Raw genomic sequence first — 56,351 nt, 5'->3', positions numbered from 1 at the left:
GAGAAACCGAGAGGTCCGGGGTTCAAAGCCCCGCCCCGGCACCATAAGAAACTTTTCTGGTGAAAAGTTTCATCAAAGTTTGTAGCTCCCTCTTGGATGGCGATTTTCAAGTGGTTTCTAATTATCTAAGTGTTTAACGCTGAGAATTTTCTCAAAAGCTTCAGCGCTGGCGGAAGGTTAAGTGTTTTTCTAAAATTGCTTGTTTTCCAAGTGGTTTACTTTTCAACTGCCAGTTTTGCATGGTTTCACTCACAACAAGGCGTCCTTTGGACGCCAGACTGATTAATGGCCTATTTTAAAGTCAACCCTCTTCACGGGCAAAGTTTAGATTGCACGCTTTGGTTCCTGCAGGTTTGAAAGAAAAAACTTTGGTTAAGACCTTGTCTGGAAGAAAAATAAGGGGCTCAGAGGCCCTCGGCGCCGTACTGTCTCAGGAGGTCGTAGATGTGCTGTGCCGCGTCGGTGTAGAGGGTGAACTTCTTGCCCCTCGCCTTGAATTCAATGTAGTAACCTCCGAGAATAGCCTTCTTCAGTTCGAGGAAACTTATTTCGCTCAGCGGGAATTCCTCGTAAACCTCTCCGACTCCAGCCGCTCTCAAAGCCGCTTTAACAGCAACGGTAGCAACGTGACCCCTCAGCCTGTACTTGCCGGTTAGCTTCAATCGCTTGTTTGTTATAACGAGCGTTCCCGTCCTTTCCTGGCTCATCGCACCCCTCTTGAACCTTACCTCGCCCCTGTAAAGTTCCCTCTCGGGTTCCTCGGCTGAAATTGCAACCTTCTCGACTGTCTCGGGCACTTCAACGGGCTTCGCCTCCGCGAGGCGCTCGGCCTGCTCGGTGGCGAGTTTTGAAACTGCTCCCACCTCAGCCTCGTAGGCCTCAACTACCGTTTTGAGCAGGAAGTAGTGGAACTCGAAGAGGTACTTGAAGAACTTCACGTCGCCGATGACGAATTTATCGCGCTCGTCGAGCATTTCTCTTGCTTCTCTGAGGAGTTCGCGCATCTTCTCGACATCTCCGAGATAGAGGGCGTCGCAGGCCCGGGCGGCAAAGTCGAGGACTTTTGGTATCTTCTCCTCAAGTATTTCGTTGTATCTCCATTCTGGTTCTTTTGAATTGAATATTCTGTATTCTCGGTATACTATTTCAGAATTAATAATGTGCTCAAGTGCAAATTTTGCAAACTTAAATTTCTCGGAAGCCTCAGAAAAATTACCTGTTGAAAGATGTTCTAGCCCCTGAATTAATGGTTTGTAGAGATATTCCAATGATGACATAGTTTTTTCAAGTTTTTTGTACTCTTCAGCACATTCGTCGTAGCTAAGAGAATGTTCGTGTAATTTATTGTCGAGGAGAGAATTAAATTCATTTTTAAGCTTGAGATATTCTGTTGCTTGCTCTTTTGTTCTCTCGGCTTCTTGTTTACAATGTTTGGCCCTTAGATAATATAAAATCAAAGCTAAAAACGGGACTGTGATAAATCCAATCTTTATTCCCCATAACATGCCTCCAAGAACGCCATTACCCTCTAATATAAGCCCAAGAAAAAATCCTACACCACCAATTATTATGAGTGCGGATAATAGAACATCTCCCTTTCGTTCTTTCCATTCTTCTTTTGCTGCCCCCTATGATGGTGCTACATTCTTTGTGCCGCTTATATTCCCAATAATAATGCTCTAGTCTCTCTCCTCAATCAGCGGTTTAATGGCTTCCGCGCACTTCAGAATTTTCTCCGCGTTTACGGGGTTCTTTACCCGCTCTAACTCCGCCTTCATCTTCTCAAGGAGAGCGTCTAAGTTGACGTTGCTCTGCAATGATACCACCTGCTCCAGTAGGGCGTGGACGTATTTAGGAGTTTCGTTCCTTATCTTTAATATTGTTTATGTCCATTTATGTTAAATATTACCCAGGTTTTCCGGACATGACAAAGCCCTGTATAGTTGGCATTTCCTTTGCCGTTACTCTCCGTTCAAAGCTTCCAAAACGCTTAAATATGAGATTTTTTAATCTTAAAAAATGTGGTGAGATGATGGAGCCCTTTCCGGAAACTCCCATAATAAGAGTTGAGGAGTTGTACGGCAGGGAAAAGGAAGTTTCCAGGTTGCGCCGGCTTGTTATCGAAAAGAAACGGTGGGTGGCAATCATAGGGCCAAGGGCCGTTGGGAAGACCAGTCTCGCAAGGGCGTTTGCCACCCATTACTCGTCTGCAACGGGTAAGCCCGTGATCTATTCAAACTTTGCAGGCATCCGGAACTTTACCGAGTTCGTGGAGAGATTCGGGCTGGACGTCATGAGCTTGGCCCATGCGGATAAACTCAGACTTAAGAGGGTCTCCTTAGGCATCAAGTTCTTTGAAGCGGTTCTCGAAAGGAATGAAAATATTCCCATAGTCCCCAAAAATCCCGCGGCTCTATTTGACGAAATTATGAAGGTTCTTCCAGAAGGAACTCTTCTCGTATGGGATGAAGTTCAGGACGTACGGACGGAAAGAAACAAGCTCCTTGCCGCACTATGGAGGCTTCATAATGTTCTCGCCGAGAAACGGCCTACAATAATCTTTACGGGCTCTGCTATGGGGCTATTCAAGAAGCTTCTGAATCCTGAATACGATGATTATCTATACGGACGTGCTCCATTACGGGTGGACATTGAGCCCTGGGAGGTTCAAACTGGAGTTGAGTTTTTGGAAAAGGGTTTCCTCGCTGCAGGGAACGTAGATTTTTCCGTTGAAGAGCTTCAGGAGGCCTCCGTTGAACTCGGCGGTTTTCCAGGTTACCTCTCATCTTATGGAAGGGGGAGGGTTGACGGGCTGACTCACAGGAAAGCCCTTAGAAACGCCCGTGAAGAAGCTGTTAAGAGGGCAATGAGTGAACTCAGGAGTTTTGTCAGTTTGCGCCCACAAAGGGAGTATCAAAGAAAAGTGATAGCGCTCTTAAACGCCATGGGTGAGGGTGTTTCCAGGCCATCATCACTTGCAAGGCTATCTGGATTAACGGAAGTCAGCGTCGTTAACACGCTTGAAACCCTTTTAGACATGGGGATAATCGAAAAAGAATCCAGGAGTAAGGTGGTGAGCATCTATCGGTTCAAATACGGGTTTTACCAGGAAGCAGCCTTGAAAGTTAAATAAGATAAAATGAGAATCCTTCCCAATGTACCTTAGACTCCGGTTCCTGCTGGAGATGTCAAGAGGGGCTTGGATTTCTCATTCCCGGCCCTTAAATGAATTCCTCAGCTCCAGAACCTTCTCAGGTATAACCTCATCCTCCCGAGGTCGACCGGCCTCATCGAATCCACCATCCAGTCCGGCAGGTCTTTTCTGACGGATCTCCACAGTATCCTGTAATCAAGACCTATAACCGCCCCCCTCTCCTCGCTACCCCTGTGAACCCTTCCAGCAGCCTGAGCGAGCTTTCTGTGGGCAGGGAGATAATAGCCGTAGTATCTGCCCTTACCTGGAAACTTCTTTTCGAAGTACCTTATCTGGGCCTGAACCCTCGGCGTTGGCCTCGCATATGGAATTCCGACGAGAATCACTCCGTTCATCTCATCGCCGCTGTAATCCTGCCCCTCACTGTTCCTGCCTCCCATGACACCGAGGAGGATTGCCCCATCGCCCTTGGATTCCTCCTTAAATGCCTTCACGAGGAGGTCATTTTCCTTTGAACTCGCCCCCCTCTTTTCGACATAGACCCTCTTCCCGACTTCCTCCTCGATCATGACGCTCAGGTTTGCCGAGAGCAGCCCCTGAAGAACCTCATAGGAGGCCGTAAAAACGCCCACATTCTTCGGAATCAGCCTCGCCGCCTCAACGATGTACTCGTTTATCTTCCTGTACATCTCCAGAGAGCGCTCCTCCCCTCTGGTCGAGACATCCCTGGCCACGAGCACGATGGCATTCTCCCTCCTCACCATCCTCGGGAACTTCTTCAGCCCCGCTTCAAGCCCCATGACGTCCCTGAAGGCGTCAAGGGGCGTTAAAGTTCCGGACATAAATATCGCCGACTGCACGTTTCTAACGAACTCAAGTGCCTTTGATGGATCAAGGGCAACGAGCTCAAGGGAAAAGCCCCGCTCCCGGCTCATCAGAAAGAGATAATCGTCCCTCCCAATGGTGCCGAGCCACTCAAGGAGAAACTCACCCACCCTCCCAACATAGCTCCGCGGAGGCTTGTTCTTCTCAATTTTATCCTCCCTGATGGCGTCCCCGACCTCAACCATCTCGTTAAGGAACTTCACGAGGTACCTTCCGTCCAGATTGAGAATCCTCGAAACATGCTGAAATATGCTCTCCGGTGCAACCGGCACCTCCTCCACAGCCCTGTCCCTGAGCTTCTCCTCATAGAGGTCTTCGAGCCCCTTCATGAAGATGCTTATGAAGTTCGCTATCTCATGCTCGTTGTAATCCTCGGCCTCCTTTATCGCCCTCGAAACGCTATGGATGCTCAGCCTGTCGCTCAGTGCGGAGATTGCCTGATCAGGCAGGTTGTGGGCCTCATCGAATATCACGATAAGGTCTGAGTAATCGAGGTCAAAGTACCTGAGGAAGTTATCCCTTATGGCAGGGCTTATCATGTAGAGGTAGCTCGCAACAATTACATCCGCCTTAAATGCCACCTTTCTTGTCAGCTCGTAGGGGCAGAATTCGAGCAGCTCGGCGTGATGTATCAGCTCCAGGGGCTCTCCCGGATTGTTGAGGAAGTACTCCGCCACCTCTTCAAACTCCTCCTTCCTCTTCCTGACGTTCTCGTAGTAGGGACATTTATTCAGCTTCTTCAGGTTTTTGCAGACTATCATCGCGTTGTATGCATCCGGTGAGAATGTTTGAATATACTGATGGAGGCAGAGGTCTTTCCTGCTCCTGAGACCGACACCCCTCACGGGCTCCTTTTGATTTATGGCCTTCAGCTCCTCTATGACCCTGTCCATCTGCTTGTGCGTTCTCGCCAGATAGAGAACCTTATAGCCGAGGCTCTTTGCATAGGGCAGAACCCCGGCCAGGACGCTCACCGTCTTTCCGAATCCCGTAGGTGCCTCAATCACAAGGTTCTCGCCCTTCCGGACGGCATCATCAACCAGTTTTATGAACTCCTCCTGATGGGGGCGGAGCCTTTCATAGGGGAAGTACTCGCTCATGCTCTCACTCCTGGATATAGTGCAGTGCCCCGCTTTTAACTTTTCCCCGCTGTTCCCCATCCGCATGCGCTCCCATGGGAAAGAGTTTTAATGCCTTGCTTTTAACTTCTCCTCAGGGTGGATAAAATGGAGGAAAGGGATAGGAAAATCATCGAGCATGCAATCTGGGCGCTGCTGCTGGCGTGGTTCAGCTATATGTTCTTCTACCAGAATCTTCTTCTCTACAGGTGGCACAGAGGCCTTCCATTGCCCTCAAAATGGCCGTTCATGGTTGCGGGGATTTTCGTAGGGCTGGCATACTTCCTCTACAGATGGGAGAAAGAACCCGCCCACCATGAAGTCCTGGAAAAAGAGGAGAAGGAAATCAAATCCTGAACCTAGGTATCTCCTCAAGAACCTTGACCATCAGCTTGACACCGGCGTCGACATCGCGCTCGTCGACCACCTCAGCGTTGGAGTGAATGTAGCGCGCTGGAACGCTTATCGCACCGGTAGGAACACCGGCCTTGTTCAGATGTATTGCTCCGGCATCTGTCCCTCCGCCGAGGAGGATGTCCCACTGGTACGGAATCTCGTGCTTCTTTGCTAGCTCCTCCATCCACCTCACAATCGTCGGGTGGCAGATGACGGAGCGGTCCATTATCTTTATGGCGGTTCCCTTGCCGAGCTGGGTGACCTGCTTGTGCTCGGGCGTTCCCGGAACGTCCGCTGCTATTGTAACGTCTATGGCGAAGCCGTAGTCTGGGTCTATACCGAAGGCGGAAACCCTAGCTCCGCGAAGGCCGACCTCCTCCTGAACCGTTGCCACGAAGTATATATCCGCGTCGGTCTCTCCAAGCTCCTGGGCGGCCTTGACGAGGGTGTAAACGGCTATCCTGTCGTCGAAGGCTATGCTCACCAAGCGGTGCTTCCCAAGGCGCTCCAAGCGACCGTCCCATGTTATTATCGTGCCGACCTTGACGCCCATCTCCTCGGCCTCTTCCCTGCTCTCGGCGCCTATGTCTATGAAGACCTGCTCCCAGGTCGGGGCCTTGTTTCTCTCCTCCGGCTTCTGGATGTGGGGCGGAACCGAGCCGCCGACGCCGTAGATGAACTTCTCCTTACCAATCCAGACCTTGAAGCGCTGGGCTATTAGGGTTCTTGGGTCAACGCCTCCGACCGGTGCAACTCTCAAGAACCCGTTCTTCTCGATGTGGGTCACCATGAGGCCGATCTGATCCATGTGTGCCGCCAGCATGACCTTCGGGCCCTTGCCCTTCTTGTGGGCTATGACGTTGCCGAGCTTGTCAACCTTAATCTCGTCAACGTAGGGCTTGAAGGCCTCCACAACAACGTCCCTGACGCCAAGGAACTCGTACCCGGAAACGCCGGGGGCTTCAACTATTTTTTTGAGAAGCTCGTAGTCCACCATCTTCATCACCTTCCGTTTAGATTTCCATCTAAATGGTCACGGCCGGGATATTTAAGGTTTTAGGTGTTCCAGCAGTTCCTCAACGGTGATACAGCCATCACACTCCCTGCGGAAGCTCTTTGCTATGAGGAAGTAACGCTTTTCTCCCCTCCACGGGAGGTTGTGTGACTTTGTGATGAGCCTGCCCATCTCCCTCGGTCCATCAACGTTGGACTTCCATTTCGTTTCTATGAACGTGGCGGTTTTGTCTTCGCTATTGACTGCAACAAGGTCTATTTCATAGTTTCGTCCCCAGTGCGGGCCAATCAAGTCAAATGTGATGAAGCTTCCGTTTAAGTCGTGAAGTACATCTTCCACAACTCTCTCGAAGACCCGTCCAAAAAACTCAGGAAATCTTCTTTCAATGTTTCTCCTGAACGCATTAAAATCGCCTGTCTCAATGTGTCGGCGGTTTGGTTCTATCATGCTGAACCAGAAGTTGAGAAAATAGTCGCTGATTACGTACCTCGACCGCCTGCCACCAAGGAGTGGCCTTTCGCGGGTTATTATCCCGTAGTAGTCTTCCAAGGCTTCAAGGTATTTGGTGATGCTGCCTGCTTTCATCCCAACGGCGTTGGCAATCTCAACAAGCCTGTTTTTTCCTGATGCTATCGCTTCAAGGATGGAGAAATAAGTTCTGTAGGCTTTTCCAAACTCATCCATCAGAAGTCCTTCTCCCTCTGCCGAGAGAATTGCGGAGTACCGAACTGCATTTACAATAATGTCTAGGGGTTTCTTGGTTTCGAAAACCTCAAGCAGTTCGTAGTATTTGGGGACTCCACCGAAAATGCCGTAGAACTCAATCTGTGAGGTTGGATCCTCGACTCCGAGGTCTCTGAGCATCCTGAAAACCCATTTTGGTCTCAGGGGTTGTAGCTGTATGAAGAGGGTGCTTCTGCCGTAGAGGGGAGCCTTTCGGGACATCATTAATCTCTTCATCATTCCCAGATACGAACCAGATAGTATCAGTAGAAGAGGCTTATCTCCGTTCTGGTCAATGAACCACTGAAGATCGAACGCTATAGAGGGATTTACCCGAAGCACGTTCTGAAACTCGTCAAAGAAGATGGCTTCAACCTCGACCAGCTTCAAATACTCAAACATCTCCGAGAAGGTCTCAAATCTGGGGGAATAGCCCAGCTTTGCCCTCATTTCCCGGGAAAAGTCTTCCAGGATTAGCTTTTCGCTTTTGACTGGAATGAAAAAATCCAGGTATTTAACATCATTTTTGTCAAAGAAATCTCGCACCAGCCGTGTTTTTCCAACACGCCGGCGCCCGGTTATAGTCACGACAACAAGCCTGGATCTTGACATTTTCAGGGCTCTCCTCAGGGACCCTATCTCGTTTTCCCTGTTGTAGAACCGCATTTATATCCACCAACTGGATTATCCTGTAACAGGATATAAAATTTTCGAAATGGATGGACATCCCAGCTAATGATTCCAAAAGCTTATATTTTCATGTTTTGAAGTTGGGTTATGTACATCTTACTGGAGCTTACTGTGATTCCCTGCACCTTCCTCAAAAGGCTCAACCGCTTCGTGGCGCTGGTCGAGGTTGATGGTGAAGAGAGAAAAGCTCTGGTGACCAACACAGGTCGCTTGGAGGAGTTCATGATTCCGGGCAGGAAAGCATTCTGTACACCCAAGAGCGGCGGGAAGACGGACTTTGTTCTCGTTGCCTTCGAGGATTTGGACGGGAGAGGGGCTGTGATAGACACGCGGACTCAAGCCAAAGCCTTCGAGAGGGCTTTGGAGCTCGGCCTGGTTCCATGGCTTAAAAACTGCAGGATAAAGAGGAAAGAAATAATCGTTGGAAAATCAAGGCTCGATTACCTTTTCGAGTGCCCTACCGGCGAGATATACGCTGAGATGAAGAGCGCCGTTCTCCGCGGAGGGGATAAGGGCGAGTACGCGATGTATCCAGACTGCCCTTCCATTAGGGGGCAGAAGCACATCAGGGAGCTGATAGAGCTGTCAAAAAATGGAAAGAGGGCTATGATTTTCTTCATAGGGGCCTTACCTGGCGTTGAGAAATTCCGGCCCTACAAAAGGGGCGACCCCGAGATAGTCCGGCTTCTTATCGAGGCTGAAAAGGCAGGCGTTGAAGTCCACGCCATGAGTATATCCCTTCTTCCAGGTGGAGAGGTGGTAATCGAAAATCCAAACCTCCGAATAGAGCTGAGGGAGAATTTTTAAACTCCGGCCTCAACTTAGATTTGGGTGAATGAAATGACCATAGTTGATGTAAGGATTCTGGTTGAAGGCGCGAGCGATGTTGAGGTTGTAAGCAAAGCCCTTCAGGGTCTCGCTCTGGGAAGCGAGTACAGCATTACCATCTCCTCGATAATTCCAACGACCAACATTGAGATAGCAAAAAGTGCGGCTGCCGGAGCGGATCTGCTCATCATAGCAACGGATGCCGACAGGGTTGGAAGGGACCTGGCTGAGAGGCTCTATGCTGAGCTCAGCGAAATGGTGGGCCACGTTGAGAGGATGAAGCTCCCCCTCGGCCACGACCTTGAGCACGTCGATGTGGAGCTCGTCAGGAAGGAGCTCAAGAACACCCTCGTGAGGGCAGGTCTAAAGAGCCTCCAGATACTTCCGGAATACATGGGGATGAGGAACCAGCTCCTCGACCTGAAAGGCAGGTATGAGGGACTTCTCAGGGATCATGAGGAGCTTGAAAAGGCATACAGAAGCCTTGAGAAGAGCTGTGAAGAGCTGAAAAGTCAGAATGAGCAGCTGTTAAATGAGAACAGCGAGCTCAGAAAACTTCTGGAAGGGCGGGTAAACACCTACAGGGTCGAAGAGGTCTGGAAGAGCCTGTTTCCGGCCGAAGAGCTGCCGGACGAAAGCTACATAGGAGAAGCGGTTGAAAAGCTCGGTCTTGGAGGAAAGGTCATAGTGGGGCAGGGATATATCTACGCCGAGAGCAGAAAGCTTGTCGAGGATCTCCTCAAGACCGTCTATCTGAGCTTGGCAATCAGAGAAAAGCCCAGACCACCTTCCCCCGAAACACCTGAAGAACCCGCGGAGGAAGAGGATATAGAAAAGCTCCTCAGAGGGCTGTGATGCATGAGCGACCTTGAGGAATTTCAGATGTATCTGGAGCTTGAGGGGAAGAGCCAGAACACGGTTAGAATGTACTCCTACTATGTGAGGCGCTATCTTGAAGATGGGCATGGACTGGATTCCCGCTCCGCCCTCCGCTTTCTGGCGAAGCTCAAGAGGAATGGCTATTCAAACAAAAGCCTGAACCTTGTCGTGCAGGCCCTGCGCTCGTACTTCCGCTTTGAGGGGCTTGATGATGAGGCAGAAAAGCTCAGACCCCCGAGGGTTCCCAGGAGCCTGCCAAAAGCCCTGACAAAGGAGGAGATGAGAAAGCTTTTGAGCGTTATCTCTCCCCTGAAAAAACGCGACAGGCTCATAGTCCTCCTTCTCTACGGCACGGGTCTGCGGGTTAGCGAGCTGTGCAACCTGAAACTGCGGGACATAGATTTTGAAAGGGGAATAATAACGGTTAGAGGCGGAAAAGGAGCCAAGGACAGAATGGTTCCGCTTCCCGGACCCATAATCGAGGAGATAAAGGCCTACCTCGCCATGAGGGAAGATGGAAGTGAGTACCTGCTCGTCGAGGAGAGGAGGGAAAAAAAGGACAGGATTTCCCCCAAGACAGTGTGGTACATCCTCAGAAAATACGGGGGTAAAGCGGGTATCAAGGTCACCCCTCACATGCTCCGCCACAGCTTTGCCACGCACATGCTCGAAAACGGCGTGGACATAAGGGTTATACAGGAAATCTTAGGGCATTCAAACCTCTCAACAACGCAGATTTACACAAAGGTCACGGTTGAGCACCTCAAGAGGGCGCAGGAGAGGGCAAGGCTGATTGAAGGGCTGATGGAGTAGAGAACGGCACGATATAGTGTACCAATGTTTATAAAGATTCGGTACACCATACCGTACCAATCAGAGCTTCCATTCTGGTTGTCCGCTACTTTTGGAACTTTTGAAATAATCGTAGCGGATAACCTTCCACCCTCGTGGTTTCATGGGGTGGCTTTCGGGGCCCCACATCTTCCGTTTTCAGTCCCCCATTCGGGCTTAAAACCCCACATACCGGAGACCACCACACTACTCAAGAATAAACTCCAAAAACTATTTCCTAAAAATTACGGAAAACAAAAACTAACGAATGTTACACTTCCTACCCTATACAAAACAGCCCTTCTCCCTCAGCATCGCCAGATAGCTCGTGAAAGCACCTGCCGAAATTGTGTCACCGAGACCCACAGTGGAGACAGGGTTCTTAACGAGCCTCGTCGGGATTATGACGACCTTGTACTCCCGCGTTCTCCTCTTTGCCTCTTCAAACCGGAGTTTGACGAATTCGCCCCTCTCATTGTAGGGAACCGTCAGCCCTTCCCTGAAGTCCTCCGGTCTCCTGATACCTCCCAGCTTCGCCCTTGCCGCCGCGAGTGTCGTTGCCACTTCAAGGGAAGAGCGGAGTTCTTCCTCGCTCAGCGGGTTGTCTTTGTGGGTTATATACATGATGTAGTAAATGGTGTGTATCTGGAGAACCTCAAGGTTCATTTCATCTATGAGTATCTTTCCGCCCAGGACAGTGTCCTCTATGCGATTGTAGGTGAATATCCTGTCAGCAAGCTCGGGGTATCCGAGGGCGTTCAAAACATGGGCTATTTCGGATTCATCCATCCCAACGCTGTCGACGAGAGGGAAGAGGTTGTAAATCACCTTCTTTCTAAGCTCGCGGTTTTGAATCGAGGCAAACTCAAGGTGGACCCTGACGTTTTTGTTCCTCTTCAGAAGCATTATGTCCTCTTTGGCCCTTTTCAGGTAGTGGTTGGCATCCTTCCCATCGGAATAGCGCAGCTTTATGCCCTGATAACCGGAGAGTATTGCCCCATCAACCATTTCACCAATCTCGGGAAGGAACGGCCTCAGCTCGTCCCGGGTCTCAATCTTTATGCTCTCAAAGCGGGATGAGAGGATGAATCTGCCGGAGAAGGGAACCTCTATCAGCTCACTGCCGAGTTTAAACCTCGTCCCCTTTCTGAACTCAAAAATGCGGTTGATCTTTATCGGGTCATTCTCGCGGTATGCATTATAGGGGTGCTTAAACACGAGCCTGCTCCCTTCAACTACAGGATAGTGGAGGTTGGGTCTGTCGACGAACATCCTCGCCTGCTTCTCGGCCATGGTCGGAGAATAAACTATAACCCTCCGGAAGTCCAGACTCGCCAGCAGGTTGCTTATTATCCCTGCCTGCCCCCCCATTCTCTCGACATCATATTTAAAGTGAGAATCAAACCATGTGTGGAGCTCTTCATTCACAAGCGGGACTGCCATCGGTTTCCCGGTCTTAAGTGCGAGGATGAGCCGGGCGACAAAATCCAGCGGCTCACTGACCTCCCTCGGATACTCATCCATCCTTTTTCTGATGGCGTTCTCTCCAAATTCATTCACGAGCTTTGTGATGTGCTCCCCCTTCAGGTACACTATCGCATCGACGTTTATGTTGTAGGCCGTGTATATGCTCAGCTCCCTGGCCCTTTCCAGCAGCTCCATCTATATCACCCTTGGTGAGTATTAAATGTCTGGATGGGAGATGGCAAAACAGCTTAAAAGAATTTCGGAAGTGGGAAAAGTTAAAATTCCATGAAGAGCCGTCCGAGGCCCGGTATTTTCTCCATCACATCAAGCTCCCTCAGTGTTAGCCACAGCGACGCCTGATTGCTGGTAACAACCGGGATTCCGAGATCCTCCTCCAGCATCTCTATTATCTCAAATGTCCTGAGATTCGTGCAGCTGATGAAGAGTGCATCCGCTTCGTCCATGAATGTGGCCTTCGCGAGACGGTATGCCTCATAGGGCTCAAGCCTGCCGATTTTCGTATTCTCCTCAATCCCGAGCCCCCTTATATCGAGCACGTTGAACTCGTTTGCCTCAAGGAACTCCCTCTCGCGGGAGTTTATCTCGTCGGTGTATGGGGTAATGACCAGTATATCTCTGGCATCGAGTATTTTCAGTGCCTCTATAACGGCGGTTGACGTCGTTACAACAGGGATATTTACCTCGCCCTCTATTCTCGCCTCAAGCTCCTTCTCAAAGTCCCTGCCGCCGATGAAAGAACCGCTCGTGCATCCGTAGAGGATTATATCAACATCGGCGTCTCTGAGGAGCTTGGCGCTATCGACCGCCAGCGCACTCATCTTCACAAGCTCCTCTTCATTCACATTTCTTAGCGGCATTCTTGCCGTGTGCAGCGACACACCCTCCGGCAGAGCCGAAAAAAGCTCCATCTCCATCGTGGTGTTTGAGGAGGGAACTATCAGACCTATTCTACCTCTCCATCCGTGCATGTTCTCACCTGAGATAAGTATCCGGGATAGATAATAAACCTTTGGGCTTAATCTCAGGTGCCGTTAGGATAAGCTGGCCTAAAGATTATGGAGCTGTTCATTATCGGACTATAGACGGTAGGTAATTTCAACCTTTGGTTCTGAAAAGGTTAATTAAACCCCGGGCAGAGGTCTGGATGGTGATACCATGGAACTCGATGAGGTCATTCAGATGAGAAGCTCTGTCAGGTATTATTCCGACGTCCCAATTTCCGGGGATGCTCTGAAAGAACTAATCAAAGCTGCCATAAGGGCCCCAACTGCAAGCGGGCTGGAGAACTGGCTTTTTGTCGCATATGAGAGCACGGAAGCCACGGAGAAAATACACCGCCTTCTAATTGAAGGACACGTTGAATATTTCCGCGAAAGGGGACTATCCGAAGAGAAAATTCAGAAGCTGATAGGCAGGCTGGAAGGGGGAATGTACAGGGCACCTCTGTATCTGGGAGTTTTCATAAATGAAAACATCAAAGCCCTCAAAGCCGAAAAATACAGCCATCTGGAGTTCTGCTGGGCGCTTGAAAGCGCCGCCATGGCAATTGAAAATTTAATGCTCAAAGCCGTTGAGCTCGGTCTCGGCACATGCTACATCGGAGTGGCATGCTTTGATGGAATAGAAAGGGAGCTCAGAAAAATGGCAGGACTCGGGGATGAGTACCGCCTGGCGGGGCTGATAACGGTTGGCTATCCCGCAGAGGAGATAAAGCCCCGCAGGAGGAGAAAGGGTGTTGAGGATGTCCTGATATCCGTGTGATCCCCGGATGCTGCTGAGACAGCTCAAAAGATTGCCGGCGATATGGACCTCAGACCAGAAACGTTTTTAGGAGGGGGGATTAAAGAACTGCGGTGAGACCGTGATAGAGTTTGTCATACTGCTTGGTCTGATAGGGGGCTGGATAATACTCGCCTCCACGCTCTTCCTGATGCTGGCACTTGGCAAGATGTGGGGCTTAGTCGGGGTTCTGCTCATGGTGTTCTCAATCCAGCTGAACCAGCTTTTGAAAAGGAAATACATGCAGGCGGTCGTGGACTACTCGCCCAGGGCAAAGGAGATAGCACTCCACATCTTCGAGATGAACGAGCTCATCCTGCTATCCTCCTACCTGGCCTCCATAACGCTGTACGCTGTCATACAGAAGTACGTGGAGATAGTCATAAAATTCCCGCATATATCCGGGTGATGGCAATGCTCAGCGTTGTAATAGTGCGATACGGCGAGATAGGAACCAAGTCGAGACATACGAGGAGATGGTTCGAGAGCATACTCATGAACAACATCAGGGAGGCGCTCGTGAGTGAGGGCGTGGATTTCACAGGGATCGAAGCGAGGCACGGGCGGATTCTGGTGAAGACCGATAAGGCGAGAGAAGCAGCTGACGTTCTCACGCGCGTTTTCGGGATAGTGTCGCTCTCCCCGGCGATGGAAGTAGAGGGCGATATGGAGAAAATAAACAAGACCGCCCTCAAGCTCTTCAGGAGAAAGAAGCGCGAGCTGAACCTTGAGAGACCTCGCTTTAGAATCACCGCGAGGAGAATCACCAAGGAATTTCCCCTCAAGAGCCCGGAAATTCAGGCAAAGGTGGGAGAGTACATCCTTGAGAACGAGGAGAGCGAGGTAAACCTGCACGACTACGACATCGAGGTCGGCGTCGAGCTGATGGAGGGTAAGGCATACGTCTTCGTTGATAAGGTCAGGGCATGGGGCGGCCTCCCCATCGGCACCCAGGGAAAGGTGGTGGCTTTGCTGAGCGGCGGCATAGACTCGCCGGTGGCGGCTTTCCTCATGATGAAGCGCGGCGTTGAGGTCATTCCCGTCCACATCTACATGGGTGAGAAAACCCTCGAAAAGGTGAGAAAAATCTGGAACCAGCTCAAGAAGTACCACTATGGAGGAAAGGGAGAGCTGATAGTCGTCAAGCCCAAAGAGCGCGAGAAAATAATTGAGAAGCTGCGCGAGATGAAGAAAGACAAATACACCTGCGTTTTCTGCAAGTACATGATGGTGAGGCACGCCGATAGAATTGCGAGGGAGTTCGGGGCGAAGGGCATCGTCATGGGCGATTCCCTCGGACAGGTCGCCAGCCAGACGCTTGAGAACATGTACATCGTCAGTCAGGCAACCGATTTGCCGATTTACAGGCCGCTCGTGGGGCTCGACAAGGAGGAGATAGTTGGGATAGCGAAGGAGATAGGCACGTTTGAGCTCTCAACCCTCCCAGAGGACGGGATTCCTTTCATACCAAAGCACCCCGTCATAAGAGGCTCCTGGGAGGAGTTCAGGAAGATTTACAAAGCCGTCTTTGGGGAGGAACCAAAGCGAAGGGAATGCTGAGGTGATAAAATGGATTTTGCTAAGCTCTCCGCGTACATCAGCCTTTCCCTTCCGGTAATCTTTATCCTCGGCCTGGCCCTGGTTATCCATGCCAACCCCTGGTTCTCCTTAACGGGAAACGCCCTGAGCGACATGGGTTCAACAAGGAACCCGGTGAACTACTACTTCAACGGCTTCCTGATGGCCTTCGCGGCTATTGCTTTTATCGCGGCGGCCGGTGCCTTTAGAAACGGCCTGTCCTATATAATGCCGCTCGCGATGGTGTTTCTGTTCCTCGTGGGGGTCTTCCCGGAGGAGTACGCGCCCCATGCTCCGGCCGCGGTGCTCTTCTACGTCCTCGCACTGGCGGACATAGCCATCATCGGAATAAAACTCGGCCGGAATGGGATTTCAGCAGGCCACGCCTGGAGCGTTCTGGCGGTGCTCACATTCGCCCTGATGCTCTATCTCGTGAAGGCGAGAGTTTTCAAGGGCCTGGCCATTCCGGAGCTTATAGGAGCCACCACAATACTGGCGTGGTTCCTCTACATCGCCCTGCTCCAGCTCATGGGTTTTAAACTCTGAGTTGAGGAAAGCTTCATATATCCCTTCCCTTTTTCTTCAATCATGAAGGCAGTGGCTCTCTTAAGCTCTGGCATTGACTCACCGGTGGCAATATACCTCATGCTCAGGAAAGGGATGGAGGTAACGCCAGTCCACTTCAGGCAGAGTTCCAAGAAGGAGTCCAAGGTTCTTGAGCTCTGCGAGGTTCTTGGAAGGTACGGAAGGCTGAACGAGCCGGTAATCGTTGACGCCTACGAGGAGCAGGCACCGGTTTTTTCGAAGCTGGCAGGGATTGGAAAGGCCAAATGGACGTGCCTCTTCTGCAAGTGGACGATGGTGAGGAAGGCCTGCAGGATTGGACACCGAACAGGCGCGAGGGCGATAATCACGGGAGACAGTCTCGGCCAGGTCGCTTCTCAAACCCTCGACAACCTGCTCATAATAAGCACCGCGAGCGATCTGCCCATTTTGAGGCCCCTCATAGGCCTGGACAAGGAGGAGATAGTGGGAATTGCCAAGAATATAGGGACGTTCGGGATAAGCATCGAACCCGAAGAACAGTGCCCCTTTGTGCCGAGGCATCCTGTGGTGAGGGGCTCGCCCGGAGAGTTCAGGAAGATTAAGCGGCAGCTTATGAACTGGGGAGTCCTTTAATTACCCAGTTTTGTGTATAACTGAACGTTTACGGAAAGCTTTTAAAGACTTCCTCCAAGCCTTTTCCGGTGATGGCAAATGAACGTGTTTAACAGCACACTTGAGCTTTTTGAAAGGTACAAGCCCACCCCCCTCGTAAGGCTTTCAGCGGAAAGGGGGGATGTATTTTGCCAAGCTGGAGTTCTTTAACCCCTTCAGCAGGAGCATAAAGGACAGGGCCGTTTTCAACATGCTTATGAAGGCCCTGGAGCGCGGGGACATCAACGGCACGAAAAGGCTTTTTGAAGCAACCTCCGGCAACGTTGGAATTTCTATGGCGGCTTTGAGCAACGTTTTTGGCATCGAGTTCAGGGCATATCTGCCGAAGCCAACGCCCAAGGCCACGCAGGTTCTCCTGAGGGTTCTCGGTGCGGAGGTCGTCATGACCGAGTTTGAGACAATAGACCCCTCTATGGTTCGCTACGTCCAGGAGGAGGCCAGGAAGGCAGGAGCAGTGAACCTGAACCAGTTTGAGAACGACGACAACTTCGATGCCCACTACCGCTTCACCGCCAGGGAGATCGAAGAACAGCTGAAGAGCATAGGGAAAACGGCCGACGTCATAATAGCCGGCATCGGGACTTCCGGGCACATAGCAGCTCTGGCGGAGTACTTCAAGGAGCGCTACGACACGCAGGTTATCGGCGTCATTCCGGCGAAGGGTGAGAAGATACCCGGCATCAAGAGGCTTGAGACGAAGCCCAAGTGGTACTTCCAGGTCGAGGTGGACAGGGTCTTGGAGATAACACGGGGGGAAGCCATCGAAGGAGCAATCCGCGTTGCCAGAAGCGACGGTCTTCTCATAGGCCTGAGCTCCGGGGCAGTTGTGAGGGCCTATGAGAAAGTTGCCGGGGAGCTCGGCGAGAAGACCTACGTCCTCATTTTCCCGGACGATGGGTTTAAATACGTGGAGGTCTTTGAAAGCTACTTGGGAGAAAAATGAAGAAACTGAGGCTTTCCATATATCTCCTTTTTCTTCAGGGGTTCTTTCTGCTTTACTTCGCCTACCAGAGCGGTTATTATGCTGTCTACGTGCTCTTTGCCCTCCTTAACTTCCTCCTCGCTTCAGGCCTGAGCAGAGAGAACAGGACAGCAGTGAAGGCCAGCCTCATCTACAAGGGGATAGACCTGTTCCTTTCGGTGCTTTACCTGATGGCTGGGGATGTTCTATCCGGGATAAGCGCCGCGGTTGACCTGCTGATAGTGCATGACATCATAGGATACATTCAGGGCATACAGGCGGAGGAGAAATTCCAATGATAGCATTTTCATTCCCGCCCAGAATTCTTTTTAGGTTCCACACCGAAAACAATACGGGGAGGTGCACCTATGTCCCGGAAATTTGAGAGAGTGATTTTTGAATATACCGACAGAATAAAACCCGGAGAGGTGGTTCTGCTTGAATACACTTCACAGGAGCCCGTGCATCTGCTTCTCCAGATGGTTTTGAGATATGCGGAGCTCAGGGGAATCCCCCTGATTACAGTGGACGTGCTGGATGGGCTTCACGTCATGAGGTCAAAGCTCAGGCTCGCCGGGATTGACACGGAGCTGATCGATAGGGCTCCGGTGATGAAGGTGGGCGGGGAGGTAAATGCCGGCGACGTGATACTGAAGGTGGACGAAATAGTGGAGCTCTCGATTTTCAGAAACCGCTTTATGGATGCCCTCAGGAAAATCCGTGAAAGAATTGGAAACAGGCCGTTCATAAGAATCGTCGTCGGGGCAACGGAGCTTCTCCAGAGAATGGAGAGGGATGCGATGAAAAGGGAGGCCTTCTTTGCAGGGGTAATCCGCCCGCTGGTGGGCAACCCCAGCACCAGGGGCCTTGTGTTCCTGAACAGAAAGAGACCCATGCATATCGGGCTGAAGGAGGCGGAGGAGCTCGCCACGAGGGTTCTGAGAACGAGGATGGAGCAGGACAGGCTCTTCATAAGGGTTGTGAAGTCCATACACCTTGAGGAATACGGTGCCGAGATAGGCATAGACCCGTGCAGCCTCAGGGACTACCTCATCACTGCGGGGGGTGAGTAAATGCCCATGAAAAAGAGTGCTGCGGAAGCCTTTGAGAGCATTGGAAGGCTCCAGCCGGGAGAAATCGTTGTCGTTGAGCACACATCCCTTGATCCATTTCACCTCGCCGTGCTCCTCGTAATGGCGAGCAGGGGAAAGGACATGCACATAGCGGTGGCAGATGTCTTTGACCAGCTTCATGTGGTGCGCTCCCATCTTGCCATAATGGGAATCGATACCGGGTTGATAGATGATGTGCCCGTCGTGAAGTTCGGGGGAATGCTAACCACAGGGAATGTCATCAGGCGCATAAGCATACTCGATACCCCGACCATGTGGCAGATGGAGTACAGGGACGCCTTGGAGGGGATACCGGAACCGAGGCTCGTTTTAACGCTGGGCTTCGAGAAGCTGATAACCATCAAGCCGGAGGTTCCGCCGTCTACAATGTGTCGTCTTTTCATGATGCCCTCCATGGGGACGGGAGGCGAGGTGAATGTTATATTCGTCAACAGCGACATGCTAACAGAGAACGCCCTTGAGGACATCAGGGAGCTGGCCAGCAGGGTGTTCAGACTTGGATTGATCAAGAACATGCTCACGCTTACGGTTGTGAAATCCCTGAGCCTGAAGCATTACGGGAGGGTGCTGGCAGTAGATGCTGTGGAGCTCACAGACTACTTAGGGCAGGCCAAGGGATAACGGGGATGCGGGCTGTGAGAACACGGCTTTACATAATTCTCCTCGCCGGGTTCTTTGCCATACTGGGCTCCACCATGAGCAAATCCCCGACTCTGCCGCTTTACGCCCAGAGCCTCGGACTGAGCAGGGGAGAAATCGGTCTCATAGCCTCGGCATCGACCGTAACGGGGATAGTGGTGAACTTCGCCTCCGGGCTCTTAAGCGACATCTACGGACGAAAAAAGCTCCTGAGCATCAGCGGTTTTGTGTTCCTGAGCGCTCCCCTCCTCTATTTTCTGGCAGGGGATGCCCTCACGCTGGCCCTTGTCAGGGCCTACTATGGAATCGCCACCGCAATCTTCGTCCCTGTTTCCCTCGCTTTGATAAGTGACATATATCCCGATAAAAAGGGCACCTTCATGGGGATTTTAAGCTCCGCCACACTCGTGGGAAGAGCTCTGGCCCCCCTCCTGGCCGGGACGCTGATATACTTCGCCGGTTTCTGGACGGTCTTTCTGCTCTGCTCCCTCTTCGGCCTCATAGTCTTTGGACTAACATTCACCTTCCCGGATACCTGGAGAGAGCTTCAGAGAGTTGAGCTCTCCTTCAGCGCCGGACTGCTCATCATCGGCCTCCTCGATGCTGCCGTTTACATGGCCTATCAGGGGATAGAAACCTTCCTGCCTCTATTCTACTACCTTCAGGGGAAGGCATGGCTTTCAGGGCTGATTTTAACCGTGGAAATTTCCGTAATGGCAGCGGTAAAACCCTATGCCGGATATTTAAGTGACAGAATCGGACGCACAAAACCCATAATAGCAGGGATGGGGCTTGTGGGGCTGGCCATGATGATATTCGCCTTCTCATCATCGCTGCTCCTGATAGTTTCGGGGGCGGTTCTGTTCTCGGTCGGAGCGTCTGTGAGTGAGGCCTCCACAAAACCCCTGGCCACCGAAATTTCAGAGCTCAGGGGAGCAGCCCTCGGCTTCCTTGAGAGCATAAAGGACATAGGTCAGGCGCTGGGGCCGGTAATCGTGGGGTTCCTCGGCTTTAGGGAGGGCTTCACCTTCGTTGGGATCTTCGGAATTGCAGCACTCCTGATATTCACAATAACATTTAAATCCCTGAAAACCAAGGGATGAACATTTGAAATGTTACCAAAACATTGTACCTCTTTGAATAATGTCAAAGAAGAGGAGCACATTGCCCAAGAGGGAACCAATAATGTTTTTTAGGAAAGTGAAAAACTTCAACTACAGTTATAACATATCGGCTAGACCTAAAGAGGCATTAACAGGGAGAATATATAAACCCATGAGAATAAGTTATATAAATCTATTGATGGATATTCCTAGGTGGATGATCAAGATGAAACAGAAAATAATTGCGATTACATCTGGAACCACTGCTACTATTCGAATTGAAGATCCTTCCACTCCATTAGGGTGGCTAGTGATCATTCAAGGAATTAGTGAGATTAGTGATAAAAGTATCCGTCTCATGCTTTCAGGAGAAGAACTAGGGAGATTTCTTTGGAACCTATTAAAAGAGGCAGAGTACTACAAAACTAAATATGGAGAGGGGAGTAAAGAAAAAGCTATATTAGAAATGTACATCCCAAGAGAGTATGTTGAACTATTTGAAACGCTCAAAAAGAAAGAATGGGAAGAATACAAGGGCAGATATGGAGAGATCCCCATTAGACCGGGAGTAATGGCTTCAGTTGATCCTACGTATAGCCCGCCAATAGTCAAATTTAAGGGAGACTTCATAGGAAAGTTTTTCGAAATGAGAATTACAGAATTGATGGATATTATCAAAACAGGCATAGAGTTGAGTAACTCGGTACGGAAGGGAGAGTGAATGCCCTCTTGGAAAGTCCATAGAAAGTGGAGTAAAAAAGCTGGAGTTTCAGACAAAATTTCTGAGGAAGTGGACAAACTAATTGACTTCCCTGAGAGATGGTTTGAGGAAAAATACCCGAAAACATATGAGAAGCTTACAAACGGATTGGAAATAATTAAGATCACAGATATTTTTGAAAAAGACCCCTGCATTGCTTTGTTTGGGCTTTCGCTGGCTATGAATAGGTTTGGGCATGATATAGGAAGAAAACGAAAATGGCAGAGGGATTTGCAATTAAGATGTATTTTCACTCACTATGGAATTGAGGGGGTTAAGGTAGCTTTTTTGCACCATATCTTAGATTATATCGAAACAACTGGAAGGCCTTTTGAAATAGACAAAACGCTAAAGAGAATTAAACAAAAACTTCAAGGAACTGAATTTGATAATATTTTAGGGGAAATTCTTTCTTTTGTCTATGAAAATCAGATTGAGATAATGGAGGACGTTAATATAACTTCAAAAGAAAAAACTAACCTAGATGAAATCATACGTGGGGTTAAAGGAGTATTTGTTGTTGACAATGTGATTTTACCTCCCTCTGCAGCAATCCGAAAGATTCACAGGAAAGTACGAGATGAGAAGGGTGTATGGGTCGAATGGAAATTTGATTCTTATAAGATTAGGAGATTAATTTCCACCAAATCAGAGTTCATTGGATTTATTTTGGAAATAAAATCATTAATAAAGTAAAACAAAACAATAAATAAAGGAATTAATACCCATGTAGTTCTTGAAGTTTTCACAAAAATCAAAAACAGGAAAGAAAAATCACTTCAGGATTATCCTTGCATCCACCACAACCGCACCTTCACCTTCCGGATAGACGAAGACCGGGTTTAAGTCCATCTCCTTGATGTAGTCCCTGAGGTCATCAACGAGCTTTGAGACCCTGAGCATCAGGTCGACTATCGCCTTCATATCCGCAGGTGGCTCGCCTCTGGCCCCTGCGAGAATCGGATAGCTCTTTATTTCCCTGAGCATCTTCCATGCATCCTTCTCCTCTATCGGGATTATCCTGAATGTAACGTCCTTGAGAACCTCGACGAAGATTCCTCCGAGACCGAACATCAGCGCATGCCCGAACTGCGGATCCTCGGTGACTCCTATGATTATCTCCTTGCCGACCTTCAGCATCGGAGCTACGAGAACGCCGAGTATCTCAGCATCCGGCCTGTATCTGCGGGCGTTTTCGTGTATCTCTTCCCACTTCTGCCTGAGCTCCTCGGGATTCTTTATGTTCAGGAGAACAACCTTTGCATCGCTCTTGTGGAGAATCTGCGGTGACATCAGCTTCAGAACAACCGGGTAGCCTATCTCTTCCGCGTACTTGAGTGCTTCATCAAGCGTCTTTGCCAGCTTTTCCTCCGGAACCGGCAGACCGTAAGCTTTTAAAATCTCCTTGGCCTCGAACTCAACAAGGGACTTCCTCCCTTGAGCCAAAACCCCTTCAATTATTTTCAGAGCCTCTTCCTTCATTTTTCTTCCCCCCAGCAGAAGGAATAAAAAGAAAATCACTCCTTCCTCCTTTCAAGATATCTGGCGTACTGAACAAGCCCCGCCAGAGCCCTGACTCCCCTTTCGGGCGTCGGATAAACCGGAACTCCCCTGTCCTCAAGAATCTTTGCGTAGTGCTCAGTCTTCTTGCCGCCCATTGCAACCGCCACTATCGGTTTGTCGCTCTTCCCTGCGTATTCAGACAGGATGTCAATCAGCTCCATCTCATCGAGGAGCGGCACCTGGAACAGGGTTATTATCACTATGGCATCCACGTTCGGGTCGTTTACAAATGCCTCAATTGCATACCTGTATCTCTGGGCGTCGGTGTCCCCAACAACGTCCGTCGGGTTCCCTGCAACAGCATGTGGCGGGAACTTCTCCTTAAGGAACTTCAGGGTCTCATCACCCAGCTCCGCCATTCTGAGCCCGAACTTTGCAACCGCATCGCTCGCCATAACCCCAGCTCCGCCGCCGTCCGTGATTATCCCTATCCTGTCGCCCTTTGGAAGCCCGCACTTTGCGAAGGCCTTTGCCATGTCGAACATGTGCTCGAAGTCCTCCGCGCGGATTATCCCCGTCTGCTTGAAGACAGCGTCATAAATCGTATCGGCACCGGCCAGCGAGCCTGTGTGGGATGACGCTGCTTTTGCACCGTATTCAGTTCTCCCGCTCTTGAGCGCTATTACCGGCTTGACTGCGGTTATTCTCTTTGCGGCCTCTATGAACTTCCTGCCGTCATTGACACCTTCAATGTAAAAGGTAACCACCCTGATTTCATCATCATATATGAAGTAGTCCATAAGGTCTGCGTCATCAACATCGATCTTGTTGCCGTAGCTAACCATCTTGCCGATCCCTATGTTTGCACCGGCCGCCCAGTCCAGCATCGCAGCGGCAAACGCTCCGCTCTGGGTTACAAAGGCTATCGGACCGCTCTTCGGTCTGTCCATCTTGTTTTCAGGGAGGAATACTGTGTCAACTCCCGTGTCGGGCACATAGACACCCACACAGTTCGGCCCTATGACCCTTATGCCGTTTGCCCTGGCTATCTCAAGAATTTCCCTCTCCATCCTCTTTCCTTCTTCTCCAAGCTCTCCAAAGCCGCCCGTAATGATAACGACGCTCTTTATGCCCTTCTCCGCTATGTCCCTCATTGTTGCGGGCACAAATTTGGCCGGAATCGATATCACCGCGAGATCAGCGTCATCCGGAACTTCCTTTATGCTGTGATAGCATCTGTAGCCTTCAATCTCATCGAGTTTCGGATTAACGGGGTATATGTTTCCCCTGAAGATGCCGCGTTCTTTGTTGGTTTTGAAGTTCTCAAAAATGACGTTCCCAACCTTCCCCTTCTTGTCCGTGGCACCGATAATAGCGACGGCCTTCGGCTCAAAAAAAGGTCTCAGCTCCTCGGCTATTTTTGACTTTTCCATGATACCACCTTCTCTAAAAATTTTGGCCGAATACAGCTTCTTTCAAAGCTTTCTTCGGTTATCTTTTTATTTCGCCTGTATAAAAGGTTTATGTCTGTCAAATGCGTGCCTTAATGAATTCAAAGATGCATTGATGAATATGATTTCAAGTTTAGATGTGCATCTTAACGAACTCCATGCTCTCCATGGCGGCGTCCAGGCTTCCGAGCTCAAGGCTCCAGCTCGCCTTTCTGGGCAGAATCTTAAGAACCTCCTTCCACGGAACACTGCCCTTTCCAAGGCCCAAATGCGAGTCAGTGTTTCCGTCGTTGTCATGGAGATGCACATGAATTATCCTGTCCCCCAGGAGGTCAATGAACTCCCGAAAGTTCCGTGTTACAGTGTTCAGGTGGCCAACGTCAAAGGCCACATAGAGCTCCGTCCCATCTACAAACTCCTGAATTCTTTCGCAGGTTCTGCCGTCGAGAATCGGAAATGCGGGCATGTTTTCAACAGCCACCCTGATACCCAGGCTCCGGGAGTATCTCTCAATCTCCTCAAGGGAGCGTTTGTGTATCTTTTCGTAAGCCTTCGGAAACCTCATGCTCGCGGGGGAGAGATGTCCCGGATGGATGACAACGAGGAGGGAGCCCATCGACTGCGCCACCTCAAATGTTTCGAACAGTATATCCAGGGACGCCCGCCGGATTTTTTCATTCAGGGAGGCTATGTTTATGTCGCTGAACGGGGCATGTATCACGTTTTTCAGTCCCCTGCCTTCGAGAGTCTCCAGATGGAGGCGCCAGTTGTAGCGGTCAAGCATGTGGTAGTTTTCGCTCACTATCTCGATGAAGTCGATGCCCCCAACCCGGCTTATTTTGTAAAGCGCGGTTCCCAGACTCACATCAGAGCAGCACGTTGTTGAGATTCCAATCATCTACCCCACCATAAGCTTTGCGAGAAGAACTACATATACTGTTCCCATGACATCAGATATCGTGGTTACCGTTGGTATGGCAACATTATCCGGATCTATTGAGAAACGATATGCCAAATATGAAACCAAAATCCCCACAAGCATGTTGAAAAACACAAGTAGCGGGTATGTGATGATGAATATCCATAAAAAGCTTCCACTTCCGCCAATATGGCGGGTGACATAGATGGCTATCCAGTTTGTCAGGAGCCCTATTACTGGAGCCAAAATCAGTATGGATATTAGGTCTTTTCTGAACTCAGGCTCTTTAAGAGCATTGCTTCCACTGAGATTTAGCCGGGTGGAAGTTGTAGCCGCTGAGATAGAGGCAAAGTTCCCGACACTGTCAAGTATTGATGGGTACATAACACCAAAGATAATAACCTGGCTTATAAGGTGGCTGTAAGACTCAAGGGTTGATCCGGAGAATATCTCGATGATAGCCAGGATAGTCAAAACAGACGATACTTCCTTAAACGCCTTCCTGTGGCTTTTTTCGTATCGGGAATTGAGTATAAGAAAGATAAACGCAAATACCATCAGGATGGTAAATGAGTAAAAAATCTTTGGGTTACGCTCATACAGCACGATAAGATACACGAGGCTCGGTATTGTGATGACATCCGCAACAGAGGTTATGAGAGGTGCAGCGATCATATCAGGGTCAGCACCCCAGCGGTAGGGAAAGATCGTTATGAATGCTGTTGAGTAGCCGAGTATAAAACCTATGAAGAGCGCTGAAGCGACAACAATCAGGAGAACGGTTATAGCGGAGTAGGATGGACCAAGCTTGAGTAATCCGACAAGCCAGAGTATCATCAGAGGTATTTTTGAACTCGCTATAGCCATTGATATGTTGGTTGAGACTTCCCTATCAAGAACACCAGATATTCTTCCAAGATGGAGGGCAGTCGTAAACCTCGATGCCATTGCTCCAAAAACGTTTCCACGAAGATCCATCATTCCAGGCAGGATCACAAGAAGCAGAGGATATTCCGTAGCTATCTTATTGAAATTTTTGCCCAGCACACCCCCACCCACGAAATCAAGGAGTAGGCACAGGAGAAGGGCGGGAAAAGTCACAAAAAACGCGTGTTTCAGCCGCTGCCGCCATCCTGTATATCCAATGGACATTCCACCGACTATCACTGCCATCACCTTCCACTGCAGTCACCCCCACCCTCAACTCAGCTATAGCTTCCCATGGAGCGTATATAAAGTTTCCCATGAATAAATGCTATCCTGCTGCCGGCAGCTCCATCTTCTTTTGAGTTATTGGTGAGATTGCATTGAGGACATCCATGGAGTGTCCTCTCAGCGACTTCTCCCTTTTTTGATATCAAGCCGGTCTATGGAATGCACACTAAAAAGCGAAAACTAAATAAATCCGGGGAAGATTTCTCAATTGGTGGAAACAAGGTGGAAGAATGGGAGGAATACGAGTACAGACCGAAGAGCGTTAAGGAGATTTTCATCGAAATGAAGAACACCGCGGAGTTCATGGTCGACCTTGCGTATTCATCCGTGCTTTTCGGGGAGGAGGAGCTGGCCGAGGAAGTTCTTGAGCTTGAGGAGTACCTCGACATGCTGAACTACCACCTCATGGTGCACGCTGTTTTGGCCGCGAGGAGCCCCAGAGAGGCCGAACAGATCACCTCCATACTCCACATGGCCCACTCAATAGACGACATCTCTAATGCTGCGGCAGACCTCGCGAAGATGATCCTTGAGGGTGTTGAGCTTCATCCGATTATAAAGCAGGTAATCCTTGAGAGCGAGGAGGTTATCGGGAGGTTTGTGGTGGCCCCGGATTCCGTTCTCGTCGGCAAAACACTGGGAGAACTCGAACTGGCGAGCAACACGGGGGTATGGGTTCTGGCAGTCAGGAGAGGAAAGAGATGGCTGTTTGACCCGGATGGTGATTTCAAAATCCTTGCCGGGGATGTCCTCATAGGGAGGGGGACGCAGACTTCGGTAGACTATCTCAAGGAAATAGCGAGGGGTATAATAAAGGTGGTTGGCAATGAATGAGCTTGAGGAGATTAAAAGCTGCCTTGTTGAGATGAAAGACCTGTCATCCCTCATGGTCGACCTCGCCTTCTCGTCCGTCATGTATAACAGCGAGGACATAGCGGAGGAGGTATACCTCCTTGAGGAGCGCATGGACGAGCTGACGCTCAGGGTCAAAAAACTCGCCCTTAAAGCCGCCAGGGATGAGGAAAAACCCACGAAACTTCTCAGCGTGATAGAGATGGCGAATATAAATGAGGCCATTTCAGATGCGGCCTACAAGATAGCGGATCTGGTTCTCAGGGATGTGGAGCCCCATCCAATAATCCAGAGAATCATGGAGGATACTGAGGAGGAGCTCGGGAGGATAACGGTGAGGCGGGGATCCGTTCTGATAGGGCAGACGCTCAAGCAGCTCAAGCTCCCGAGCAAGATAGGGACGAGGATAGTGGCCATAAAGAGGGGAACCAGATACATATACAACCCCGGAAAGGACGACACCATTGAAGAGGGGGACGTTCTCATCGCGGTGGGCTCGGACCTCGACAGGCTCAGGGAGCTGGCTGGGGAAGAGGTGGAGGAGGAGTGAAATCCCTTGGCAATCGTAGTAGATAACCTCCTCTTTTCCCATCTTCATTGGAGGACTTTCAGAGGGAACAGAAACTCCCTCACATCTTCCATTTTCCAGTCTCCATTCGGACTTACACACTCCACATATCGGAGATCATCACACCACCAAAGAATAAACTCCAAAACTATATCCAAAATTATGAAAAACAAAAAGAATTCCAAATGCTCCAACTGTTGCTATCCACAAAACAGCCCGCACTTTACCACCTGTACGGGCTCAATAACTGCCCGTTCTGGTTAGCCGTAATTTGTGAACTTCGTTATGGCTAACCTTCCACCCTCGTGGTTTCATTGGGTGGCTTTCGGGGGGAACGGTTACTCCCCACATCTTCAGGCTTTTCAGCAGTCCCCATTCGGGCTTAACAACCCCACATACCGGAGACTGCCAAACCACCCCAAAATAAACTCCAAAACTATTTAAAAATTACGGAAAGTAAAAACCCACAAAAGTTACGAAAGTTACAATTTATGAAACAGCCCACGCCTGCGGGCCTTAGAGCTTCCCTTTATGTCCTCATCCGTCACGAGCCCTTTAGCATACGGACAGAGCTCTCTGAGCTGGCATTCACCGCATCTCGGCCCTATAGGGCGGCATATCCTCTTTCCGTGGTCGACCATTGCATGATTGACATATATCCACAGGTTTTCGGGTATAAGCTCACTCAGATACTCCTCAACCTTCTCGGGCTGAACGCCCGGAGGAGCGAGGCCGAGGCGTTTGCTTATTCTGTTGACGTGTGTATCAACCGGAATGGCCTGATAGCCGAAGCCGTAAGCCAGGACGATGTTGGCACACTTCCTTCCGATTCCCGGCAGCTTCATGAGCTCATCTATGTCGTCCGGCACTTTTCCGCCGTATTTCTCAAGGAGAATCCGCGATGTTTCCACAATCCACCGCCCCTTGCTGTTCCAGAGGCCGACACCGTTCTCCTTCAGCAGCTTCTGGATTTCCTCTACACCGGCGTTTGCAAGAGCCTCCATCGTTGGATAATGCCTGAAGAGGACTTCGCTGGCCCTGTCAGTCGTCTCATCCTTCGTTCTCTGGGAGATTATGCACCTGATAAGAGTGAAGTAAGGGCTTCCCTGAAGAATTTCCCCCCGGCTCCTTCTTGGATACATCTCAATCAGTCTTTTAACAATTTTAATGGCCCTCTCCCTCTTCTCCTCCCAGCTTTCATGGAACGTGTATGAGTGTGAGCTTTTTATCATCATGAACCACCGCCACCGAATTTCCGGAGGTTTTAACCTCCTTGAGCTTTTCGAACTGTTTATTAAAAATCTTGTGCCCCTTCCGGTTCAGGATTAGAACCTCATCCTTGAACACAATAACAAAGCCTCCGGAAAACGGCACGAGACCTTCGATTTCCCTCTCAAACTCCATCTCTATGAGCGAAATTGGGCTCCTGGAAATCTCGATTCTGGTGTTCTTTTTAACCTTCAGAACCCGGGGCTCCGCATAGGCAACCTCAAAACGGAGAGGTTTTCCCAGTATATCAACCGTTATGGTCTCTCCTTCCCTCAGCTCCCTGCCGTTGAGCTTTGTTGTCAGAATTTCCAGAAAATCTGCCGGCAGTTCGGCCTCAAACAGCGGTTTGAGTATCAGATGCATTTTGCCTCCCTCCTTCTCCAGTCCTTCTAGATCAAAAAGTTTATAAGTGATATATCTACAGATATATTGGGTGATGCATTTGGAGAGGCCGAGACTTAAGGGCGGGCTTAAACTTCTGGTGCTCTACCTGCTGAGGGAAAGCCCGATGCACGGATATGCCATCATGAAAGAGCTCGAAGAGCGCTTTGGAATTCCTTCTCCGAGTGCGGGCGTTATCTATCCCACGCTGGCAGGACTGAAGAGGAAAGGCCTTATAGAGGTCGCAGGTGGAGGAACGAGAGAAAAAAAGACATACAGGATTACCGATAGGGGAGTGGAATACCTTGAGCAGCATGAAGATGAGCTTGAAGAGACCCTCAGACGCATGAGAATCTACAGAGAATTCAGAAAATTAGGGGGAGATGAGCTGGTAAAGGCATTCAGACTGCTTTTTGAGAGATTTGAATCCCTCAGCGGAGAACAGAAGGAGGAGCTCTCGAAGGTCATAAAGGACTGTGCCAAACGGATCAGGTTCATCGTGGAGTTTGGTGAGGGGATATGAGCAGTTCACTTCGGGATTGGAAAGAGTACTACAGGACGATGGCTGAAAACGCTCCTCTGACAATATATTATCCCCTGTGTGGTGGTGGGGAAGAATGTATAACCGCCTGTCCATACGGCGAAGAAATCTGGAACGTTGTTCCTATGAGGGTATCCCTATTCGGTTTTGATGAAAAACCCCGCTTAAGGCCGGTCATGACAAACCCTAAGCTCTGCAGGGGATGCAATATCTGTGTCGAGGCATGTCCAACAGGTGCCCTGAGACCACGGGAGAGGCCGGTAAAACATCCTTTCCTGACGCTTGTATATAATACACTCAGACTGCCTTTCAAGAAAAGGTATGGCATAAAGTTTGTTTTTAGAGAGGAACATGCTGAAAAATTTAGAAAAAACAATCATGGGGTGACTGAAGGTGACATACGCAATTGAAGTTGAAAACCTTGTAAAGAAATACGGCGATTTTACCGCTGTTAAGGGAATCTCGTTCAAGGTAAGGAATGGGGAGATATTTGCATTTTTGGGGCCAAATGGGGCTGGAAAAACCACAACCGTGCATGTGCTCACCACACTTCTGAAGCCGAACGCCGGAACCGCTACTGTGGCAGGGCACGACGTGGTGAGGGAACCCATGGAGGTCAGGAGGAAAATAGGCATCGTGTTTCAGGATCCGAGCACCGACAGGGAGCTCACGGCATATGAAAACATGTATATCCACGGAAGGATATACGGCTACTCCGGAAACGAGCTCAGGGAGAAAATCGAGATGATGCTGAAGTTTGTTGAGCTCTGGGAGTTCAAGGACAGGCCGGTCAAATTTTTCAGCGGAGGAATGCAGCGCAGGCTGGAGATAGCGCGCTCTCTCCTGCATGAGCCTGAGATTCTCTTCCTCGATGAGCCAACAATCGGTCTCGACCCCCAGACGAGAGCTCATATCTGGGAGTACATCAGGGCCATGAAGGAGGAGCACAGCATGACGATTTTCCTCACAACCCACTACATGGACGAGGCCGAGCAGCTGGCCGACAGGATAGCGATCATGGATTACGGGAAGATAATAGCAGAGGGGACTGCTGACGATTTGAAAAAGCTCGTGGGCAACGATGTGATTTACGTGCGCATGGAGGAGCCGGAAGAGGGCATTAAATGCCTCAATGCGGAGTTCATCAGGGGATGCAGGATAATGCCCGACGGGCGGGTAAGGCTGGACGTTCAGAATGCCTCAGAGGCCATGCCAAAGCTCTTTGAGCTTGCCCAGAAAAACGGGCTGAGAATCCTTGAGGTTACATACCACCGCCCCACGCTCAACGACGTCTTTCTGCATCTGACGGGCAGGGAGATACGGGATGAGGGCGGAGAGCAGAAGGTCGCGAGGATGATAATGAGGGCCCGGATGAGGAGGTGAGAGGATGAGAATCTTCAGCACAATGATTTACCGTGAGATGAAGAGGTTCATGCGTTCAAGGGCGAGGGTCCTCGGAAGTCTGATAAACCCCATAATATGGCTGGTTCTGTTCGGCAAAGGCTGGGCAGGGGCTTTTAACTTTCCGGGAGCGAGCATGATTTTCGGAGGGGTGGACTACATGACATACCTCGTGCCGGGAATAGTAGCGATGACAGTCTTCAACATGAGCTTCATTCAGGGCATAACGATAATCTGGGACAAACAGTTCGGCTTTATCAAGGAGATACTTGTTGCACCGGCATCGAGGGGGGAGGCGATACTCGGGAGGATAACAGGAGGGGCAATAATGGCCATGATACAGGGCGTTATAATACTCGCCCTGAGCTTTCTGATAGCGAGCGGGCTCAAGCTCTCGGGAGTTCTGCCGGCGCTGGCTTTGAGCTTCCTCGTCGGGCTTGCGGTGGCCGGAATGGGAGTTGCCATAGCAATGAGAATGAGCAGCATGGAGGGCTTCCAGATGATAATGACCATGATAATGCTCCCCATGACGTTCCTGAGCGGGGCGTTCTATCCTGTGAAAACCATGCCGGAGTGGATGCAGTGGCTTGCCAAGGTCAATCCGCTCACGTATGCAGTTGATGGCTCAAGGTATTATCTGGCAGGGGTTGCACCGACTTTCTCTCTGACGACAGACTGGCTTGTGCTCGCTGGGCTGGCGGCCCTCTTTATGGGAATTGCGGTCATTGAGTTCAGGAGGGCAACGATAGACTGAGGTGGGAAGAATGGGAAAACAGCAGATTGCAATACCCCCAATGCCCTTTATGAGAACCGCAGTCCCTGAATTCAGGAGGATAACATACTGAGGGGGTAAGAATATGAAAAAACAGCTTATGACCATACTCTGTGTGGGCATTGCGGGGCTCATCTTCATTCCCTCGGTGTTTTTCAACAGACCATTCCTCGCCCTGATAGGGGCATTCTTTGACTGGCTGCCCCTTCCAACAGGGTGGATGAAGGGGGGCGGGGAGATAAACGAAACCTTCCAGAAACTGCACGTGGTGGCAACATTAGCGGCCTACGCGGTATTTGTAGCCTGGCTCATCAAAGGAACTGCCAGTATTGGACCGATATTCCTCGAAGTCTGGTGGGTAGCAGTCATCTTCGGAATTTTGATGAACCGCTGATCTTTCCTCTAAATTTTTCATAGCTCATCCTGAGAGCCTCAAGAACAGGAAGCCTCTCCCCGGCAAAAAAGCTCAGCATGGCCCCGCCGCCTGTTGAAACGTGGGTTATCCCCCTTATGCCATACCTGTAAATGCTCGCTATTGAATGCCCTCCTCCCACAACGGAAAAAGCGGGGCTCTCGCCTATGGCCCTGAACACCCCCACGGTTCCGACCGCAAACTCTTCCATCTCAAATACCCCCATCGGACCGTTGGCCACTATAACCCTCGCTTTCTTGAGTATATCTCCGTATTTCTCCACGGTTCTGGAGCCAATGTCCAGTATCGGGTACTCATCAAAGAATCTCTTCTCGTCGCTGAGGAGGTCTATTTCAAATCTTTCCCCCTTGTAATTCACGGCAAAATCCACAGGGGTTCTTATCCTGGGATAAAACTCGTTGAGTATCTCCTCCGCGAGGTCCACGAATCTTATCAGGCCCTTTTTATCCATGAACTCAATGTTTGCCTCGCCGAGGTCGTAGCCCTTGGCCAGGGTGAACACATGGCCAACAAGCCCCCCTGTCAGGATGAAATCTGCCCTGTCGTTCTTGAGAACATTAAGGGCCACCCGCAGGGAGTCACCGACCTTGGCGCCGCCCAGGACATAGACTCTGGGCCGCTCATCGCTTTCGTATGCCCTGCTGAGGGCTTTAACCTCCCTTTCCATTAGAAATCCCATTGCCATGGGCTTCAGCCGGGCAAAGCCAACCAGAGAAGGCTGGGAGCGGTGGGCGGCTGCAAAGGCATCATTTACAACGTAATCGATCAGAGGGGCGAGTTTTTTCACAAAAAAGGTTTTTTCGCACTCCTCCATGGGCCTGTATCTGACCTCCTCCGCGGCAAAGCGGAGATTCTCCAGGATGATGGCCTCCCCGGGCCGGAGAGAGGTTATCCTCTCGCGGGCATATCTGCCGAAGATATCCTCGACGTATTCGATATCGGTTCCGAGGAGCCGGCTCAGGATTTCGGCGTGCTGCTCCGTTGTTATGTAGTCCTCATTGTACGGCTTGCTCTGATGGGTTCCTATGACAACCTTTGCCCCGTGTTCAAGGAGGTATAAAATGGTCGGAAGAACCGCCCTGAAACGGGCATCGCTGATAATTTTCCCCCTGTTTACGGGTGAGTTCAGGTCTGCCCTCAGAAAAACCGTTTTGCCCTGATAATCAAAATCGGTGAGCCTGAACATTACACCACCGGTTGACTGTAAAAGAGGCACGTTAAAAGGTTATTCTATACACTCCTGGTGATATTCATGTTTCGGATCAGGTCTTAGAAAGAAAAGGAGAAATCATGCCATCAGCATGTTCTCTATCATCTTTATTGCCTCGGCTATCTTGGCCTCCGGCCTCTCGTCGCCCTTGGGTATCTCAAGGTTTATGACGAGCCTCTCCTCCCTTCCCTCCTCCTCAAGGTCATAGACCTCAAGCTCCTCTACATCGACATCCTCAAAGAGCGCCTCGACCTCGGGGCCCACTATCTTTCTGTCGTTTCCATAGACCTCAACCCTTACTATGTCATCCTTTGTTGAAGTCATGACGACCAGTTCATAATCTCCCATCTTCTTCACGAATCTAATAAGGTTTCCATAGCCGAGGACCTCCTCCCTAAAGCCGAGCTGTTTCATTGTAGCCCTTATCGCTTCGGTTTTTGTCTTTATCCTCCGGAGGATTTTGTCCCTCAGCATGTAACCTTCCCTGAGGGCGTTCTTTATGCCCTCACCCGCATCATCAACGCTGCCTTCCCATACACCTATTACCTTTAATCCTGATGAGGTGGACCTGAGTTCAATCTTTAATGAATCTGTATCAAAGTCTCTCAAATCATCTATTTTAAGCTCGCTCAGACTGAGGATATCAAACTCTATTCTCACAGTGTTCCCGAAGGCCTTACCTTTAAACTTCACGGGCATCACCCAATTGGAGAAAGAATGCACGGTTTAAAAATTCTTCCCTTCAGGAGTTGCCGAAAATTCAAGAACAAAAAGAAAAGGGAGATCACCTTCTCCTTCTCAGAAGGAGCGGAACCAGTGCAAGTCCCACAAGGGCTGCGGGGCCGCACGTGCTTCCACCGCCGGTTGAGGAGGTCTGGGTCGGGGAGGAGCTGCTTGGTGCTGTGGATGTTGTGGAGGCAGATGCTGTCGTTGATGTTGCTGTCGGACTTGAGCTCGTGGAGGTTGGTGTTGACGTGGAGGAGGATGTTGTTGAGGTCGTGGTTGTGGTTGTGCTTGCGGGCTTCCCCATGACCTTCTCATCGACAGCTTTGTTGCCGTAAAAGTCCGTCACGACGACCCTTATCGTGTAGTGGTCTGCATTAACACCGGGTATCTGGGCAACGTAAAAGATGTTCGCAGGGTCCCCCTTTGTGGGCTCTCCCGGATACCTAACGGTTTTTCCATTTGCTTCTATCTCCACGTACATGCTCCTTATTCCGATGTTGTCCGCAGCTTTGAAGTAGACCTTGAATGCCCTGCCCATTTTCGGCTTGCTTGGAAAAGTATATGCTATCTCAACCTTCGGCTTCTGGGTGTCCTTCTCCTTGCTCACCACGATCTGGCTAACGCCCACCGGAACTGTGGCGTTGATGAGCATGTAGTTCGTGCCGTCAATCGTCCTCTCTCCCAGGACGGTGTAGGTTATGTTGGTTACGCTGGGGTCGACCTTGGCACCTTCAGGTATAACGAGGGTTATCGGGCCGCTTACACTCTCGTTGAGCTCGTTGATGAACTTAACGGCGGTTCCATCTTTGCCGTGATGCCTGAAGACTATAAACTCCTGTGGAACCGGGACGCTCATGAAGTCGCTCCTCACCTTGTCGTTCTCAATCTTAACGTGCACCTCCGGTTCGACCACTGTTCCGTTGTCGTAGACGTATATCAGGTTTGAACCGTACCACGTCGGGCTGTACCTCGGGTTTGTGTGCGGGTTGGTTTCCTTATCTGGAGCACCCGTTGAGGTGAGGGTTATGAACCAGTGCTTGTTGCCGTTTTTGTCGATGTAGAGCCAGTACATGTCGTGGTGTATGTGGCCCGAGAGAACGAGTCTGATGTTGTACTTGACGACGTCTTCAAGGAAGCGCCTCGCCACATCCGGTTCGCCCGCCCAGTACCTCAGGTAGCCCTTGAGTTCGTTCCAGTCGCTGTCGCTGAAGGGGTCGAGGCCCCTGAGGATGCCGCCGAGGTAGTTCCATCTCGGCGAGAAGAAGTAGGGATGATGCACGAGCACTATAGGGATCTTGCCCTTGTGCTCCTCAAGAACCTTCTCCATCCACTCAATCTGGGCCATCTCGGGGTGTCCTTCCTCTCCCCTGCTGTCGAGGCCGATTATTATGAAGTCCCCTATGACCTCGTAGAAGTACCTCGGGCCTATGAGCTTCGAATAGACCGTGGGCGGGTCGTCATGGTTTCCTTTTATATTTATCACGGGAGTTCCTGCGGCAACAGTTCTGCTCAGTATGTTGTATAGAATCTGATAGCCCTTTATGTCACCGGAAGTATCGACATCATCCCCCGTGTTGAATATGAAATCAACCCCCTGCATCGCCCAGTAAGTGTATGCGCTGTCCGTTGCCACGACACTGTGCAGCGGGATAACCGGCTGGCAGAGCTTGGCTAGCTTCATAGGGCTCCTCTGGAAGTATTGCCTGCACACATAGCCGACTTTGGCACCGCTGGTTATGTGGGTGTCGCTCACCTGAGCTATCTTCAGAACCTTCGGATATTCCTTCAGAACCACCAGCCCGTTTGGAAGGGTTATGTCACCCTTGTTTGACTTCACCTGAAGGAAATAATCATCCGGAACAACGTTTTCAGGTATTTTAACTTTCAGGAGGTTGCCGTCCTTCCCGACTATTTGAAGGTTGTAGGGACCGTGCAGGACTGACACTATGGTCAGCTGGCTTATCTGAACCCCATCTTTAACCTCCATGGTTATTGTATCCCCCGGAACGCCAACAGCGGGCACCCCTATGCTGGGTGTAACAAAGATATCGCTGGGGTATACCTCTGCCTTCGCTGCCGGCATCTGCACCAGGAAGACCATTAAAAGGGTCAGGAACATAGCAGCGGCTCTCTTCATGGTATCACCTATCAAGAATCAATCTCATTGATTATAAGTTTTCCTTTCTCAAAGCACAGCTCCATGCAGAAGCTCCCTCATGCGGGCCATCATGAATTCCGCAAGCTCATTTTTGCCGCCCAGATGTCTATAAAGCCCGTAATACTCCTCAATTTTTGAGCGAAGTCTATTTATTAATTTGCCATTTCCAGTTTTTATTGCGAGTGGAAGCCTCGTGAAATGAACCGCCATCTCAAGGAGTGCAAAGTCCGCCCTGCTGAGAGGCCTCAACGGCAGGTTTCCTTCAAGCTCTCCCTCTGGAGTCATAATGCACTCAAGGATTTTGCTCTCACCGAACTCATCTCTCCAGACCCTCTCCCTGAACTCGACCCTTCCGAAAATGCCGGGCAGACCTCTGATATGTCTCCACATCCCGAACTCCCCAAATTCAAGGTTGGCTTTCATATTGAGGGCGAGCTTTACGAGCAGTTCCACATCGTTCGTTATCTGAACCGAGACAAAGGGGTGTTTCTTTATCTCCTCGGAACTCTTCCCGCCAAAAAGCCTGAAAGCCAGGACTCCCCCCTTCCTTGAGACTCCAACAGTGGCGGCATTGCTCAGGGTTACAAGAACAACCTCATACACCCTGCCTTCCTCAAAATATTCAATCATGCAACCACCTCAAACAGAAAAGAAAAGGTCAGAGCTGCTTTGGAAGAACGATTATGTCATCCCTGCTGATGTGGAAGGTTACCTCTCCCTGGGGTCTGAGCTCTGCAGTTTCCCTGTCCGCCATTGTTCTCGCTATTATCCTCGTTTCCCCGAAGAGTCCTATGACCTCCGTGAAGAAGCCGTAATACTCTATGAGGTCGACCTTTCCGGTTATGGATATTCCGTTTTCAACCGGCTTCAGGCTCACCCTCTCGGGTCTTATGACAATGACGACGCTGTCGGATTTTTCCGTGTATGTTAGCCCATCCAGCCTGAAGTGTTCGAACTCCACCGTGACCTTGTCCCCATCCCTCTCCACGACCTTTGCGGGAATGACGTTTGTCTTACCCATGAAAGATGCCACAAATTCAGTCCTCGGATTTTCGTATATTTCCCTCGGCGTGCCCACCTGCTCCACGGTTCCGACGTTCATCACAGCTATTCTGTCGCTTATCGCCATGGCCTCCTCCTGATCATGGGTGACGTAGAGCACGGTTATGCCAAGCTCCCTCTGGATTCTCCTTATCTCGGAGCGCATCTCAAGCCTGAGCTTTGCGTCGAGGTTGCTCAGGGGCTCATCGAGGAGGAGGAGCTTTGGCTCAACAACGAGCGCCCTTGCTATGGCCACACGCTGCTGCTGACCTCCGGAGAGCTGTGTTGGATACCTGTCCTCAAAGCCGGTGAGCTTGACCAGCTCAAGGGCCCATTTAACCTTCTTTTCGATTTCATCCTTCGGGAACTTCTTCACCTTCAGGCCGTAGGCAACGTTGTCGAAGACGCTCATGTGGGGCCAGAGGGCATAGTTCTGGAAGACCAGGACAGCACCCCTCTCGCTTGAGCTCATGTAGGTTACCTCATCCTTGTCGAACCATATCTCCCCGCTGTCCGGAAAATCAAGGCCTGCTATGATCCTCAGTGTCGTTGATTTTCCGCATCCTGAGGGCCCGAGGAGCGTAAAGAGTTCTCCATGCTTTATACGCAGACTTATTCCCTTCAAAGCCACCGTTTCGCCAAAGGTTTTAACTATATTCTCAAGTCTGACCTCAACCATTCTTCCCACCTCATGTCAGGCCTATGAACGAATACTTCTGCTTGGTTATAAAATTGACAAGCACGATTGACGTTATCTGGACGGTTATAAGCAGCACACCAAGAGCCGCGGCTATATTGACGCTCCCTGCGGCCGACATCATGACATCCTTCATGAACGCTGTTATGGGGGCCTTTTCCATGTTAAGGGAGCCGAGGGTTATGCCGACGCTCGTTTCGCTCATTGCATAGACGAAGCTGAGCATTGCACCGCCGAAGACGTTGAGCGAAATCATGGGCAGCAGGATGCCTGTTATCGTCTTCCACCTGCTCGCCCCCAGATTCATTGATGCCTCTTCAAGGGATACATGAACCTGCTGCAGACCGGCATAGACCGAACGCGCCGCAAATGGAAGCCTTCTGATGGAGTATGCGAGTATGAGCACGTATGCAGGATTGAATCCCTTGAGGTTTGTCGGATCAAAGGGAGTTCCCGGGAATATCTGGTGGAAGAAGTAGAAGTACCCCATGGCCACAACGATACCCGGAACCGCTATCGGGAGGATGACTATGCTTTCGAGGACAGGAGTTAGCACACCCTTGAACCTGCCGGTTGCATAGGATGATGTTATCGAAAGGAGGATTATCAGTATAACCGCGAGGAAGGAATATGTGAGGCTGTTGATGATATACCGTCTCACATCAGAATTTCCAAGCATCTGTTTGATATAGCTCAATGTAAAGCCACTCTTCTTACCTACCGGGAGATGCGAAACATTTGCATTTATCCTCGCTGTTATATTCAATCCCTCATCTGTTATCACGCCAGTTCCTTTCACTTGGCCATTAACATAACCTACAGCAAAGCCATATTTCTTTGTTTCACCTTGAAATCTTGCATCAGATATTTCACCTTCTATGATAACCTTATTTCCCCTAACATGTGCAGTACCTTTAAAAAATCCCTCAAGACTTCCATTCATAGGACCGATTTTTCCTTTTCCTGCAATTAGTGTCCCCTGGAAAAAGCCCTGAAGGGGGACGGCTCCCTCTTTAAATTCGGCATTAGTCAGTATAACCCCTGAAATCTCTCCGGGAATTCCGGTAACATTACCAAAGATAGTCTGTTCTTCTGTAAATGCCAGGTGGATAACCCCGAGCTGAGGCAGTATTGTGAAGATCAGAAGCGGGAGCATGATGAAGTATATGATGATGGCCTGCCAGTTCTTCGGCTTAGCTACGCGGGGCTTCCATCTGCCGCCCTTGCTTATCATGGCATACTGCCTTAAGCTCACGTACTTCCTGATCCCGAGGAATGCCAGTATGGCAAGTACCAGCATTATTATCGAGAGTGCAGCGATCAGAGGGCTCCTTTCACCGGTTCCAAAAAGGAATTTGCTGAAGATTTCATAGGACATGAGCTTCTTCGCCAGCGGGTCACCGTGGAAGACGATTGGCGCCGCGAGATCCTCAAGGCTGAATATGAAGACAAGAGTTGCACCGGCCGCTATTCCCGGAAGGGCCAGGGGAAATGTTACCGTCCTGAAGAGGTGGAAACCCCTGCTTCCCAGGTTTTCCGCCTGCTCCTCCAGCGTCGGATCTATGTTGATGAAGCTGGCATAAGCGTTGAGGTAGACTATGGGGTAGTAGGTTATTGCCTGGGCAAGTGCAACACCCGCAAGGCCATCGATTTTAAGCCTGAAACCGAGCAGGGGATACAGGAAGTAGTTTATGAATCCGTATTCGCTGAACATTGATTTGATAACATAGGCATTGACAAATGGGGTAACAAGCAGGGGAATAAACAGGGCTATTCTGAAGAAGTTCTTCCCCCTGAAATCATACCTCGCCATCAGGAAGGCAAACATTGTCCCGAGTATCGAGGCAAACAGGGTTACAATTGCCCCGACAATCAGGGAGTTCAGCACAATTCCGAAATCCACCCCCCTGATAACATAGAGCGTCTCACCGGTTCCGGGCATTATGGTTTTATCTATCAAATTGCCCGCCGGGGGAAGCTGGACATAATCCGCAGTTCCCAGAATCTCTTTAAACCAATGAAGCGATGGATGACCACCATATGAGAAGGCAATTAACAACATGGCCAGCACTGGAATTATAAGAAACAGCAGCAGATACAGCAGGGGAAAAAGATAGGAAAATGAAACGAGAGGCTCAAAGAGCGGAGTACCGAAGAGCCTCTCACTCCACTTGCTCACCTTCATCCCTGCACCTCCTGAAGAACCTTATTGTATTTGTCCCTCGCGGCGTTCCTCCACTCCTGAAGGAGCGTGTCCTTAAATCCGGGGTCTTTGAGGATCTTCTGGTTGATTTTCTTTGCATAGTCCTCGGTGAATGTCACCATTTTTCCCGTGTCCGGATCCTTGAACTGAATCGGTGCAAGCAGTTCCGCCTTGAGCTTGTTGTAGGTTGCGTCGTCTATCTTGCCCTTCTTGTGGGCATCCACAAGCGCAATCCATGCCCTGTGAAGGGCATCGTTTGTGTCCACGAGGGTTGCTTTGAAGTAGAACTGCATCGCATAGACGGTATCGAGTGCCTCCTTGTCGTCGAACTTGATGCCCTTCGTGTAGAGGGCGAGGTAATATGCGTTCTTGAGGTCGGGCCTCTTCTTTCCTTCAGGTGTGTCAAAGACCTTCGGATTGATTGGAAGTCTGTTTACTTCCTTGTTCAACCACACTATCTGGCCATCAGTCAGAACCCAGTAGATGAATGCCTGAGCAGCATCCGGATGCTGGGAGTACTTCAGGAGGGCTATCGGGTCGCCATTGATTATGCTCTCTCCCTTTGGAATGATATACACACAGGCCGGATTCGCCTGCATTGCTATGTATCCGTAGAAGTCAATGGTGTTTCCCGCGGCAATGTCGCCCTGAATAACAGCCTCTCTGACGGCATCGCTTGCATCATAAACCTTTGAGTTGGCAGCTATAATTGTTAAAATCTGCCAGCCCTTGTCCCAGCCAAAAGCCTGGAGGATAATCTGATAGATTCTTGTATTAGACGTGCTCCGTGTTGGGTCTGCTATACCGAACTGCGGCGGATCACGGGCAAATGTTTCACTCGCTATATCCTCCCACTTCTGAGGAACCGGGAGATTCCATCTCTTAAGGGCATTTTTGTTGACTGTAAACCCGAACGAAGAAAGGGCTGCTGCAATCCAGTAAATCTTTCCATCATTTCCCTTCCTGATCATTGGCATTCCAGCAAGTTCCTCGGGTATGTCCTTACCTATCAAGCCAAGGACATTTTTATCAGTTATTGGGGCAAGATACCCATCCTGGTAGAGTGTATCAAAGAGTGTTGGTCCTCCACCCCACGCAACATCAGCACCCTTTTTTATTAGGGTTACCCACTGGGACTCTGTGGCTTTGATAAATTTGATATTCACAATGTGGTATTTCTTGGCTATATCACTCTTCAGAAAAGCCTTTTTAGCAAGCAGCTGGATTGTAGTGTCGTGTCTGGTTAAAACAATCAGGGTAATGCCAGCAGCTGATTGGGTGGTTGTGGAGGTTTCGGTCGGAGAAGAGCTCTGGGTTGTTGAGGAAGTCACGGTTGATTGGGTACCGGTCTGGGTTTGGGTCTGGGTCGGGCTGGAGGTCGCGGAGGGGGTTGCTGAAGAGGTAGTGGTCCCCCCGCCTATACATCCTGCTGCAACAACACTGAATATTGTCAAGAGTACAACCAACGCTGCAATGCCTTTTTTCATACTCCTCACCTCAACTTCAGAGTTTTTGAACCACTCTTTAAAGTTTTGCTACAAAAAAATCTGACCTCCTCCCCTTTGGGTGGGGAGGTTTGAGGGGTTTCATTCAAACCCACCAAAACGGGTTCTTCGAACCCCTCAGGGACGGTCTTACCCCTGTTACCCCTACCTCCCGCAAGAGCGGGAAGGCTTGGGGTTATGGTTTTCACCTTACGCAAGATATTAAAGGCACCAACTAAATCAGCATTCATTATGACACCCTCCCTGCGGCACTCAAACAAACCCCTAACAAAGCGAGCGTTAGAATGCCGCCGGCCGCAGAGAGGGCAAAGCTGGGAAGTGAAAGCCTCATTAACCACAACAACCCGAATACCAAACTCTTCCGCCACTTCTTTAAGGCGTTTAATGACTGTGTTAAACCTCCACACGTGAGAAAGAATGAAGTTTTGCTTTTTGCCCTTATCAGAGTTCCTTGCTATGCCTTTCGGATAGCCGACCACAATCTTGGAAACTCCCGAATCGTAGAGCCTTCTCACTGTCTGCCTTACGGCAGCGTTAATGTAGTGCTTCGCCTGAAGTTTGGCTTTAGCGTGCATTCTCTTGAGCTTCCTGCTCCTTTTAGCTCCACTCTTGTTGAGTTTGGACTGGTACTCCGCTGTTCTCCTCCGCCAGTAGAAGGCTATGCTTTTGAGTGGTCTGCCATTGACCAGAAAGCTTTCCCCATTCTCCACGTAAACGGCCATTAAATTGTTTACGCCCAAGTCAATGCCAGCCGAGAGGTTCCCTCTCGGAGTTCTCGGTAGCTTAACCCATTCTTCATTGATTAACTTTTCCTCCACCGTGTAGCTGATGTGAGCATACCATTTGCGTTTAACCTCGTCATAAGTGATTTCTAACCTGCCTTGCTTGCCTTTTAAGTGTATCCTGCCTTTGAATTGAATTCTAAGCCTGCCGAATTTACCGAGCCTCCTCAACTCGATAAAGTTCCCTTCAATAATGTACTGGTCGTTTCGCAGAGGAATAATGAAAGCCTGTTCTCTGATGAACTTTGGCGGTTTTGGTTTGAACCATTCGGGGAGTTCTCCTTTCTTTTTCTTTTTGGTTAGGGTGAAGAATGAACGCCAGCTTTCAGAATTCTTTCTCCCCAATTGCTGGACTGTCGAGCCACCAATCCAGTCTTTAAACTCGTGGTAAGCTTCCTTTTCCGTCCCGTTGAAGTCTATTTTCCCGAATTCCTTGAATTGTTTCAAGCGTTTGTAATTGAGTTTGTTCCAGACTACTGCTGTGGCGTGAGCTAATTCGAAGAGAATTTTCTCCTGCTCCTTTGAAGGCTGAAGTTTAACCGTTACTGAACGCTTCATATCAAAATATGGATGGATTTTAGGCTTTAAAAAGTTGCTTTCCCTCTCAAGAGCAAAATTTTTGAACACCGTACCCACCCAGAGGCCTGAAAAAATATCAAATAAAACATCAACACGAAAATAATTTACGTTTTCCCGGCAAACAGGGGCGAACGGCATTTTGAACCGACCAGCGGATTTATGGAAAAATAAATGGTGAAGGAAAGCTCACTTTCTTCTTCTGAGGAGGAGGGGTATCAGTGCGAGGCCGACGAGAGCCGCCGGACCGCAGACACCTCCACCCGTTGAGGTGGATGTTGGTGATGCACTGCTTGATGATGTCTCCGATGGACTGCTGCTCGTTGAGGTGGTTGATGATGTTGTGGTCGTGGAGCTGCTTGTGGTGGTTGTGCTCGTCTGGGTTGGTGTCTCCTTCTTGAAGAGCGGAATCATGTCGACTGTTGCGAGCTTGGTGGCCTTTGCATCATAGCTCTTCAGCTGCTCCTCCTGTGTGGGCTTGAATCCGGCAGGAACGAGAAGGTCGAGGACTCTCGGAGCAACGCCTGCAACAACGGCATCTGTATCTGCTCCTCCAACCTTCCACTGCTCGGCCTTGGGTGCAACAGCCCTCCAGTTGTCAATGCCAAATCCGTCCTGACTTCCAACAAGGACGCTCATGTAGGTGTTCTCATCAATCTTGAGGTAGTCCTTTGGAATCTCCACTGTAATAACGTTCTTGTCGAGGTCTGCCTTGGCCTTTATATCCACCGTCTTTCCATCCGGGAGGAAGAGCTTGCTTTCCCATCCTGTGACCCTTATTGCGGCATCCCACGGATGCTTGGGGTCAAGCTGGACGTTGCTTCCCGGACCGTTTTTGGCCTCTTTTATGGCATTTGTGCTTCCTCCATCCTTGAAGTCAAAGTATGCTTCAACTATCTGCAGGCTGAAGCCGTTCGGCCCGTTCCACGGGTTGCCTCCGAGGTTTTTGAAGTAGAACTCTATGACGTACTTGGTCGTGCCTTCCTTGATCTTTACATCCGTCAGGTCAAAGAGCCCCTTCTGGCTGAAGACCTTGTCTGTCGGGTAGGTGTATGTTCCCGGACCGTGATCGTCTCCTTCGGGGTCTTTAACCTCAACAACATCCTTGAGCGGCTCGTAGGTCGCCATCTCGATTGCCCAGTGGAGTATGTTTGTGACGAACTGCGGGCCGTCGAGTGGGACACCGTGGTACTTCGGGGACCACGTTGGCTCATAGTCTCCGTAGGGGCTCTCACCGCTGACTATGAGTATGCTCTTCTTCCCGTTGTCGAGCTTAACAACCTGAGCAACGAGGAGCGGGAACTCACCGTTGTCACCTGCGGAGTATGCATTCGCCGGAGGATCGTTGTTCTCAACTATCGTTCCGTCGGGTGAAGTCTTCACAATCCTGTAGATGCCCTCCGGAACCTTGTCACCGACGAGCGGCTTCCAGTTGCCCTGGTCATCCACGTAAGCAACGACGCCCGGCCCGTGGTAGAGGACCTTCCCGCCGTTCTTGAAGCCCTTGGTTATCAAATCCTTCATTGGCGTGTCCGGATCCGGATTGACGATGCCAACAACCCTGTAGCCTGCGCCGGCATTGCTAGTCGGATCTTCAACCGAACACAGGTCAACCCTCAGGTTTCCAACCCCAATCATGTCAAGAACACTGTCGGCAACATCCTGTGCCTGAACACCGCTTCCATAGTCGGAATCAGCTGCAACCCAGAGAACCTTTCCTCCCTGCTTGAACCAATCGGATATAGCCTGAATTTCTTCAGGGTCAAAAGGACTTGTTGGCTGGCCGAGGATGAGGACATCGACGTTCTTCAGGGCATCTGCGGTAATCTTATCCCCGAGGTTCTTTATTCCAAGCGTCTCTGCCTGGGTCGGATCTCCAAAGTAAGCCCACTGGACGTCCGTTATGGTCTTTGTAATCCCGTGGGCAAGAGTCTTATTGGTCTGTTTGTCAATTACATCCCCAGAGAGATACTTGGCATTCTCTCCATGAGCCAAATCTACTGCTACAGTAGTTGCACTGGCCAGTGCAAACCCAAAAACACCAAAAAACATAAACACAGCTACTAAAACTGCTGCCTTCCTCATGGTATCACCAACGATTATAATCATTCCAGAGTTATAAACCTTATGAATCTCCCGTGCTGGAGGAGGCCGCAAAACCCTTAAAGGATGAGGGTCTTTCCCATTTAGGTGGTTGATATGGATATTGAGGAAAGAGTTGCACTGATAACGAGGAAGCCCACGGAGGAACTCCTGACGGAGGAGAACCTCAGGCACATGCTTGAAGTCGGCGTTCCAATGCAGCACTACATCGGGTTCGAGATAAGCGGTTACATTCACCTCGGAACCGGGCTTATGGCGGGAGCGAAGATAGCCGACCTCCAGAAGGCTGGAATCAAGACGAGGATATTCCTAGCGGACTGGCACAGCTGGATAAACGACAAGCTCGGTGGAGACCTTGAGGTCATCCAGAAGGTCGCGCTGAGCTACTTCAAAGAGGGAATGAAGCAGAGCATAAAGGTTATGGGCGGCGACCCGGAGAAGGTCGAGTTCGTTCTGGCGAGTGAGATACTGGAGAAGGGCGACTACTGGCAGACGGTCATAGACATCTCCAAGAACGTCACCCTCGCGAGGATGATGCGCTCGATAACGATAATGGGCAGGCAGATGGGTGAAGCGATAGACTTTGCCAAGCTTATCTACCCGGCGATGCAGGTGGCTGACATTTTCTACCAGGGTGTCACGATAGCCCACGCCGGAATGGACCAGAGGAAGGCCCACGTCATAGCGATTGAAGTCGCTCAAAAGCTGAAATATCATCCCCTTGAGTGGAAGGGGGAGAAGCTCAAGCCGGTCGCTCTGCACCACCACCCCCTCCTGGGCCTGCAGGAGCCGCCGGTCTGGCCGATAGAGAGCGAGGAGAAGTTCAAGGAGCTGAAGACCCAGATGAAGATGAGCAAGAGCAAGCCTTACTCGGCGGTCTTCATCCACGACACGCCGGAGGAGATAAAGCAAAAACTCAGGAAGGCCTTCTGCCCGGCCAGAGAGGTCAAGTACAACCCCGTCCTCGACTGGGCGGAGTACATAATCTTCCGCGAGGAGCCAACGGAGTTCACAATCCACAGGCCGGCCAAGTTCGGCGGCGACGTTACCTACACGACCATTGAGGAGCTCAAGAGAGACTTTGCCGAGGGCAAGCTCCACCCGCTCGACCTCAAGAACGCGGTGGCAGAATACCTCATTGACCTCCTCAAGCCGGTCAGGGAGTACTTCGAGAAGAACCCGGAGCCCCTTGAGCTGATGAGGGAGATAAAGATAACCCGCTGAGCGAAAAGATAATAACTCCCTTTTTTCATTCTTCTTCTGATCATCATGCCGGGGATTGACAAAAAAGATGAGGCCATTTTACGGGAGCTGAGGAAAAATGGACGGATTACCCTGACAGAACTCGGGAATAAAGTTAATTTATCCCCCGCGAGCGTTAAAAGCAGACTGGAGAAGCTTGAAAAATTAGGGGCCATCAGGGGATACACAGCGGTGGTCGACCCCGCCTTTCTAAACGAGTTCATCCAGGCCATCATAGAGGTGGAGCTCATGGTGGATGATGACAGAACAGACAGAACCCTCTACCGTCTGGCAGAGCTGGAACATGTACAGGGAATCTACAGGAGAACCGGAGAAGCCCAGATCATTATCAGGGCCAATTTCAGTGACGTTGACGGCGTCAGAAAGTTTCTCGGGGAGCTTTCAAGGAGGTATTTCGGAAAGAACATGAAGAGGGCGGAGGTTACCATAATACTCGACACGATAAAGGAGAGCGGCATTGTGATCCCCAAGAGGCGGTGAAGATGCTCTTTGTAATGAGGAAGGGGCGAAAGAAAAACGAGTTAGATGCCTTCTTCATCGAGAGCGAGCCCGAAAAGCTCTCAGGGATGCAAAATCTCAAAGCTGATAAAATCTACAGGTTTATAATGCGCGAGGGAAGGCTCTTCAAGGTTCTTGAGGGGAGCCAGTACCGCAACCCCAAGGAGATTGAGAAGCTACTCAGGCAGAGCAGAATAGTTCTCGTCAATGCCGACGAGTGGGAGGACTACTTCAGGAGGAGGCTCCAGAACAGGCGCGTTGAAAAGGCCGAACTCTGTAGGCTGTGCCTTCTGGGGGGTAAAATCACCGTCCTCACCGAGGGCAACCGGATTAAATACCACAATGAATACATATGCGAGCGCTGCGCCGAGGACGAACTGAAGAGGGAGCTCCGCTTCAGGTTCAGAAGCATCGCCATGTTCGACCAGGCGAAGAAGCTCCTCGACAGGTTTAGAGACCTCGATAAGGTTCTCTACGCCTTCGACCCCCGCTTTGACCCGACGAAGCATCCCGAGATAACCAGGTGGGACGAGCTGAAGGCAAAACACGTCAGGGTGGATAGGGTAAAGGTCGACGAGCTCGACCTCCCGGAGGGGTTTAAATCCGTTCTCAAGGCGGAGGAGGTCAATGAACTTCTCCCCGTCCAGAGTTTGGCTATAAAAAACGGCCTCCTCGAAGGTGAGAGCCTCCTCGTGGTCTCTGCCACAGCAAGCGGTAAGACCCTCATCGGTGAGCTGGCCGGCGTCCCAAAGGCCATGAAGGGGAAAAAGCTTCTCTTCCTCGTTCCGCTTGTGGCTCTGGCAAACCAGAAGTACGAGGACTTTAAACGGAGATATTCCAAGCTCGGCCTCCGCGTGGCCATTAGGGTCGGAATGAGCAGGATTAAGACGAGGGACGAGCTTGTTGTGGTTGATACTGGGATAGACGCGGACATAATCGTCGGAACCTACGAGGGGATAGACTACCTCCTAAGGGCCGGGAGGAAGATCGGCAATGTCGGAACCATAGTGATAGATGAAATCCACATGATAGACGACGAGGAGCGCGGGCCGAGGCTGGACGGTTTAATAGCTCGCTTAAGGAGGCTCTACCCAGATGCCCAGTTCATAGGCCTGAGCGCCACCGTCGGGAACCCTGACGAGCTGGCCAGAGAACTCGGGTTGAAGCTTGTCCTCTACGACGAGAGGCCGGTTGATCTGGAGAGGCACATAATCATAGCGAGGAATGAGAGCGAGAAGTGGCGCCACATAGCGGTTCTCTGCCGTGCAGAGGCAAACAAGAAGTCAAGGCAGGGCTACAGGGGACAGACGATAGTCTTCACATTCTCGCGCAAGAGGACTCATGAATTATCTGCCTATCTCACGAGCAAAGGCCTGAAAGCGAAGCCCTACCACTCCGGCCTGCCCTACAAGCAGAGAAAGCTCACCGAGATGGAGTTTTTGGCCCAGAGGCTCGACGTTGTGGTTACAACCGCCGCCCTAGGTGCCGGCGTTGACTTCCCAGCTTCTCAGGTCATCTTCGAGAGCCTCGCGATGGGCAACAAGTGGTTAACGGTGAGAGAGTTCCACCAGATGCTCGGAAGGGCGGGAAGGCCCCTCTACCACGAGAAGGGCAGGGTATATCTCATAGTCGAGCCCGGGAGGAAGTATTCTGCCCAGATGGAAAGCTCGGAGGACGAGGTTGCGTTCAAGCTCCTCACCGCACCGATTGAGCCCGTCCTCGTCGAGTGGAGCGATGAGCTGGAGCAGGACAACGTTTTAGCACATTCCTGCGTCTTCAACCGCCTCGACGTCATCGAGGATGTCCAGTCCAAATGCCTCGGCGCCAACCAGAGCGCCGAGAAGGTTCTCGAAAAGCTTGGGGAGTTCGGCTTCGTCCGGCTCAGGGGCTCTTTAGTTGAGGTCACGCCCTACGGGCGAGCGGTCAGCATGAGCTTCCTCCTGCCCGAGGAGGCGGAGTTCATAAGGGATAACCTCGGAAAGAAGCCCGCCCGGTGGATAGCCGTCAAGCTCCTCCCCTTCGAGAACCTCTACCTTAGCGGGACGCTCCAGAGGGAGCTTGAGGGGGCAGTTAGGGGGAGGCTGAGTGCAAACGTCTTCTCGCCGAGCTTTGCCTCAATACTCGATGAACTGGATAAAGTGATTCCCGAGCTGAGCCCCAACGCCGCCGAGAGGCTCTTCACGCTCTATCAGGAGTTCTTCATGTGTGGCGAAGAAGACTGCACCGAGCACGCGATGGAGCGCGTGAGCGATATGATAATTGAGCTGAGGAGGAACGGCAAACACCCGACCCAGATAGCGGAGCACTTCAGGAAGGTCTACGGGCTGATAGTCTATCCGGGCGACGTCTTCACGTGGCTCGACGGCATCGTGAGGAAGCTCGAAGCGATAGAGAGAATCGCGAGGGTATTCCGCGTAAGGAGTGCCGAGGAGGAGGCCAAGCTCCTTAGAAGGGAAATTGAGGAGGGCAGGATGATACGCCGGGACTACGGGGGCAGGAGGGGGTATCAAAGGCCTGCAAGCCAGAGAGACCAAGGAAAAGGGAGAACACGGAACCAGACCCGGAGAAGGCCGGATGGAAGAGGAAAAAGGAACGGCTGAATGCTCAGCCTCCTATCTGCATCACCATCTGCGCCGGATCCCTTATGGCGGGCCCCAAGCCGAGAATGTATATTGCGAGGTACCAGAAATAGCGCTCCTCTTCGTCGGGAACGAGCCACCTGAGCCCATAGTAGACGACCACAAGTATGAAGGTTATCCACGGGTAGTAGAAGTATGCTCCGAAATGCCCCACGAGGATGTTCTCAAGCCAGTGCACTTCACGGTAGCCGTAGAAGTGTATGGCAACGACCGTTGACCCCATGTCGTACAGGTGAGCCAGCACCGGATAGAGGTAGAGCCTGTCAAACGGCCTGTACCTGTAAATCACGAAAACAGGAACCCACGAGACGAACGTGTGCAGCAAAGTAAGCTCGTAGGGCTCCCAGTTCCTGGCATGGGTTACGAGCATGTAGTTGGCCCAGAGGGCAAGAACCAGCCCCCATGCCACAGTGATTTTAGGATAGGTTTTCATCCTTGCATCAATAACCAATGCCGGGACTATCAGGAGGAAAGCCGTGAAGAATATTCCGGGCGTCAGAATCCACGGATTTTCCGGCAGAACGCCGCCATCAACGAGGGCCCTGACCGTCGCTCCAAAAACAATCATCGGCGTAACAGCCCAGAAAAGCCTCTCATCGACCTTAATTTTCAGGGGTCTGATTATATATCTATATGAATATATGACTCCAAAGCCAAAGAGGAATGCATATATAAAAGTGTTATACGCGTTGTAACCGCTTCTCGTGTACATCGGCTGGATGAAATACTGGTTGATAAAGCTCCACAGTGATTCGAGCATCTTCCTCACCCCCTCCCTTACACCTATCCCCCGGAATTTAAAGAGTTTTTGCCATGGTTTTTTATACGTTCCTTCCAAAAGCCTATTTGAAGACTGATCATCCTTCTGGCTGGAATGGAAAATAAAAACGGAGCGAAAAGCCCACCATCTGCACAGGCAAGAAAGCCAACCCTAATACCTTCTGTATCTTCTTCTGGGGTAGTTTCGCCTCTCATGCCCTTCATGCTCTGAATAATAGCCATAATCCTCCTTACTCGGTCTGTAGTCCCCCTGAAGCTCCGATTTGTTAATCCTGATTCCCGCGACCTGAGCTATGTAACGGAGTTTCTTATACTCTCCCGGCATTATGAGGGTAATCGCCGTTCCCTTCCGCCCCGCTCTCCCTGTTCTCCCGATCCTGTGGATGTATGCATCGGGGTTCTGGGGAAGGGAGTAGTTGACCACGTGGGTTATCTCCCGAACATCTATTCCCCTTGCGGCAACATCCGTCGCAACGAGGATTTTTGTTTTTCTCCTCTTAAAGCGCCAGAAGGTGCTTTCCCTGGCCCTCTGCGTCATGTCCCCGTTTAGAGCCTCTGCAGGATAGCCCGCACGGGCGAGCTTGCCGGCAAGCTCCCGCGTCTCCCTCTTCGTCTGACAGAAGACAATTCCGTAGAATCCCTCGTCGAGTATGTCCTTCAGGAGGGAGAGCTTTCTCGCGGGCACAACCTCCACGTACTCGTGCTCCACAAGCTCCGGGACAAGTTCATCCTCCGATGTTTTTATCAGCTCGTAATCGCCCATGTATCTCTTCGCCAGCCGGATTATCTCCCTCGGCATTGTAGCGGAGAACATCAGAACCCTCTTATCCTCGGGTGTTTCCCTGAGGATGGTCTTTATATCGTCTATGAAGCCCATATCAAGCATTCTGTCGGCCTCATCGAGAATGAAGTACCTTATTCCATCGAGCCTCAGGGTTCCCCTTCTGAGGTGATCAAGAACCCTCCCCGGAGTTCCAACAACTATATGAACCCCCCTCTCCAGAGCCCTTATCTGGGGACCTATCGGCTGGCCCCCATAGACGGCAAAAACCCTTATCCTTTTTCTTCCCCTGAGGGACTTTATTTCATCCGCAACCTGCAGGGCCAGCTCTCTCGTGGGTGTGAGGATTATAGCCTGCACGGATCTCTCCATCTCATCAATCATCTCGATGAGTGGCAGGGCGAATGACGCTGTTTTACCTGTCCCTGTCTGTGACTGCCCTATTATATCCCTCTCCCCCTCCAGAAGGCGGGGTATAACTTCCCTTTGAATATCGGTGGGCTCAGAAAAGCCCTTTCTGCGAACGGCGTCCAGAGTGTTCTCTGAAAGCCCCAAAGCTTCAAAACTCATTTTCTTAACTCCTTCTTCTTAGTCTGGGCGCTTCTTCTGGACTCAATAATCGAGAAGAACCGCAAATGTGAATGGCGGGCCGAGGGGGATTCGAACCCCCGACCACGGGATTAAGAGTCCCGCGCTCTAACCATGCTGAGCTACCGGCCCCCAGCCAATTATAACGGCTGAACTTCATTTTATAAGTTTTTCGGTATCTAAGGGCGTGTCCAAGAGGTGGGATTGTCTTGTTTGACGGTTCATTATTTTGAAGTTTTTGCAGTCTCAGGGAACACCATTTGAAGAACCGACCGCATAACTTGACATACATCAATAATTTCGGACACCCCCCGGTATCGAACGCTCATACAGGCACAGAAAGATTTATAAATGCTTCAACACGGAAATAAATGCAGGCGCGGGGGTTGCCGAGCCTGGTCAAAGGCGCAGGATTGAGGGTCCTGTCCCGTAGGGGTTCCGGGGTTCAAATCCCCGCCCCCGCACCAGAAGCTGTTCTCCGGTCAAGTTCTCCCGCTCTTACGGGAGGAGAGCCGTTTTCCAGAAATTAAGAATCGGGAATTAAGAGTTCAAGAATTGGGAGGGTATAGGCCAACTAAAAATTAAAACCGAAAACCAAAACTAAAAAACCTAAAAACCCAACCTCCTCCAGAGCAGGGAAATCAGAGATAAAGCCACAACAAACGCAGGCCCGCAGATTGAGCCCTTTGATTCCGATGTGCCGGTTTTTCCAAGAATTTCGTCGGGAGTCTTGCCCTCAACCATTAGCTGCGTCCACTGGTCAAGCCACTTTTTGTAGTTCTGCTCTATCTTCTTTGGATCAAGCGTAACGAGCCTGTCCGGTTTTGCGGCATACCTATACACTCCGGGAAGCTGCACGTTTTTATTCACGGGAAACATCCAGTTGTGGAGCGCTACCTCCTTCTGGAACTCCTCGCTCAGAACAAATTCGATGAACTTCTTTGCAAGCTCAGGATGCCTGCAGTTCTTAACGATTCCAATGCCTTCGATCTGGGGGTAACCGCCTTCTTTGAAGATTACAGCGCCGATGTTGGGCTCGCTGCCGTTTGTGTAGTAATATGCATCGTAGGCCGGGTCGGTTGCATAGCTAACAAAGAGGGGTGCCTCCCCCTTGTCCCACATCTCCCAGCCAGCATCCCATCCCTTGGTTATCTGGTATATGTTGGGCTTGAGTTTCTCCCAGAAGTAGAGCCACCTATCGCCGTAAACAGCTATCGTCCAGAGCAGAAAGGCCATGCCGGTTGAACTGGTTCTGGGGTCTTCGATTATAAGGCTCTTCTTCCATTCTGGCTTTGTCAGGTCATCGAAGCTCATGGGGGGATTTTTAACCTTATCCTTCTTATACACCACCGCTATGAAGCCGTAGTCAAAGGGCACCACATGATATGTTGGGTCGAATATGAGGTCTTTTGGAACGACATCGATGTTTTTCGGCTTGTATGGCTCAAGGACGTTTGCCTCGATGGCCTTTGCAAGGAGATTGTTGTCAATACCTATAACAACATCCGCTTGGGGTTTGTCCTTTTCGAGTATCAGCCTGTTGAGAACCTCACCGGCATCACCGGCGGTTATGACCTTGACCTTAACGCCATACATCTTCTCAAATTTTGGAATGGTTGCATTTGCGAGGCCGTAGGAGACGAAGCTGTCGTATGCATAGATTACGAGCTCGTTCTCCTGTGCTTTGACCGGATGCACCGTGCCAATCAATGAGAGCACGATGATCAGGCCGAGTATCATACCGCCCTTTTTCATTTTTCACCCTCCACAACCGATTTTTAAATTTTCAAAAACTGGTAATATCATGGAGTTAAAAATATTGCGGAGAATTCCATCTTCAGTGGAACAGCAGGTAAAGGAAGTATGCGTATATCACCAGGAAAATGGAGGCGCTCTTTCTCCCGACCCTGCTGTTCAATCTTAGAGAAACCGTGAGGACTAGCATTGCAAAAAGGGCCAGCGGGAGGGTTACGGAAAAAGTCTCCGGGTCGACCTGAATGGGCCTTATAAGCGATGCTATTCCGAGAACCATGAGAATATCGAGTATGTCGGCTCCTATTATGTTGCCGACGCTTATGTTGGGTATCCTCTTTAGGGTCGCTGTCAGGGAGTTCGTCAGCTCGGGCAGGGATGTTCCTATTGAAACCAGGGTTAAGCCTATAACCGCCTCGGAGATACCAAAAGCCTCCGCCAGCGTAACGGCACTGTTGACGACCAGCTTAGCACCGACAACCACGACAATACCGCTTCCAAGGAGGATGAGGGCATCTTTTTTGGGGTCTCCCTCCCTCTCGCTAACCTCCTCAAGCGTCATGTGCTTCCTGTAAAGATAGTAGAGGAATCCAAAATATATCAGAATCAGGCTGAGGCCATCAAGCCGGGATATCACCCCATCATGCATTATCAAAGTCGCATAACCGGTTACAGCAAGGAGAAAGAGCGAGTTTTCCCAGGCGGTTTTATCAACCTTCAGGGGCATTATCATTGCAGAAATCCCCAGTATGAGGGCAATATTTGCCAGGGCGCTGCCTATGGCGTTGCCCAGAGCAATACCGCTCTCCCCCCTGTATGCGGCCAGAGCGGAGACCGTAACTTCAGGAAGGGTTGTTGCAATGCTCGCAAGAACGAGGGCGATTATGAACTCGCTCACTCCGAAATCCTTGGCAGTCCTGCTGGCGGCCTCCACAAACAGGTCACTGCCCTTAATGAGCATGACTAAGCCCACTGCAAACAACGCCAGTTCAAGCATCATGGCCATCAATACTACCTGAAGGAGGGCCATTTAAAAGCTATTTGGTTTCTCCGCCGTGGAGTCCTTCCATTGTTATGACATAATCAGCGGCATTCTGAAGGGCCACGCTGAAGCCCGGCTCAACACCTATAACTATCGCCTCCTTCCCCTTTCTCTTCGCCTCGCTTATTATGGGGAGGAAGTCGGCATCACGCGTTGCTATGGCGATTGCCTCAACATCGGAGTTGTATATTAACTCCATGGCCTCTATGGCAATCCTGACATCGGTGTCCCCTGCAACTATTATGGGCTCAAAGCCCTGATTGACTATGGCCTCTATCAGCCCCTGGGGAGCGTACTGGTTGAGAACGACCTTCGCCACGCGGATGTTTCCTATCCTCTCAAGGGCTTCCTTGATGTTCTCAAGCTTTACCCCGAACTCCTTCCTCAGGATATTCGGCCCATCTATTATGAGGCCTATTGATTTCTTTGGAATCTTTCTGGCCTTTCTGGCTTCTTCCTTCTCCTCCCTCTCAGTCTCCCCGCGCCTTAATATCCTGAACAGCTTGTCCTTCATTGTCCTCCACCCCTCGGGCTCAGGATTATCGTATAATCCGCCGCATGCTTCAGGGCAGCGCTAAACCCGGGCTCAACACCTATTATGACGGTTTCCTTCCCCTTCTCCTTTGCTTTGAGAATGACAGGTAGAAACTCCGCATTTCTTGTGGCAAGGGCTATGATGTCAATGTGCGGGTTGTAGATTTCCCTCATAGCCTCAACAGCCATTTTTACTCCCGTTTCTCCCGAGACAATTACGGGCTCAAAGCCCTGGTTTGCCACGGCCTCTATCAGCCCCTGGGGGGCATACTGGTTGAGAATAACCTTCGCCACGCGGATGTTCCCGAGCTCCTCCAGCGCCTCCATTATGTCCTCAAGCTTTACCCCGAACTCCTTCCTCAGGATATTCGGCCCGTCTATAAGAAGGGCGATTTTTTTGCCCCTCTGAATTTTCAGCTTCATCGTTGCTATGCTCTGCACTCCTCCCTTTGTTATTGCAATAATTTTCTCCCATCTACTGGGCATAGGCGTCACCGCTGTAATCGATTGGAATTCAAATAGATTAAGCATCCAAAGTATAAAAGGTTAAAGGTTGTCCGATGCATTCTGCCAGCCCGCAACCGGTATCACTTCAGGATCCTCTTGTAGTAGTACCACAGCCCCCTGATGATGTCCCTGACCTCTATCATCGTGAATGTCTCGGTTCTGTCTATCAGCCTTGCCGTCTCCTCCCAGCTGTGGGCCTGCAAAACACGGTAGATGAGGAGCTTTATCTGCCTCTCGTCAAGGTAGGGCTTCATCCAGCCGTCGAGGAAGTAGAGCTTGACTATTGGCTTCACCGCGTCGACGACGGTGTCGTAGGTGAGAACCTTGCCAGTGAAGGCGTCGAGACGTTTTCTCTGAACCTCCGTGAGGTGAATCGGATACTCCACCGCCTCTCCAAAGGGTGTCTCGAAAAGCCACCTGACTATCTCGGGCTCGATCTCGCGGTGGGTATCGCCCAGCCACTCCGTCAGCCTTATGCGGAAC

At 50.6% G+C, this 56,351-nt stretch carries 56 protein-coding genes and 3 tRNA genes (2 of these 59 running past the window's edge); 29 read left to right on the top strand and 30 right to left on the bottom strand.

The features are described 5' to 3' along the window. A tRNA-Met gene (locus tag ACYQ27_RS03195) sits at positions 1–44 on the top strand (it extends 64 nt beyond the left edge of the window). A gap of 360 nt (positions 45–404) precedes the next feature. On the opposite strand, the gene ACYQ27_RS03190 is transcribed toward ACYQ27_RS03195, so the two are convergent. Beyond that, positions 405–1,277, bottom strand: a complete 873-nt coding sequence (locus tag ACYQ27_RS03190; protein WP_460040983.1) for a hypothetical protein — start codon at positions 1,275–1,277, stop codon at positions 405–407. 402 nt (positions 1,278–1,679) lie between these two features. Then, on the bottom strand, positions 1,680–1,826 hold the full coding sequence (locus ACYQ27_RS03185; RefSeq protein ID WP_460040982.1) for a hypothetical protein: 147 nt from the start codon (positions 1,824–1,826) through the stop codon (positions 1,680–1,682). Positions 1,827–2,032: 206 nt separating this feature from the next. On the opposite strand from ACYQ27_RS03185, the gene ACYQ27_RS03180 reads away from it, so the two are divergent. Further along, positions 2,033–3,133 carry an AAA family ATPase gene (locus ACYQ27_RS03180; protein WP_456452136.1) on the top strand — a complete coding sequence of 367 codons (1,101 nt, stop codon included), beginning with the start codon at positions 2,033–2,035 and terminating at the stop codon, positions 3,131–3,133. A 101-nt stretch (positions 3,134–3,234) separates the two neighbouring features. Here ACYQ27_RS03180 and ACYQ27_RS03175 read toward each other — a convergent pair whose 3' ends face one another. Continuing rightward, complete coding sequence (locus ACYQ27_RS03175) at positions 3,235–5,139, bottom strand: helicase C-terminal domain-containing protein (protein ID WP_460040981.1); 1,905 nt, start codon at positions 5,137–5,139, stop codon at positions 3,235–3,237. Between the two features lie 126 nt (positions 5,140–5,265). Here ACYQ27_RS03175 and ACYQ27_RS03170 point away from each other — a divergent pair, with 126 nt between their 5' ends. Beyond that, entirely contained in the window at positions 5,266–5,514 is a 249-nt protein-coding gene (locus tag ACYQ27_RS03170; RefSeq protein WP_460041776.1) for a hypothetical protein, read from the top strand. Here ACYQ27_RS03170 and ACYQ27_RS03165 read toward each other — a convergent pair. Together ACYQ27_RS03165 and ACYQ27_RS03160 are read right to left on the bottom strand one after the other, a co-directional pair. Next, positions 5,504–6,550, bottom strand: coding sequence for a M42 family metallopeptidase (locus ACYQ27_RS03165; RefSeq protein WP_460041775.1), 1,047 nt, complete (start codon positions 6,548–6,550; stop codon positions 5,504–5,506). The genes ACYQ27_RS03170 and ACYQ27_RS03165 overlap by 11 nt on opposite strands. A 51-nt stretch (positions 6,551–6,601) precedes the next feature. Beyond that, entirely contained in the window at positions 6,602–7,957 is a 1,356-nt protein-coding gene (locus tag ACYQ27_RS03160) for an ATP-binding protein (RefSeq protein ID WP_456452830.1), read from the bottom strand. A gap of 111 nt (positions 7,958–8,068) precedes the next feature. Here ACYQ27_RS03160 and sfsA point away from each other — a divergent pair, with 111 nt between their 5' ends. From sfsA to xerA, 3 genes are read left to right on the top strand one after another with little or no spacing between them, the layout of a single operon-like run. Next, on the top strand, positions 8,069–8,788 hold the full coding sequence (gene sfsA / locus ACYQ27_RS03155; RefSeq protein ID WP_456452828.1) for a DNA/RNA nuclease SfsA: 720 nt from the start codon (positions 8,069–8,071) through the stop codon (positions 8,786–8,788). A gap of 33 nt (positions 8,789–8,821) precedes the next feature. Beyond that, positions 8,822–9,664 (top strand): toprim domain-containing protein, encoded by an 843-nt coding sequence (locus ACYQ27_RS03150; RefSeq protein ID WP_456395008.1) that lies wholly within the window; start codon positions 8,822–8,824, stop codon positions 9,662–9,664. A 3-nt stretch (positions 9,665–9,667) separates the two neighbouring features. Then, on the top strand, positions 9,668–10,501 hold the full coding sequence (xerA, locus tag ACYQ27_RS03145; RefSeq protein WP_456452826.1) for a site-specific tyrosine recombinase/integron integrase: 834 nt from the start codon (positions 9,668–9,670) through the stop codon (positions 10,499–10,501). 303 nt (positions 10,502–10,804) lie between these two features. Here the strand turns inward: xerA and pfkC are convergent, their stop codons facing one another. Next, on the bottom strand, positions 10,805–12,181 hold the full coding sequence (gene pfkC, locus ACYQ27_RS03140) for an ADP-specific phosphofructokinase (protein ID WP_456452824.1): 1,377 nt from the start codon (positions 12,179–12,181) through the stop codon (positions 10,805–10,807). 80 nt (positions 12,182–12,261) lie between these two features. Continuing rightward, positions 12,262–12,975, bottom strand: coding sequence for a maleate cis-trans isomerase family protein (locus ACYQ27_RS03135; protein WP_456452822.1), 714 nt, complete (start codon positions 12,973–12,975; stop codon positions 12,262–12,264). Positions 12,976–13,162: 187 nt separating this feature from the next. Here ACYQ27_RS03135 and ACYQ27_RS03130 point away from each other — a divergent pair, with 187 nt between their 5' ends. The 12 genes from ACYQ27_RS03130 to ACYQ27_RS03075 all read left to right on the top strand — a co-directional run bounded on the left by ACYQ27_RS03130 (position 13,163) and on the right by ACYQ27_RS03075 (position 21,874). Then, complete coding sequence (locus ACYQ27_RS03130; protein WP_460040980.1) at positions 13,163–13,768, top strand: nitroreductase family protein; 606 nt, start codon at positions 13,163–13,165, stop codon at positions 13,766–13,768. Between the two features lie 100 nt (positions 13,769–13,868). After that, a complete protein-coding gene (locus ACYQ27_RS03125) occupies positions 13,869–14,195 on the top strand; it encodes a hypothetical protein (protein WP_456394997.1) in 327 nt (108 codons plus the stop codon). 5 nt (positions 14,196–14,200) lie between these two features. Further along, positions 14,201–15,346 (top strand): tRNA uracil 4-sulfurtransferase ThiI, encoded by a 1,146-nt coding sequence (thiI, locus tag ACYQ27_RS03120; protein WP_460041774.1) that lies wholly within the window; start codon positions 14,201–14,203, stop codon positions 15,344–15,346. Positions 15,347–15,355: 9 nt separating this feature from the next. Next, positions 15,356–15,910 carry a DUF998 domain-containing protein gene (locus ACYQ27_RS03115; protein WP_460040979.1) on the top strand — a complete coding sequence of 185 codons (555 nt, stop codon included), beginning with the start codon at positions 15,356–15,358 and terminating at the stop codon, positions 15,908–15,910. A 42-nt stretch (positions 15,911–15,952) separates the two neighbouring features. Then, positions 15,953–16,543 carry an adenine nucleotide alpha hydrolase family protein gene (locus ACYQ27_RS03110; RefSeq protein WP_456453526.1) on the top strand — a complete coding sequence of 197 codons (591 nt, stop codon included), beginning with the start codon at positions 15,953–15,955 and terminating at the stop codon, positions 16,541–16,543. A gap of 160 nt (positions 16,544–16,703) precedes the next feature. After that, entirely contained in the window at positions 16,704–17,525 is an 822-nt protein-coding gene (locus tag ACYQ27_RS03105; RefSeq protein ID WP_456453525.1) for a cysteine synthase family protein, read from the top strand. After that, positions 17,522–17,842 carry a hypothetical protein gene (locus ACYQ27_RS03100; RefSeq protein ID WP_456453524.1) on the top strand — a complete coding sequence of 107 codons (321 nt, stop codon included), beginning with the start codon at positions 17,522–17,524 and terminating at the stop codon, positions 17,840–17,842. The genes ACYQ27_RS03105 and ACYQ27_RS03100 overlap by 4 nt, the downstream gene beginning before the upstream one ends. Before the next feature lie 69 nt (positions 17,843–17,911). Then, on the top strand, positions 17,912–18,616 hold the full coding sequence (locus tag ACYQ27_RS03095) for a DUF257 family protein (RefSeq protein ID WP_460040978.1): 705 nt from the start codon (positions 17,912–17,914) through the stop codon (positions 18,614–18,616). Further along, positions 18,617–19,297, top strand: coding sequence for a DUF257 family protein (locus ACYQ27_RS03090; protein WP_460040977.1), 681 nt, complete (start codon positions 18,617–18,619; stop codon positions 19,295–19,297). It abuts the gene before it with no gap. A 5-nt stretch (positions 19,298–19,302) separates the two neighbouring features. Then, a complete protein-coding gene (locus ACYQ27_RS03085; protein WP_460040976.1) occupies positions 19,303–20,418 on the top strand; it encodes an MFS transporter in 1,116 nt (371 codons plus the stop codon). 40 nt (positions 20,419–20,458) lie between these two features. Continuing rightward, positions 20,459–21,139, top strand: a complete 681-nt coding sequence (locus tag ACYQ27_RS03080; RefSeq protein ID WP_456453520.1) for a hypothetical protein — start codon at positions 20,459–20,461, stop codon at positions 21,137–21,139. Next, positions 21,140–21,874: a hypothetical protein gene (locus ACYQ27_RS03075; protein WP_456453519.1), complete on the top strand. Its 735-nt coding sequence runs from the start codon at positions 21,140–21,142 to the stop codon at positions 21,872–21,874. A gap of 78 nt (positions 21,875–21,952) precedes the next feature. Here the strand turns inward: ACYQ27_RS03075 and ACYQ27_RS03070 are convergent, their stop codons facing one another. The 4 genes from ACYQ27_RS03070 to ACYQ27_RS03055 all read right to left on the bottom strand — a co-directional run bounded on the left by ACYQ27_RS03070 (position 21,953) and on the right by ACYQ27_RS03055 (position 26,224). Next, positions 21,953–22,660, bottom strand: coding sequence for an acetate--CoA ligase family protein (locus ACYQ27_RS03070; RefSeq protein WP_456453518.1), 708 nt, complete (start codon positions 22,658–22,660; stop codon positions 21,953–21,955). A 35-nt stretch (positions 22,661–22,695) separates the two neighbouring features. Further along, positions 22,696–24,114: an acetate--CoA ligase family protein gene (locus ACYQ27_RS03065; protein WP_456453517.1), complete on the bottom strand. Its 1,419-nt coding sequence runs from the start codon at positions 24,112–24,114 to the stop codon at positions 22,696–22,698. Between the two features lie 151 nt (positions 24,115–24,265). After that, positions 24,266–25,030, bottom strand: a complete 765-nt coding sequence (locus ACYQ27_RS03060) for a sugar phosphate isomerase/epimerase family protein (RefSeq protein ID WP_460040975.1) — start codon at positions 25,028–25,030, stop codon at positions 24,266–24,268. After that, a complete protein-coding gene (locus ACYQ27_RS03055) occupies positions 25,031–26,224 on the bottom strand; it encodes a magnesium transporter (RefSeq protein ID WP_456453515.1) in 1,194 nt (397 codons plus the stop codon). It abuts the gene before it with no gap. A gap of 264 nt (positions 26,225–26,488) precedes the next feature. Between ACYQ27_RS03055 and ACYQ27_RS03050 the strand changes: the two genes are divergently transcribed. Then, the gene (locus tag ACYQ27_RS03050; protein WP_456396141.1) at positions 26,489–27,100 is read left to right on the top strand and encodes a potassium channel family protein; all 612 of its coding nucleotides are present in this window, start codon (positions 26,489–26,491) and stop codon (positions 27,098–27,100) included. Further along, positions 27,093–27,668, top strand: coding sequence for a potassium channel family protein (locus tag ACYQ27_RS03045; protein ID WP_456396140.1), 576 nt, complete (start codon positions 27,093–27,095; stop codon positions 27,666–27,668). Before ACYQ27_RS03050 ends, ACYQ27_RS03045 begins: the two co-directional genes overlap by 8 nt. 500 nt (positions 27,669–28,168) lie before the next feature. Here the strand turns inward: ACYQ27_RS03045 and ACYQ27_RS03040 are convergent, their stop codons facing one another. Further along, positions 28,169–28,921: an endonuclease III domain-containing protein gene (locus ACYQ27_RS03040; protein ID WP_456453514.1), complete on the bottom strand. Its 753-nt coding sequence runs from the start codon at positions 28,919–28,921 to the stop codon at positions 28,169–28,171. Further along, positions 28,884–29,318: a DUF6849 domain-containing protein gene (locus ACYQ27_RS03035; protein ID WP_460040974.1), complete on the bottom strand. Its 435-nt coding sequence runs from the start codon at positions 29,316–29,318 to the stop codon at positions 28,884–28,886. The genes ACYQ27_RS03040 and ACYQ27_RS03035 overlap by 38 nt, the downstream gene beginning before the upstream one ends. 73 nt (positions 29,319–29,391) lie before the next feature. Between ACYQ27_RS03035 and ACYQ27_RS03030 the strand changes: the two genes are divergently transcribed. The 5 genes from ACYQ27_RS03030 to ACYQ27_RS03010 all read left to right on the top strand — a co-directional run bounded on the left by ACYQ27_RS03030 (position 29,392) and on the right by ACYQ27_RS03010 (position 32,444). Then, entirely contained in the window at positions 29,392–29,859 is a 468-nt protein-coding gene (locus ACYQ27_RS03030) for a PadR family transcriptional regulator (RefSeq protein WP_456394557.1), read from the top strand. Then, the gene (locus ACYQ27_RS03025) at positions 29,856–30,287 is read left to right on the top strand and encodes a 4Fe-4S binding protein (protein WP_456453512.1); all 432 of its coding nucleotides are present in this window, start codon (positions 29,856–29,858) and stop codon (positions 30,285–30,287) included. Before ACYQ27_RS03030 ends, ACYQ27_RS03025 begins: the two co-directional genes overlap by 4 nt. Further along, positions 30,271–31,260, top strand: coding sequence for an ATP-binding cassette domain-containing protein (locus ACYQ27_RS03020; RefSeq protein ID WP_456394544.1), 990 nt, complete (start codon positions 30,271–30,273; stop codon positions 31,258–31,260). Before ACYQ27_RS03025 ends, ACYQ27_RS03020 begins: the two co-directional genes overlap by 17 nt. A gap of 4 nt (positions 31,261–31,264) precedes the next feature. Beyond that, positions 31,265–32,032 (top strand): ABC transporter permease, encoded by a 768-nt coding sequence (locus tag ACYQ27_RS03015; RefSeq protein WP_456394546.1) that lies wholly within the window; start codon positions 31,265–31,267, stop codon positions 32,030–32,032. 103 nt (positions 32,033–32,135) lie between these two features. After that, positions 32,136–32,444 carry a hypothetical protein gene (locus tag ACYQ27_RS03010; protein ID WP_456394548.1) on the top strand — a complete coding sequence of 103 codons (309 nt, stop codon included), beginning with the start codon at positions 32,136–32,138 and terminating at the stop codon, positions 32,442–32,444. Here ACYQ27_RS03010 and ACYQ27_RS03005 read toward each other — a convergent pair. The 9 genes from ACYQ27_RS03005 to ACYQ27_RS02965 all read right to left on the bottom strand — a co-directional run bounded on the left by ACYQ27_RS03005 (position 32,416) and on the right by ACYQ27_RS02965 (position 45,490). Further along, positions 32,416–33,669, bottom strand: coding sequence for a phosphoglycerate kinase (locus ACYQ27_RS03005; RefSeq protein WP_456394550.1), 1,254 nt, complete (start codon positions 33,667–33,669; stop codon positions 32,416–32,418). The genes ACYQ27_RS03010 and ACYQ27_RS03005 overlap by 29 nt on opposite strands. Positions 33,670–33,771: 102 nt before the next feature. Then, positions 33,772–34,386, bottom strand: a complete 615-nt coding sequence (locus tag ACYQ27_RS03000) for a hypothetical protein (protein ID WP_456394558.1) — start codon at positions 34,384–34,386, stop codon at positions 33,772–33,774. A gap of 91 nt (positions 34,387–34,477) precedes the next feature. Beyond that, the gene (locus ACYQ27_RS02995; RefSeq protein WP_460040973.1) at positions 34,478–36,556 is read right to left on the bottom strand and encodes a metallophosphoesterase family protein; all 2,079 of its coding nucleotides are present in this window, start codon (positions 36,554–36,556) and stop codon (positions 34,478–34,480) included. A 48-nt stretch (positions 36,557–36,604) separates the two neighbouring features. Further along, positions 36,605–37,207: a DUF447 domain-containing protein gene (locus ACYQ27_RS02990; protein ID WP_456453510.1), complete on the bottom strand. Its 603-nt coding sequence runs from the start codon at positions 37,205–37,207 to the stop codon at positions 36,605–36,607. A gap of 28 nt (positions 37,208–37,235) precedes the next feature. Then, complete coding sequence (locus tag ACYQ27_RS02985) at positions 37,236–38,297, bottom strand: ABC transporter ATP-binding protein (RefSeq protein ID WP_456394554.1); 1,062 nt, start codon at positions 38,295–38,297, stop codon at positions 37,236–37,238. Positions 38,298–38,307: 10 nt separating this feature from the next. After that, a complete protein-coding gene (locus tag ACYQ27_RS02980) occupies positions 38,308–40,500 on the bottom strand; it encodes an ABC transporter permease (RefSeq protein ID WP_456453509.1) in 2,193 nt (730 codons plus the stop codon). After that, positions 40,497–42,005 carry an ABC transporter substrate-binding protein gene (locus ACYQ27_RS02975; RefSeq protein WP_456394556.1) on the bottom strand — a complete coding sequence of 503 codons (1,509 nt, stop codon included), beginning with the start codon at positions 42,003–42,005 and terminating at the stop codon, positions 40,497–40,499. Before ACYQ27_RS02975 ends, ACYQ27_RS02980 begins: the two co-directional genes overlap by 4 nt. A 5-nt stretch (positions 42,006–42,010) precedes the next feature. After that, the gene (locus ACYQ27_RS02970) at positions 42,011–43,363 is read right to left on the bottom strand and encodes an RNA-guided endonuclease InsQ/TnpB family protein (protein ID WP_456453531.1); all 1,353 of its coding nucleotides are present in this window, start codon (positions 43,361–43,363) and stop codon (positions 42,011–42,013) included. A gap of 207 nt (positions 43,364–43,570) precedes the next feature. Beyond that, the gene (locus tag ACYQ27_RS02965; protein WP_460040972.1) at positions 43,571–45,490 is read right to left on the bottom strand and encodes a glucodextranase DOMON-like domain-containing protein; all 1,920 of its coding nucleotides are present in this window, start codon (positions 45,488–45,490) and stop codon (positions 43,571–43,573) included. Between the two features lie 90 nt (positions 45,491–45,580). On the opposite strand from ACYQ27_RS02965, the gene ACYQ27_RS02960 reads away from it, so the two are divergent. From ACYQ27_RS02960 to ACYQ27_RS02950, 3 genes are read left to right on the top strand one after another with little or no spacing between them, the layout of a single operon-like run. After that, positions 45,581–46,708 carry a tyrosine--tRNA ligase gene (locus tag ACYQ27_RS02960; protein ID WP_460041773.1) on the top strand — a complete coding sequence of 376 codons (1,128 nt, stop codon included), beginning with the start codon at positions 45,581–45,583 and terminating at the stop codon, positions 46,706–46,708. A 45-nt stretch (positions 46,709–46,753) separates the two neighbouring features. Beyond that, complete coding sequence (locus tag ACYQ27_RS02955) at positions 46,754–47,227, top strand: Lrp/AsnC family transcriptional regulator (protein ID WP_456453507.1); 474 nt, start codon at positions 46,754–46,756, stop codon at positions 47,225–47,227. A gap of 2 nt (positions 47,228–47,229) precedes the next feature. Next, complete coding sequence (locus tag ACYQ27_RS02950; RefSeq protein WP_460040971.1) at positions 47,230–49,845, top strand: DEAD/DEAH box helicase; 2,616 nt, start codon at positions 47,230–47,232, stop codon at positions 49,843–49,845. A gap of 4 nt (positions 49,846–49,849) precedes the next feature. Here the strand turns inward: ACYQ27_RS02950 and ACYQ27_RS02945 are convergent, their stop codons facing one another. From ACYQ27_RS02945 to ACYQ27_RS02935, 3 genes are all read right to left on the bottom strand, one after another. Further along, positions 49,850–50,644: a DUF63 family protein gene (locus tag ACYQ27_RS02945; protein WP_456453506.1), complete on the bottom strand. Its 795-nt coding sequence runs from the start codon at positions 50,642–50,644 to the stop codon at positions 49,850–49,852. A gap of 171 nt (positions 50,645–50,815) precedes the next feature. After that, on the bottom strand, positions 50,816–52,015 hold the full coding sequence (locus ACYQ27_RS02940) for a DEAD/DEAH box helicase (RefSeq protein ID WP_456453505.1): 1,200 nt from the start codon (positions 52,013–52,015) through the stop codon (positions 50,816–50,818). A 72-nt stretch (positions 52,016–52,087) separates the two neighbouring features. Further along, positions 52,088–52,165, bottom strand: a tRNA-Lys gene (locus tag ACYQ27_RS02935). 247 nt (positions 52,166–52,412) lie between these two features. Between ACYQ27_RS02935 and ACYQ27_RS02930 the strand changes: the two genes are divergently transcribed. Beyond that, positions 52,413–52,500 (top strand) — tRNA-Leu (locus ACYQ27_RS02930). Positions 52,501–52,642: 142 nt separating this feature from the next. Here ACYQ27_RS02930 and ACYQ27_RS02925 read toward each other — a convergent pair. From ACYQ27_RS02925 to ACYQ27_RS02905, 5 genes are all read right to left on the bottom strand, one after another. Continuing rightward, on the bottom strand, positions 52,643–53,788 hold the full coding sequence (locus tag ACYQ27_RS02925) for a thiamine ABC transporter substrate-binding protein (protein ID WP_456453504.1): 1,146 nt from the start codon (positions 53,786–53,788) through the stop codon (positions 52,643–52,645). Positions 53,789–53,870: 82 nt separating this feature from the next. Then, a complete protein-coding gene (locus ACYQ27_RS02920; protein WP_456453528.1) occupies positions 53,871–54,785 on the bottom strand; it encodes a calcium/sodium antiporter in 915 nt (304 codons plus the stop codon). A gap of 37 nt (positions 54,786–54,822) precedes the next feature. Beyond that, on the bottom strand, positions 54,823–55,341 hold the full coding sequence (locus tag ACYQ27_RS02915; RefSeq protein WP_456453503.1) for a TIGR00288 family NYN domain-containing protein: 519 nt from the start codon (positions 55,339–55,341) through the stop codon (positions 54,823–54,825). Further along, entirely contained in the window at positions 55,338–55,847 is a 510-nt protein-coding gene (locus ACYQ27_RS02910) for a TIGR00288 family NYN domain-containing protein (protein WP_456453502.1), read from the bottom strand. Before ACYQ27_RS02910 ends, ACYQ27_RS02915 begins: the two co-directional genes overlap by 4 nt. Positions 55,848–55,948: 101 nt before the next feature. After that, positions 55,949–56,351 carry the 3' portion of a tRNA(Met) cytidine acetyltransferase TmcA gene (locus ACYQ27_RS02905; protein WP_460040970.1) on the bottom strand. 2,030 nt of this gene lie beyond the right edge of the window, so the window shows 403 of its 2,433 coding nt (coding positions 2,031–2,433); its start codon lies off the right edge, out of view; it ends in the stop codon at positions 55,949–55,951.

This window comes from Thermococcus atlanticus (assembly GCF_054657855.1).
The sequence above is the reverse complement of the archived record's forward strand: the minus strand, read 5'-3'. Positions and strand labels throughout refer to the sequence as shown.

Coding starts and splice junctions, on each gene's coding strand:
- ACYQ27_RS03190 (WP_460040983.1), bottom strand. CDS start 1,277: ATGTCATCATTGGAATATCTCTACAAACCATTAATTCAGGGGCTAGAA.
- ACYQ27_RS03180 (WP_456452136.1), top strand. CDS start 2,033: ATGGAGCCCTTTCCGGAAACTCCCATAATAAGAGTTGAGGAGTTGTAC.
- ACYQ27_RS03175 (WP_460040981.1), bottom strand. CDS start 5,139: ATGAGCGAGTACTTCCCCTATGAAAGGCTCCGCCCCCATCAGGAGGAG.
- ACYQ27_RS03170 (WP_460041776.1), top strand. CDS start 5,266: ATGGAGGAAAGGGATAGGAAAATCATCGAGCATGCAATCTGGGCGCTG.
- ACYQ27_RS03165 (WP_460041775.1), bottom strand. CDS start 6,550: ATGGTGGACTACGAGCTTCTCAAAAAAATAGTTGAAGCCCCCGGCGTT.
- ACYQ27_RS03160 (WP_456452830.1), bottom strand. CDS start 7,957: ATGCGGTTCTACAACAGGGAAAACGAGATAGGGTCCCTGAGGAGAGCC.
- sfsA (WP_456452828.1), top strand. CDS start 8,069: ATGTACATCTTACTGGAGCTTACTGTGATTCCCTGCACCTTCCTCAAA.
- ACYQ27_RS03150 (WP_456395008.1), top strand. CDS start 8,822: ATGACCATAGTTGATGTAAGGATTCTGGTTGAAGGCGCGAGCGATGTT.
- xerA (WP_456452826.1), top strand. CDS start 9,668: ATGAGCGACCTTGAGGAATTTCAGATGTATCTGGAGCTTGAGGGGAAG.
- pfkC (WP_456452824.1), bottom strand. CDS start 12,181: ATGGAGCTGCTGGAAAGGGCCAGGGAGCTGAGCATATACACGGCCTAC.
- ACYQ27_RS03135 (WP_456452822.1), bottom strand. CDS start 12,975: ATGCACGGATGGAGAGGTAGAATAGGTCTGATAGTTCCCTCCTCAAAC.
- ACYQ27_RS03130 (WP_460040980.1), top strand. CDS start 13,163: ATGGAACTCGATGAGGTCATTCAGATGAGAAGCTCTGTCAGGTATTAT.
- thiI (WP_460041774.1), top strand. CDS start 14,201: ATGCTCAGCGTTGTAATAGTGCGATACGGCGAGATAGGAACCAAGTCG.
- ACYQ27_RS03115 (WP_460040979.1), top strand. CDS start 15,356: ATGGATTTTGCTAAGCTCTCCGCGTACATCAGCCTTTCCCTTCCGGTA.
- ACYQ27_RS03110 (WP_456453526.1), top strand. CDS start 15,953: ATGAAGGCAGTGGCTCTCTTAAGCTCTGGCATTGACTCACCGGTGGCA.
- ACYQ27_RS03105 (WP_456453525.1), top strand. CDS start 16,704: ATGTATTTTGCCAAGCTGGAGTTCTTTAACCCCTTCAGCAGGAGCATA.
- ACYQ27_RS03100 (WP_456453524.1), top strand. CDS start 17,522: ATGAAGAAACTGAGGCTTTCCATATATCTCCTTTTTCTTCAGGGGTTC.
- ACYQ27_RS03095 (WP_460040978.1), top strand. CDS start 17,912: ATGTCCCGGAAATTTGAGAGAGTGATTTTTGAATATACCGACAGAATA.
- ACYQ27_RS03090 (WP_460040977.1), top strand. CDS start 18,617: ATGCCCATGAAAAAGAGTGCTGCGGAAGCCTTTGAGAGCATTGGAAGG.
- ACYQ27_RS03085 (WP_460040976.1), top strand. CDS start 19,303: ATGCGGGCTGTGAGAACACGGCTTTACATAATTCTCCTCGCCGGGTTC.
- ACYQ27_RS03080 (WP_456453520.1), top strand. CDS start 20,459: ATGTCAAAGAAGAGGAGCACATTGCCCAAGAGGGAACCAATAATGTTT.
- ACYQ27_RS03075 (WP_456453519.1), top strand. CDS start 21,140: ATGCCCTCTTGGAAAGTCCATAGAAAGTGGAGTAAAAAAGCTGGAGTT.
- ACYQ27_RS03070 (WP_456453518.1), bottom strand. CDS start 22,660: ATGAAGGAAGAGGCTCTGAAAATAATTGAAGGGGTTTTGGCTCAAGGG.
- ACYQ27_RS03065 (WP_456453517.1), bottom strand. CDS start 24,114: ATGGAAAAGTCAAAAATAGCCGAGGAGCTGAGACCTTTTTTTGAGCCG.
- ACYQ27_RS03060 (WP_460040975.1), bottom strand. CDS start 25,030: ATGATTGGAATCTCAACAACGTGCTGCTCTGATGTGAGTCTGGGAACC.
- ACYQ27_RS03055 (WP_456453515.1), bottom strand. CDS start 26,224: ATGGCAGTGATAGTCGGTGGAATGTCCATTGGATATACAGGATGGCGG.
- ACYQ27_RS03045 (WP_456396140.1), top strand. CDS start 27,093: ATGAATGAGCTTGAGGAGATTAAAAGCTGCCTTGTTGAGATGAAAGAC.
- ACYQ27_RS03040 (WP_456453514.1), bottom strand. CDS start 28,921: ATGATGATAAAAAGCTCACACTCATACACGTTCCATGAAAGCTGGGAG.
- ACYQ27_RS03035 (WP_460040974.1), bottom strand. CDS start 29,318: ATGCATCTGATACTCAAACCGCTGTTTGAGGCCGAACTGCCGGCAGAT.
- ACYQ27_RS03030 (WP_456394557.1), top strand. CDS start 29,392: ATGCATTTGGAGAGGCCGAGACTTAAGGGCGGGCTTAAACTTCTGGTG.
- ACYQ27_RS03025 (WP_456453512.1), top strand. CDS start 29,856: ATGAGCAGTTCACTTCGGGATTGGAAAGAGTACTACAGGACGATGGCT.
- ACYQ27_RS03015 (WP_456394546.1), top strand. CDS start 31,265: ATGAGAATCTTCAGCACAATGATTTACCGTGAGATGAAGAGGTTCATG.
- ACYQ27_RS03010 (WP_456394548.1), top strand. CDS start 32,136: ATGAAAAAACAGCTTATGACCATACTCTGTGTGGGCATTGCGGGGCTC.
- ACYQ27_RS03005 (WP_456394550.1), bottom strand. CDS start 33,669: ATGTTCAGGCTCACCGATTTTGATTATCAGGGCAAAACGGTTTTTCTG.
- ACYQ27_RS02995 (WP_460040973.1), bottom strand. CDS start 36,556: ATGAAGAGAGCCGCTGCTATGTTCCTGACCCTTTTAATGGTCTTCCTG.
- ACYQ27_RS02990 (WP_456453510.1), bottom strand. CDS start 37,207: ATGATTGAATATTTTGAGGAAGGCAGGGTGTATGAGGTTGTTCTTGTA.
- ACYQ27_RS02985 (WP_456394554.1), bottom strand. CDS start 38,297: ATGGTTGAGGTCAGACTTGAGAATATAGTTAAAACCTTTGGCGAAACG.
- ACYQ27_RS02980 (WP_456453509.1), bottom strand. CDS start 40,500: ATGAAGGTGAGCAAGTGGAGTGAGAGGCTCTTCGGTACTCCGCTCTTT.
- ACYQ27_RS02975 (WP_456394556.1), bottom strand. CDS start 42,005: ATGAAAAAAGGCATTGCAGCGTTGGTTGTACTCTTGACAATATTCAGT.
- ACYQ27_RS02970 (WP_456453531.1), bottom strand. CDS start 43,363: ATGAAGCGTTCAGTAACGGTTAAACTTCAGCCTTCAAAGGAGCAGGAG.
- ACYQ27_RS02965 (WP_460040972.1), bottom strand. CDS start 45,490: ATGATTATAATCGTTGGTGATACCATGAGGAAGGCAGCAGTTTTAGTA.
- ACYQ27_RS02960 (WP_460041773.1), top strand. CDS start 45,581: ATGGATATTGAGGAAAGAGTTGCACTGATAACGAGGAAGCCCACGGAG.
- ACYQ27_RS02955 (WP_456453507.1), top strand. CDS start 46,754: ATGCCGGGGATTGACAAAAAAGATGAGGCCATTTTACGGGAGCTGAGG.
- ACYQ27_RS02950 (WP_460040971.1), top strand. CDS start 47,230: ATGCTCTTTGTAATGAGGAAGGGGCGAAAGAAAAACGAGTTAGATGCC.
- ACYQ27_RS02945 (WP_456453506.1), bottom strand. CDS start 50,644: ATGCTCGAATCACTGTGGAGCTTTATCAACCAGTATTTCATCCAGCCG.
- ACYQ27_RS02940 (WP_456453505.1), bottom strand. CDS start 52,015: ATGAGTTTTGAAGCTTTGGGGCTTTCAGAGAACACTCTGGACGCCGTT.
- ACYQ27_RS02925 (WP_456453504.1), bottom strand. CDS start 53,788: ATGAAAAAGGGCGGTATGATACTCGGCCTGATCATCGTGCTCTCATTG.
- ACYQ27_RS02920 (WP_456453528.1), bottom strand. CDS start 54,785: ATGATGCTTGAACTGGCGTTGTTTGCAGTGGGCTTAGTCATGCTCATT.
- ACYQ27_RS02915 (WP_456453503.1), bottom strand. CDS start 55,341: ATGAAGGACAAGCTGTTCAGGATATTAAGGCGCGGGGAGACTGAGAGG.
- ACYQ27_RS02910 (WP_456453502.1), bottom strand. CDS start 55,847: ATGCCCAGTAGATGGGAGAAAATTATTGCAATAACAAAGGGAGGAGTG.